This is a genomic window from Pseudomonas sp. SDO5522_S412, assembly GCF_054071215.1.
On the sequence record NZ_JBSVWQ010000036.1, the window covers coordinates 1 to 42,312 of the forward strand.

The following is a 42,312-nucleotide window of genomic DNA, read 5'->3' on the forward strand; positions in this document are numbered from 1 at the left end:
ACCCACCGCTTTCGCGAGCAAGCCCGCTCCCACATTTTGACCGCGTCCACATCGCCGGACTCAGTGCAGGCTCTTTTCCAGCCACTGCTTCAAGTCCAGCAACTCCGCCTCACCGACGGTATGAATCATCCCCGGGTAGCCGTGGAATTCCGGGGTGAGGCCAATCCCCTGCAATACCTCGTTGGCCCGCGTTGCCGAGTAGTACGGCAGCGCCTGGTCCAGCGTCCCGTGACCGATGAAAATCGCCAGCTTGCCCAGTCGCGCATCCGGCTTGAGTTCGGCCTTGAGTACCGGCAGCAGGCTGCCGCTCAACGCCGAAATCCCGCGCAGGGTTTCGGGATGTCTTAACCCGACTTCGTACGACATGATCGCACCCTGGCTGAAACCCACCAGAAACACCCGCTCAGGTTGGGTGTGGTACTTGGTGGTGGCCTGGGCGACGAAGGCTTCGATCAGCTTGGCGCTGCTCTGCAGGTCGGCGGTCTCGCCATCAAAATCGCCATCGCCCGGCTTCTTGCGAAACCAGCGATAACCACCGCCCTCCACCGGCATCGGTGCCCGTGCAGACAGGTAGGTCCAGGTCGACGGCAAGCGGTCCTTGAGCCCGAACAGGTCGGCCTCGTCACTGCCATAACCGTGCAGGAAGATCACCAGCGGCTCGTTGCGGGCATCACTTTGAGTCTGTTCCAGGTAAGGCAGCGGCAGGTCGGTGTGCAATACGTCTTCGGCCTGTGCGGCGCCGGTAAACAGCGCTACCGTCAGGGCAATCAGTTTGAGCATGAGCATCAACCTCTAGGGTTTGCGCAACAAATAGGTATCCATGATCCAGCCATTGGCCTGGCGCGCCGCCTTGCGCACACGTTCAATCTCTTCGGCAACCTCGGCCACTTTGCCGCTGATCAGGATTTCATCCGGTGTGCCCAGGTAGGCGCCCCAGTAGATATCCAGGTCCTGATCGGCCACGGTGCGGTAGGAATCTTCGGCATCGAGCATGACAACCAGGGTGTCGGCATCACTCGCCTGCCCCGCCGCCAACCGGCGCCCGGTGGTGATTTCGATGGAGCGACCGATGCGGTTCAGCGGCACTTTGTGCTGCGCCGCCAACGCCTGGACGCTAGTGATCCCGGGGATCACTTCAAATTCGAATTCGCAGCTGCCGCTGGCGAGGATCGCCTGCAGGATACGAATGGTGCTGTCGTACAGTGCGGGGTCGCCCCAGGCCAGGAATGCGCCCACTTCGCCGTCGGCCATTTCTTCATTGATCATCCGTTCGAAGGTCTGCTGCTTGTCGCGGTTCAGGTCCTTCACGGCGGTGGTGTAGTCGATATCACCGCGCACCCGCTCGGGGCAATCGGCCTCGACAAAGCGGTAGGCGTGATCGGTGATGTAGGTCTCGCAGATTTCCCGGCGCAGGTCGATCAGCTTGTCCTTGCTCTGGCCCTTGTCCATCAGGAAAAACACGTCGGTGCGGTTTAGCGCCTTGACCGCCTGCATCGTGATGTAGTCAGGGTTGCCGGCGCCAATGCCGATGATCAGGATGCGTTTCATGGGAAAGTCTTCATGGGTGGTCTCGGTGCGGGGAACGGATTTTGCCATGTTCGGGACGTCAGGCGTGAGTTTCCAGGCGCAGGCGCCAACGCCCATTGAATCGCAACTCGGTGGATGACAGCGGTTCCACGTCGATCAGGTTGAACATGGCGGGTGGGCATTGCATGACATGCAGCAGCGCTGCGCGGATCACAAATGGATGCGTCACCGCCACGACATGCCCCGGGGATTGCTCGAGGGACTGCAACCACTGTCCTATCCGCTCACACAGTTGCACTACCGACTCGCCGCCGTGGGGCGCCGAGGTGCTGTCGGTCAACCAGGCCTGAAGCGCTTCGGGTTCGGCCTGCTGAACCTCCTCGATCGCCAACCCTTGCCAGCGGCCAAAATCACAATCGCGCAGGGCTGTTTCAACCAAAGCATCGTCGGCAAACAGCGCCGCCGTCTGCCGGGTCCGCGCCTCCGGGCCGCACAGCACCCGGGGTGCACGCTTGAAGCGTTGCCCCTGGGAAAGCGCCGCCTGCTGCCAGTCCATCTCCACCGACTCATCCAGCGCAAAGCGTGCCTGTTTCTGGGCACGGGTGCTGGCGTGGGCAACAAGGGTCAAACGGGTGGCCTGCATGACAAATCGCTCTGGTTTTAAGGTGCAGTCAGCGTAGACTTGCGAAGTTGTTTCAACATGTTTCAACTATTCTGCAACAGGAAGCCGGTTCAATGCCGGCGCGGTCGCGCCACTGTATTCGGCCTTTTAGCCGTAAGCCAGACCCTGTTTCAGCCAACTCGCTATCCATTTCGGGACGCGTCATCCCTGGAGGTTCTCATGGCTTATACCGCTGCAACTGGCTCCGACGTTTCAATACCGTCCATTCCCCTGGGCGAAATCCTGCCCTGGGCGATCTTCGGCGGCCTGCTGCTGTTGCTCGCGATTTACTTCGTCGGCGCCGAGCAAGGCGCGACGGCCGTGTTCAAAGGCATGTACGTGCATGAGTTTGTGCATGACGGTCGCCACCTGCTGGGTTTCCCCTGCCATTGATTGGAGCGTGACGACATGACAGGACATTTACTCGTTCGCGGGATGCTGGTGGGCCTGCTCGCCGGCATCCTGGCCTTCGGCTTCGCCAAGACTTTTGGTGAGCCGCAGATCGACAAGGCCATCGCCTTCGAAGATCAGATGGCACAGATGCACGGCGACGCGCCGGAAGAGGAACTGGTGAGCCGCGAAGTACAAAGTACCTTCGGCCTGTTCACCGGCGTGGTGGTGTACAGCGTCTCCCTGGGTGGCATTTTCGCCCTGGTGTTCGCCTACTCCCTGGGCCGCATCGGCAAGGTCGGCCCCCGTGGCTTGGCAGCGCTGCTGGCATTGGCGGCGTTTGTGACGATCATCGTGGTGCCGGGGCTGAAGTATCCGGCCAACCCGCCATCGGTGGGCGACCCGGCCACCATCGCGCAACGCACCAAGCTGTTCTTCCTGATGCTGCTGGTGTCGGTGGCGGCTGCGGTGATTGCGATCAACGCGGCGCGCAAGCTGATTGCCAGCCGTGGCCTATGGGCAGGCGCGATCCTCGGTGTGGCGCTGTATATCGTGATCGTGTCGGTGGCCGGCAGCTTGTTCCCGACCATCAACGAAGTGCCGGAACAGTTCTCGGCAGTGTTGCTGTGGAAATTCCGCGTGGCCTCCCTGGGGATTCAACTGGTGCTGTGGACCACCCTGGGCCTGGTGTTCGGCGCCGTGGCCGAGCGCAAGCTGAGCCAGCCTCAGGCGCGTCTCAACTCCTGACGGTACAGGTAGCCGCCGACGAATCGGCGGCTACCGGCATTCACACCCCGGGCCGCGCCAGGTAGAACACCTCGTAGCCATTGCCCGGATGGTTCACATCCAGCGCCTTGGCCGACAAGGTAATTCGCACCAGCTTCCACGCCTGCACATCCAGCGCCAGAAACACCGCGAAGTTATCGCTGCTGTCCGCGAGCTGCTGGTTGCGGGCCTTTTCTGCGGCGAGGATTTGCCCGCGGTCCGCCCCCGGCGCCAGCGCCCACTCCTCCCGATACAGGCTCAAGGCGTCTTGCGCCGGACCTCGCTGCACGTCCAGCGGTAACCAGGACTCAATGTGCGGCTGGCCAAAACTGTCGAGGACCTTCTGGAAGCGCTCGCCGAGCAAGAAATCCGCAGCCTGCAAAGGATCCGACCACAGATAAACCGACGAATACAGGTTACCCACCCCCGGCCCCTGCCCTCGCTCCTGGGCGATAAACGCCTTGAACAGCAAACCCTCGGCATGATCCCACAACGGCCCCAGGCGAGCGGCCCGCTCACGGATGACACCCATGTCGTAATCGGCTGGCAAGCGGTGTGAATATTGTTTGGCAAACATCATGGCGCTCCTGTTCAGATGAGTGCCCAGCTTGCGCAGCGCCCATGATTTCAGCAAGATATCACCAGATATAGGTGTGATAAGGAACTGAAATGACCGACGCACTCAAGCCGCTGGATATCGACACCGTGCATGCCTTTGTCCTGGTCGCCGATTTCGCCAGCTTCACCCGCGCGGCCCAGGCACTGGACACCTCGCAGGCAGCCATCAGCCTCAAGCTCAAGCGCCTGGAAGAACGCCTCGGTTATCGCCTGCTGGTGCGCACACCGCGGCATGTGCGGCTGTCGCCCCAGGGCGAGCAGTTCATCGTCGCCGCCCGCGCATTGCTCAATGCCCACGAACGGGCGTTGGGTGACATGGGCAATGGCGCCCCCCGACGGTTGGTGATCGGCATCAGCGACCACGTGGCCGGGCCGGACCTGCCACTGTGGCTCAGCCGCCTGGCCGCCTATGACCCGCTGGTGATCCTGGAGGTGCGGATCGCTTCGTCCCGCGACCTGGTGGCGGCGTTCGACCGCAACGAACTGGACGCGGTGATCGTGCGCAACGAAGGCGATCGCCAGGACGGTGAGGTATTGGTGGTGGAGCGCTTTGGCTGGTTCGCCGCGCCTACCTGGCAGCACACGCCCGGCACGCCCCTGCGCATGGCAACCATGGCCTCGCCCTGCGGCGTGCGACACCTGGCGGTACGCGCGCTGGATGAGGCGCGGATTGACTGGACCGAAGTGTTTGTCGGCGGCGGCGTAATGGCGGTGGGTGCGGCAGTCAGCGCCGGCCTGGGTGTGGCGGCGCTGGCCCGGCGAGTGGCGCCGGCGGGCGCCGTGGACGTCAGCGAACAGTACGGATTACCGGCATTGCCCGTCAGTGAAATCGTGCTGCATAGCCGCATCAGCGACGGCCGCTCCCGCGAGACATTGCGGGCGTTAAGCGCAACCTTCAGAGGGGTTCTGGAGCGTTAGATTGCATCTGGGTATACCGCCCGCGCACGAACCGCTCCAGTTCATCGCCCGGCAGCGCCTTGCTGAAATACCAGCCCTGGATGATCAGCTCCGAGCCCGACTGCAAAAACGCCAGTTGCTCGGCGGTTTCCACGCCTTCCACCACTACCCCGAGGTTCAGCGCCTCACAGAACCGCAGCATCCCGGTCAACACCTGGGCGCCCTTTGGATCATGCTGGGCGACCACGAAACTGCGATCGATCTTGATGAAATCCACGGGGAACTGGTGCAGGTAACTCAGCGCTGAAAATCCGGTGCCGAAGTCGTCGATATACACCTTGGCACCAATCGCCTGGAGCTTCTCGATCATCTGCCGCGTGCCCTGGATATCGCCCACCAGCGCATCCTCGGTGATCTCCACCGAAACCTGCCCGTGGGCCTGGGCCAGTATCTCCACCAGCCGATCACCATACGCCGGGGTAGTCAGCGTGGCGCTGGAGATATTGATCGTCATCGGCAACGTAAACCCGACCTTCTGCCACTTCTGGTACTGGCGCACAGCCTGGGATGCCACCCACACATCCACGTCGGGCATCAACCTGGCATGGGCCAGCCATTGCAGGAACTCCCAGGGTGAATGCACCGTACCTTCGGCGTCCCGGGCCCGCATCAACGCTTCGCAACCGGTGCATAGCCCGGTCCGGGTGGAAATCTGCGGCTGGAATTCGAGGTAAAACTCGTAGTCGCTGATCTGCTGGATATGACTCAACTCGCTGACCTGGCGCGCCTGGGCCTTGTGGGACGCCATCACCGGGTCCAGCTCCAGCAAGCGGCCTTTTTCTTCCAGGCCGCGAAAGGTCATGTCCAGCGACTTCAAATACACCGTGCCGCCCTCCGTGGCCTGGCGGTTGATCGCACGCACATAGGGTGCATAGATCAGCATGCCAACCCCCAGCAACACCACCTGCAGCAACACTGCCGCGAGATCGCCGTGGGTGCTCAGGTAGGCGTTGAGCAACACCGGCGCGGTAAATGGCACGCTCACCACCGCAGGCGACACCCAGCCAATCTGCACCACCATCAACGCCAGTATCACGTTGAACGCCGGGACCACCAGAAAGGGAATGAACAGCCGCGGGTTAAGAATGATCGGCAAACCAAACAACAGCACTTCACTGACATTGAACAACGACAACGGCAGGCTCGCCATCGCCACCAATCGCATGGACCGGCTTTTGGAAAACAGCAGGATCGCCAGCAGCAGGCACAGGGCACCACCCGAACCGCCGATAAACGCGAAACTGCCCAGCAAGCCGCCATTCAGTAGATATTTGACCGGCTCGCCCGCGGCCACCGCCGCATTATTGAGCCCGACCGCCTGGTCCAGCACATCAAAAAACGGCTGCATGGCGTAGACCCCATGGATCCCGAAAAACCACAGCAGCGAATTCATCAGGGTCACAAACAGACCGCTGCCATAGGGCGTCTCCAGTGCATCGAGCACCTGCGGCCCCTGAAGCTGTGCCACCTGCGGAATCTGCAACAGCAACGACAGCACGAGCACCAGCCCGAGCGCCGTGATCGCCCCCGGCACCACCATATTGAGGGTGCCCTTGAGGTTGTGCCCCACCAGGTCTTCGTTGATCAACCGCGTCCAGCGACGCCGATGCAGCCAGGCGATGGCGGGCACATTGATCAGCGGTGAGGCGATGGCGATGAACAACACGAAGGTCGCCGAGGCTCGGGGAAAATCCCGCAGCACAAACGTGGCGATCACTACATGGGCCAGGCACAGGAACGCTACCGGGAGTTGCGGCAGGCGGTGCTGGATCGCGAGCATGTAACCGATGGAGGCTGCCACCAGCAGCGGGATCACCGAGCTGATCTGGTTGTGCAACCCCGCCAGGAAGGCCACCACCTGAGGGTCGAAACCCAGCACTCGGGCGCATTCGGACAGGATCAGGAAACCGGCCGATACCAGCAGGCACGGCAGGATCCACAACAGCCCCTCGCGTATGGCCCGCAACGACTCGGTACTGGCGAGGGCCGCCAGCCGCTGGGTGAAGAAAAGCTTGAACAGCGTTTGCGCCATCACCTGTCCCTCGGTCCCTGATGCCAGGGTCGCAAAATAACACCTGGCTGTCGCCTTATCACGGGGTAACGCTACACGCCCTGACACCGCAAGCGAAAGGCTTTTGCCGCCCCTGGCGCATTTATTCAGAATCACCGCAGGGGCTTGCTGCTTGTCGATTGGCTCGGGTTGGCCCATCCTTTGGCGCACTGGTTGTCGTAAAAAACGACGCACCCCTCGAACGGACTCGACTGATGCTGCGATTCACTCCCCTCATGGCCTGTGCGCTGCTTGGGCTGACCAGCCCGTTGGCCGGCGCCGCCACCCCGACCTTCGCCGATGCCCAGGCCAGCGACCCGGCCAGGCTGCAATGGATGGTCGGCGCACCGCCGCCGGCCGACCGCACCGTACGCTTTGAAGACGGCAGCTATTTCCGCTTCCCGGCGATGCGCTGGAGTGTCGCCAACTTTCGCCAATTGATGCCCACGGTTAACGTCTCCCGCGGGCTCGGCGCACCGCTGGCATTGCCACGCAAACTCGACCCGGCACTCGATGCAATCCCCGTGCAGCCAGTGGGTGCAGCCCAGCCGCTGACCTGGCGCCAGGCCCTGGACGCCACCTACACCGATGGCATCGTGGTGATGCATCGCGGCACGGTGGTTTATGAGCGTTATTTCGGGGTGCTCAAGGAGGATGGGCAACACGCGGCCATGTCGGTCACCAAATCGGTGATCGGTACCCTGGGCGCGATGCTGGTGGCCGATGGCACCCTGGACCCACAGAAAAAGATCGTCGACTACGTGCCCGAACTCGGCGGTTCGGCCTTTGGCAGCGCCACCTTGCGCCAGGTGCTGGACATGACCACCGCCCTGGACTACAGCGAAGATTATGCCGACCCCAACGCCGAAGTCTGGGCCCACGCCCAGGCCGGCAACCCGCTGCCCAAACCCAAGGACTACACCGGGCCGCGCAGCTACTACGAGTTCCTGCAAACGGTTAAGCAGCGCGGCGAACACGGGCGTGCCTTCGGCTACAAGACCGTCAATACCGACGTACTCGGCTGGGTGATTGCCCGCGCGACCGGGCGCAATGTCGCGCAACTGCTCAGCGAACGCATCTGGAGTCGGCTTGGCGCCGAACAGGACGCCTACTTCACCGTTGACTCCATCGGCACACCCTTCGCCGGTGGCGGCCTGAACACCGGGCTGCGGGACCTGGCCCGGTTTGCCGAGATGCTGCGCAACGGCGGGCGCTTCAATGGCCAGCAGATCGTGCCCGAAAACGTGGTGACGGATATTCGCCAGGGCGGCGACAAGCAGGCGTTCGCCCAGGCCGGCTACGCTCAATTGAAGGGCTGGAGCTATCGCAACATGTGGTGGGTAACCCACAATCCCGACGGCGCCTTCATGGCCCGCGGGGTGCATGGCCAGAGCATCTACATCGACCCCAAGGCCGAAATGGCGATTGTTCGCTATGCCTCCCACCCGGTGGCCGGCAACGCCGCCAATGATGGGGTGACCTTGCCCGCCTATGCAGCCATGGCGGCTTTTTTAATGTCCAAGCCAGACTGACCGTCTCTCTTACCGTGGAGTAAACCTTTGTCCCAACCCGGCGAAAACCACCAGCTAGCCCTGGACCGATTCTTGAGTGAACACCCGGCCCTGGCCGCGGAACTGAATACGTTGAACCCCTTGGCGGCCCAGGCCAAAGGGGAAACCATGGAGCAGTACCGCGCCGAGCGCCTGCATGAAGCCTTCGAGGCAGAAGCCGAGCAACAGGGCTTGTTCGCCTGGGAACTGACGCTGAAATTGACGGCGCATTCCCCGGCGGAGTTCGAGGCGCAACGCCTTGAGGTGCACAAGGAGGTGGCGCAAATGGCAGGCCTGAGTTGGTTCGAGTATTGCCAGCTGCACGACTTGCCCGTCTAGAACCAGCGGCCCAGGCCCTTCCTGCGATCAGCGAGCACCGCGCGTAATTCATCAAGGGTAACGGCCCTGCGTTCAGGGTCAGCCGTCAACGCCGTACGCAATACAGGCCAGCAATGACGAGGCAGTTGCCTGGGCCGGGCCGGCCTGTCACTGGCGTGGCGCCGGCCTTGTGCCAATTCGTACAACACACAGGCCACTGCATACAGGTCGGCGCTGGCCGACAGTGCTCCGCCAGCCAGCAACTCCGGCGCGGCGTACGCGGGCGTCCAGGCATTGAAGCGGCTGCGACTCAAGCCTGGAGAACCCGCCGGGGCCTGTCCGCAAGCCTCGCCCAGACCGAAATCGAACAAGCGCAAGCCGCCGTCTCCCACCATGACATTGGCGGGTTTCACATCCCCGTGCAGCACACCCTGCTGATGGCTATGGCGCAACGCGTCGAGCAATTGCATGGCGATGCCTTGCAGCGCTTGCCAGGGTAAACCGCCGGGGCACTCCAGCAGCAACCGGTCCAGGGTCATGCCCTGGAGCAGCTCCATGGTGAAGAATGCGATCTGGCCGGGAGCATCCACTTCAAATGAATACACACGCACCACCTGCTCATGCCGCAGGCTGCGGGTCAGGGCAAACTCGTTGTACAGCAACACGTGGGCATCCGCAGACTCGCGGATGGCTTCGCCCAACACCTTGATCGCGACACTGGAACAGGGTTCGCCAAACTGTTCGTGCAGCAGGTCCCGCGCACGATAGACCACGCCCATGCCGCCTGCGCCCAACACGCGCTCGATCAGGTATCGCCCGGCCAGCAACTCGGGGGCTCCGTCGCGCGGTGGGTTTACCGGGGCCTTGGCAAAGGCAAAGTGGGTCAGATCGCGCATGACTGCACCACCACAGCGGTCAGGTTGTCGCCGGCCGTGCCGCGCAAGACACCTGCAAACAGCTGGTCCAGGACACGTTGCGGATTTCCCTGGCTCAAGGCCTGGCCCAACTCAGAGTGGCTAAGCGCCTGGTACAGGCCGTCGCTGCACAACAGAAACACATCCCCTGCCAAGGTACCGAGTTCCAGGACCTGCGGGCTCAGTGGTGCCCGCGAGCCGATGGCCCGGGTCAAGGCCCGTGCGTCTGGATGGGCCCTGGCCTGTTCCGGGCTCACCTGCTGGTCAATCAATTGCTCACACAGCGAATGGTCTCGCGACAGCTGGTACAGCGTCTGCCCGCGCCACAGATAGCAACGACTGTCACCGGCCCAGACACACGCAGCGCGATCGCCCTGAAGCAACAACGCCACGACCGTGCTTCCCATGATGGCCTCGGCGCCATGGGAGGCCAGCGTCAATTCATCGCCCAGCCGCCGGTTGAGCCATTGCAGGCAACGACGGGTCGCCTCGACGCGTTCATCCAGGCTGCCCTGGCCGGGCAATGACGCCAGGCCATCGACCACCAGCTGGCTGGCGATATCCCCCGCCTGATGCCCACCCATCCCGTCCGCGACGGCCCAGCAGCCCGTCCCGGGGCAATCGAGAAAGGCATCCTCGTTGCGTAAACGGACCTTTCCACGGTCTGTGCGACCGGCGCTGTGCCAGCGGTCGCGAGGTTGGCTCACAACTGCTCCGGCAGGCGAAAGGTTCGCCACTGCGCCATCTGGAATGGATTGGGTGTGCGTCGGCTGGTCAGCAGGTAGTTGGCGCGCAAGCCTGCCAGGTCAGCCTTGAGGATCAGCTCATCCTGCCCGCTGGAGGGTTCGTTCTGCATCAAGTCGAACAAGCGAAACAGGGACCAGGCCCCGGTATTTTTTTCGAGCCCCAGCGCCCGCTCGCTGCCACGCTCCAGTACCAGGCTGCTGCGACCATTCTCAGCCTCGGCTGGCCATTGCATCGCCATGGGGACAATCGGCCCGTGCCGGTACTCCATCTGCTGGCCACCCAAACGCAAGACCGCGCGACTCACCGACGGGTCCAGGCTATAGGGTGCGAGCGTGAAACGAACCTGCAAGTCCCCCGGCTCATCCGCAAAAAAACCGCGCCTGATCACCTGCACCTTCGCCTGCTGGTCGAGCAACGCCCGAGACATCGGCAAGCTGCGCCCATCCAGGCTACGCAGCCTGTAGCGCCCGGAATCACCGCTGACGAAAGGCTTCAGATAGCTGTCAAAGAATCGCGCCATGATCCCCTCAGGCTTGAAAAACTCCTGGAAGTCGTTGAGGGAAACGTCGCTGCTGGCGTGGGCATTGAACGGGAAACGCAGCTTGATCGCCCTGCTGTAGAAACCATATACCTCGCTCTGATAACGCTGGTTCACATGCCGATAAGCCTGGTCGAGCAGGCGGCGCCAATGCTCGTCGGCCAGGCTTTCGAACCAGCCCGCCAGCGGCAGCGGCAAACGCGCGGCCACGTTGCGCAGGTTACTCAGCGCATCCTGTTGCCCCTGGATCCGCCGCTTGACCATCTCGAACGCGACCGGCTCCGGCGCGCCTTCGCGATTCAAGCTCGCCAACTGCAGGTGCAAGTCGTTGAGCGCCTGTAACACGCCGGTCAACTCGGCCCCCGGGCTCTCCTGGCTGTCCAGCAACTGGTGCAAGGGCTCGAAGCGGCGCTGCATGGCTCGCCGTGCGCTGTCGGGCAAGGCATTGACCAGCCCGGCGGCGGTCGGCAACCGCTCTGCCGCAGGCCCAGGCAGCTTGGCAGCCAGCTCGTCGAGGCGCTCACTGGCCGACGGCAGGCGCGTGTGGTCACGAACCTGCTGCAACAACTGCAACAACGGCGACTGGGCCGACGTCAAGCTGGCGAGCTGCTCGGCGCCTTGCCTGGAGTTTTCAGTTTCACGCAGGCCAACCTGCCCAAGCGCCTCGCTCCAGGCATCGGCATACTCGCTGAAGTAGCGTTGTTCAAGCTCCACCATCAACCGTTGCAAATCCATGGCGCTCAGGTCGGCGCCCTCTCCCAGCACCCAGTTGTCCTGGACGATGGTATTCACCAGCCGCGCGCCCTGCGCTTCAAAATGCCGTTGGTACGTGCGTGTATAAAACCCCGGAATGGAACGCTCGCCCCCCTCAAACACCCGCCCGTGTGCAAGGCGCAACGGTTCAAGGCCGCGAGCTTGTTCGCGCAGCACCCGGTACACCACGTCAACCAGCGATTCGCCCCGCAACACGTGGCGCGCGCGGGCCACCAGCTCGTCATCGAGCGGCTGCACGAACGGCTGCTCAAGCAAGCGCGCGAAATGTTCATTCAACCGGTTTTGCACGGAGGGCTCACCGGCAAACCGTACAGACCAATGCCCCGCCACCCGCTCACGCAGCCAGCCGACATCCCGCCGCTCCCGCAGGTTGAGCATCAGGTACGCCCGGAGGTTATCCAGCAGCCGCTCACGATCTTCCAGGCTGCCGCGAACCTGTTCCTGCAGCATCTCGCTGACCTGGGACAGCAATAGCCGGCCCAAGGCACGCTCGTAGGCCTGCTCCAGCACCGGACTGCTGATACTGCCCTGATACAACCCCATCCGCTCAACCAGCCTGGCTTCGCCCGGCAAGGGGAAAATCCGCGTGGCCGCCAGGCGGCTGTCCAGCAGCGGCAGGAGTGCCTGGGTAGCGTCTGACCCAGGCTGCACGGGTGCGGGCTGTCGTGCCAGCGCCTGCAGTTGCTCCAGACGTTGATGATTGGAGGAGTAACTGTGGGTCCACAGCAAGCCCGCCGCCACGACGACCACTAGTGCGCCCAGGGCCAGCCCCCCCTGGTGCCGGCGGATTCGACGGCGCTCCTGGCTATCGAGGTCCGCCAGGTCGGCTTGCGCCAGAATCACCCGGCTGAACAAGCCCTGGATAAAGTACGCACGTGGTTCAAGTGCCTGTGGGCCACCGTCGGCGCTGGTCAAGTAGAAACCACGAAAGCCGTTGGTGTGCTGATAACGCGGGCCGCAAAAAGCAACGTCGATATAGAGGCTCAGGCGCTCGCCAATCCGGGCCGCCTGATGGGGGAAGTCGAGCATCCGTCCGCGCAGATCACTGTTGCGTTCCTGGTGCAGGCGCTGCACAAGCTCACCGCTCAAGCGCTGCAGCAGTGCTTCAAACGCCTGTCGTACCTGGGCAATGCCAATACCCGCTTTGCCTGGGACGATAGATTCGCCCAACACCGCATCACTGCCTTCGCCCAACGGCCGCTCGAAGAACTCCGCAAACCCCGGCAGGCGGTCGGCCTGGGTCACCACCAGGTAGACCGGCACCTCCACATGCAACGTCTGGCGGATCTCCAGCAACCGACTCTGGACTGCCCGCGCCTCATTCTCCAGCTGACGCTCGCTGCCATGGAGCAATGTGTCCGTGGACAGCGCCACCACCACACCGTTGAGCGGGCGTGTCCGGCGCCGCACCTTGAGCAGCTCCAGCAGCGTCGACCAACCCGCGCCATCCACCTGGCTGTCAGGCTGGGTAAGGTAGCGGCCGGCGACGTCGAGCAACACGCCGTCCTCGGCGAAATGCCAGTCACAGTCCCGCGTGGCACCGCCCTGCGTCGCTACCGACGCGCCCTGATCCTGGAGCAACTGCAAGCCACTGGCGGCCAACATCCGGGACTTGCCACTGCCTTCCTTGCCGATCAGCAAATACCAGGGCAATGCATTACGCCAACGCGGGCTGCGTTCACCATAAATCAGGGAGTGTTTCAGGGTGTACAAAGCGTCCTTGAAGCGACCGCGCAGGCGCCGCTGCTCGTTTTCAACCTGGCCTTTGCGCGGGCGTGGCTCGCCGTCATCGACGGTTGATTGCCGGGCCATACTGCGCCAATTGGCATACACCATCGCCAGGCCCCACAACAAAAACAGCCCGCTGATTGTCAGCAAGCGCGATGCCGCCGCTTGCCAGAATCGATAGTCGTCGACAGCCAGCAGCGGCCCGAAGAACCACACGGTCATTGCGACCGCGAGCACCAGCAGCAGGCTCCAGACCCAAACCCTGCCCAGCACGGCGCCCGCGCTCCTGAAGAATGCGTTCATGCGTTGCTCCCTGCGTTAGAGCGGCGCCCGGAACATATCCGGCGCCACGAGTTGATACGGTTGCAACATCGCTTCACGCTGCTGGCCCAGCACCCAGGCAAATCCTGCATACAGGCTCAACAGGCTGGCGGCGACAAACACTGCAATCCAGGTGAGCGACACGACCCTCAGCCGTTTCCGGCGCGGCTGTTCCGGCCTGGGCGACGGCGCGCACGCCGCAGGCGTATCACCCCGCACATGCCGGATCTGCCGATACAGCGCGTCCCGAACCTGTTCAAGCTGCAACAACCCACGCTCCATGACCCGGTACTTGCCCTCAAACCCGAGGGACAGGCACAGGTACATCAACTCCAGCATCGCCAGGTGCTTGAAGGGGTCCCTCGACATGCGCTCAAGCAACTGGAAAAACTTCTCGCCGCCGAAGGTTTCGTTGTGAAAACTGCTCAGCAGGCTCATCTTCGACCAATCGCTCTGGCTGCCCCATGAGGTGGTGACCACTGCCTCGTCGATCACGCTGCACAGCACATACCGCGCCGCCATGACCTCGCTGCCTTGGGCCCCGTCATGCCGGGCCCGCGTCTCGAACAGCGTGACTGCAGCCGAGAGTCGTTCATTCAGGGCGCGCAGGCTTTCCTCGGCGGTACTGCGCTTGAGGCGGACCACCTCGGACAACAGCTCCCAGGCAGGCGCCACCAAACTGTTCAGGCCAATGTCGAAATGCTCCGCGCCCTGCAAGCGGGCCGCGTAGATCATCCGGTCTTCCAGTTGTTCGAAACGCGGCGGCGATGCGAAGTCGGTCATCGGTCCCTGCGCCGGTCCGCGTCCCTGTCGATCAAGCAGGACGGTTTTCTCGTCCTCCGGGTATTCCCTGTCCATGGTCTCAGTTCCTGATGGCCCAGAATTTCAGTTCCAGTTCGGCGAATTCACCGCTGACGTGGAAGGCAAATCCTCCCGACTGCTTCAACTGCTCAATGTCCCGGGCACCGAGTTCAAGCATGAAATAGGTGTTGGCGGCATGAAACGGTATCTGCCGGGGAGCCACCGGCAGCGGCTTGACCTTGATGCCCGCCAACTGCAGGTTGACCAACTCGCGAATCCGCTCCACAGGGCCGACCTTGAGGTGCGCCGGCAGCCGGTGACGAAGCTCCTCGGCGTCACAATGGGCGCTGGCGGCCAGAATGAAGGTCGCCGAACCCAGCAGGTTGAGATCGCTCACCGGGCACACCAGCACCCCGTACTGGCGAGGCTGCAACGCCAGCTCAATGGCATGCTGCTCAAGCACCATCGACAGCAGGCTGCGAATCGGCTCCATCAATCCACGAAAGCTGGCGCCCTGGTCGCTGTGCCGGTAATGCCCCTCGAAGTGCGCACGCTTGCTGTCGCTGGCAAACGTCGCGAGTTCACCCAGGATCGACAGCAATGTTCGATACAGCGTTTCAGGGCTGACCTGGCTCAGGCTCAGGTAGTGACGCAAGACCAGTTCGGTGCGATTGATCAATTGCAACATCAGGAAGTCGCCAACCTCCGCGCCGGCGGCGGTACCGTTGGCGCGAATCCGCTCGGCGATGGCATCCCCCCGGTAAGCGAGCAGGCTGATCACTTCCTTGAGGCAAGACAGCAGGTAGCCGGAGCCATGCAGGTGAATGAAGCTCGGGATAAAATCGGGGTCCAGGCTGACGCCCTCCTCGGTGCAACTGAGCACCTGGGCAACCTTGAGCTTCACGTAATGCGGGTCGCTGTGTTGCTCCCCCAGCAACAGGCGAAAATCCAGCTGCCCGCAATTGACCTGACGACGAGCTTCTTCCCCGGCGTTGGAGTCGCTGACGTCTACCGCAAGAGTCTTGTAGCGCGCCAACACATCAATCTGCTCGGGTCGACGGGCTTCAACACAGTTACCTGTGGCCAGCGGCAAGGCCAGGTAGATCGACTGCTTCCCGGTATTGACCGGAACCTCCAGCACCAGCGACTCCATCGCGCCGCCCAGCTCGAACAGGCTGCCATCCGGCAATATGCCGCTGGCCTGGCTGATAACGACCTTGCCCATATTGAGGTATTGCACATCGATTTCCAGGGCCAGGAAGCCCCAGGCGTGACGGCACAACAGCTGGGTGCGGCGCGTGAGTTGCTGATCGTGGTACCGATCGTTTTGCTGAAAATGCTGAGGGCGCAACAACATGCCTTCCTGCCAGATGACTTTTTGGCTGTACATGTCAGTCGCCCGCCTTCGCGGGTTGCGGGTTGACCAACCGAATGCCGGCCTGATCAAGGATCAGTTCAGCGCCGGTCAATCGCTGCGCGGTCACCGGCAACACATAGCGCCATTGCGAGTGAGGCAAATCACGGTACGCCGCCAGCACACCGACATAACGACTGCCTGGCTCGAGGCTGAGTTTGAGCGTGGAGTGATCGCCGGGGCGCAACTCCAGCTCTTCGAGGTTCACCAGGTCCTTGGGCAACGTGTGCTCGGCATGAGCATAAAGGCTGAAAAAGTCCGCATTTTCAAAAGCCACGGGGTGTCGAAGCTCCATCAGGTGCACCACGATCGGCGACGGGCGACCATGGAGATCAGGGTTGACCCGTTCGCTGGCGGTCAGTGTCAGGTCCAGCTTGGTCAACTTCGAAAAGGGCGACAGGGAGCAACCACCCAGCAAACCCATTACAGCGCACAACAATGCAACGGTGACTCGGGACATGAAGATCATCCTGGATAACGGTGAAGGGTTGAGATCAGACGAATCTGTTCCTCGTACGCCTTGGCGAAGTCGCTGCCCAGCAGGCGCTCGCTCAAGTGCTCGTCCTCGATCAGTGCCTGGTAATGGCGCTGGTACGCGCGCCAGCGGGCGCCACACCGGGGAATCAGCGGCGGCCTTGCCTGGCGTTCGAAGCACAGCAGCAAATGGCCGGGCGCAAAGGCTGCCAGAGCGCCGCGTACTGCCGCGCGGCAGGCCGCCAGCAAGGCCACCTCGTGAGCCTGCATGTCGCGGTACGCCCGCATGACAAGCATCTCGGCGGAAACCTGCCCCAGCTGCCCGACACCCAGCAGCGACCCCAAGGCCGCACTGGCGTCTGCGCTGTCTCTAAGTGGGTTGGGGCTTTGGAGCGGCGTCTGGGTGAGTGCCAGTTTCAGCTCTTGCCTGAGCTCGTTACGGGTGCCCAGGCTCTGTTGCAACCCTTCAGTCATTTGCCGGAGCAAGCTCGCGGCCTTGATCGCCAGGACTTCTCTTGCCGACTCATCGAGGTCGCCCAGATCAATACCGAGTGCCTGCGCAAACCCCAACCAGAAGGGCCCTGAGCCGTGACCTGGAACGGGCGATTGCGGACTTGGGGCAACCTGGCGCGCAGGCTTCACAAGCTCGGGAACCGTCAGGTGATCCCGGTCCGCCGCCGCGTGGTCCGTCCAGCGCAATGTCTCGTAGGTGGTCATGTTCAGGGCCGCCAGCTCCTGCGACCCGTCCTCGCGCTGCAGTTCGCTGGCCAGTGCCCGCAGTGGGTCCAGCTCAAGGAATGCATCATCGGGAATCAGCCTGTGTAATCCGTCCTGGCCCTGTCCCTGCGGTGGGCTGACCAGTCGTGCGCGAATACTCAGCGGCCCCAGCTGAAATACCGCGCCGTCATCTATCGGTTGCTGCTGCCCCTCATGCAGACGCTCACTGCGGCCTGCCAGGCGGGTTCCATTGCTGCTGATATCCGTCAGGAAATACCGGCCGTCACGATAACTGATCACCGCGTGACGACCGGAAACCTGGCGACTGGTGTCAGGCAGGGTCCAGTCGCAACCGGCCCCCCGGCCGATGACGCCCCCCACTCCGTCAAAGACTTTGCGCAGCGCCGGCGCGGACTCTGCTGGCCCCGCAGGGCACACCTCAAACACTAGCTGCATGGCAGGACTCCTCCGCGCTCACAGGCCACGACCGGTGGACCGTGGATCACCCAGCGGACGGTAGTCATCGTCGTCAAAGACATGATTGGTGTTACAGCCACTCAGCAAAAACAACACAAGCACCAGGGCTTGCCACTGACTAACAGGCATCAGGTATCTCCCGGAATTGAAAGGGTGTGCCATTCAGCACTCTCCCTGGACTTCGCCAAACGGAATGTCCAAGCGTGCAAGGCGGTACAACAACGTGCGCCGGGCGAGGCCCAGTTCACGGGCGGTGCGGGTTCGATTGCCACGGTTCTTGCGCAGGCAGTCGATCAGCACTACCCGCTCGACTCGCTCCATGCGCTGGCGCAGCGTTGCGTCGACAGCGGGCGCGGACAGGGTTGATGGCAGCGATAAATGCGCAGGCAGGATCACCTCGTCGTCGCACAGCAGAACCGCCCGCTCCACCATGCATTTGAGCTCACGAACGTTGCCGGGAAAGTGGTGGCTGGACAGTTGATCCAGGGCCGCACTCGACCAGCCCACCGTGGCTCGCCCCAACAATGCACAGGCCTTGTCGGCGAAATGCCGGGCCAGTTGCAGCACGTCCCCGTCCCGCTGGCGCAGCGCCGGCAACTCGATAGGAAACTGCGCCAGCCGGTAATAAAGGTCCTCGCGAAAGCTTCCTTCAGCCACCATGCTGGTGAGGTCCCGGTGGGTCGCCGCGACGATTCGCACGTCGACCTTGTGGGACGTGTTGGCACCCAACGGCCGAATCTCGCCCTCCTGCAGGACCCGCAACAACTTGGCCTGCAGTGAGAGCGGCATATCACCGATTTCGTCGAGCAGCAGCGTGCCGCCGTGGGCGGTGTCAAACAGGCCGGCGTGGTCTCTTTCGGCCCCGGTGAACGCGCCTTTGCGGTAACCGAACAACTCACTTTCGAGCAAGCCTTCGGGAAACGCTGCGCAGTTTTGCACCACAAATGCCTTGCTGCTGCGCGGGCCGGCAGCATGAATGGCCCGGGCGACCACCTCTTTACCGGTGCCGGTCTCGCCCCGGAGCAGCACGGTGTAGGGGCTATGCACCACCTTGCCGATCAGGCGGCACGTCTCGTCCATGGCCGTGCTGTTTCCGATCAAGCCGTAGGCGCTGGTGCTGCGGGTGCTGCGAACCACCTTCAACGCACCGGGAGCCCGGCGCATTCGCCGCAACAGGGCCAACTGGCTCAAGACAAAACTGCCCAATTGGCCCAGGGACGCACCGTAGCCAGCCAGCTCCGTCGCTCGCAGGCTGGCACACAACACCATCCCGGATACCTGCTTGCTCGGCCCCGGTAACGGCACGCACAGGAGTGATTGCCAGGACGCCGCGACCGCTGGCAGAAACCCCGTGTCATACACACTGCTGCCTGCCTCGGTGAGGTGGAACACGCGGTTCTGTTGCAGCACGTACTGCAACAGTTGCTCGTTCCGGAAATCCGCGCCCGAGCTCACAACCGCCCCTGGCGGCGACAGGCCCGGCAAATACTGGGCAGCCAGTTCGAGGCGGCCGGTGGCCTGGTCGAGCAGGTACAACTGGCCAAGCTCGCAGCCGCTCAGTTGCGCGGCGCCCGTCGCAAAGTCATCGGCCAATGTCGATTCGTCGCTATTGATGCCCAACCGGGTAAACCATCCCAACAAGGCAGCGGCGTAGTCCAGCGGGCTTGGCAACTGGGTAAACGGATTGTCCGCCATCAGCTGAACTCACAGATTACGGTGCCATTGGCATCCAGCCTGGCATGGACGAACTGCAGGGACTTGCCAACGGCCATCGCATCCAGCAGGCGATCCACCACCTGCGGCAACAGGTTTTCCTCGATCCATTGGTCGACAAACCGCGCGCCACTCCCACTGTGGCTACAGTGCTCGGCCATGTGTGCGACAAGATCCCCTGCGTGACTGAATGCGAGCTTGCGCTGAAGCAGACGCTGGCCCAGGCGCTGAAGTTTGTGTTCAATCAGTTGGTGCAGCACCGCGCCTGCCACCGGGTAATACGGCACGACTCGCATACGGGCCAGCAGCGCCGGCTTGAAATGAGCTGTCAGTACCGGCCGGATCGCGGCGTGCAGCACTTCGACAGCCGGTCGTTGACTGTCGGCGCACAGCCCGGTGACAAGATCGCTGCCCAGGTTGGAAGTCATCAGGATCAGGGTATTGCGAAAGTCGATTTCACGTCCTTCTCCATCATTGGCTACCCCTTTGTCGAACACCTGGTAAAACAGGTTCAGGACATCCGGATCGGCCTTTTCCACCTCATCGAGCAGCACCACTGAATAGGGCTTTTGCCGCACCGCCTCAGTCAGCACCCCGCCCTCCCCGTAACCGACATAACCCGGTGGTGCGCCGATCAGCCGGGACAGTGAGTGTTTCTCCTGGTATTCAGACATGTTGATCGTGGTGACAAAGCGCTCGCCGCCATACAACAGGTCGGCCAGGGCGTGGGCTGTTTCAGTTTTGCCGACACCACTGGGGCCCACCAACAGAAATACCCCCACGGGGGCATCAGGCCTGTTCACGCCGGCCGCGACAGCCCGCAGGCAACGGTCCAGGACCTGCACGGCACCTTCCTGGCCGAGGATGCGACCACGCAGATCATCCGCAAAGTTCAGGACCTTCGCGCTGTGTTCGCGGGCAAGCTGCTCCAGGGGAATACCCGTCCAGGCGCTGATAACCTGTGCCACCAACCGTGGGCATACTTCGAAGCTGAGCAATCGCTGTTCGTGCTGTATGGCCTGCAACGCCTGATGGTTCTGGGCCAGGAGCGGAGCGAGAGCCTCAGTGCTTTCGCCAAGGTTACCGGCGTCGACCAGTTGCTGGCGCAGCGAGAGTACCTTCTCGGCCAGTTCGCGCTGTTGGGTCCAGCGTTGTTCAAGCTGGAACTGTGCGACTTCTACTTCTTCCAGTCTCCGGGTGAGGTGCTGCAGCACCTGTTCATCGATGGCCAACCCCGCGTCGGCATCCCTGCGCACGGCACGTTGCTGGCGCGTGCCCTCGGCCAGTTCGGCGCGCAACTGCTGCAGTTCGTCCGGCGCCGTGACCAGGCTGATCCGCACCCGGGCACAAGCGGTGTCCAGCACGTCCACAGCCTTGTCCGGCAACTGGCGGCCGGCCAGGTAGCGGGCACTCAACTGCGCGGCGGCGACCACGGCGTCATCGCGCACGTAGACTCCGTGGGTGGCCTCATACACCGGGACCAACCCACGCAAAATCGTCACGGCATCGTCAACCGTCGGCTCGTGCACTTGCACCGGCTGGAAACGCCGCGCCAACGCCGGGTCTTTCTCGAAGTACTTCTTGTACTCCGACCAGGTCGTCGCGGCGATGGTACGCAACTCACCTCGTGCCAGCGCTGGCTTGAGCAGGTTGGCGGCATCGGAGCTGCCGGCCTGGCCGCCTGCGCCGACCAGGGTATGAGCCTCATCGATGAACAGGATGACCGGTTGCGGCGAGGCGTTGACCTCATCGATCAAGCCTTTGAGGCGGCGCTCGAACTCACCCTTGATGCTGGCACCGGCTTGCAGCAGGCCCATGTCCAGGGTCAGCAGGCGCACCTTCCTGAGCACCTCTGGCACTTGCGCGCTGACGATCCGCAGGGCCAGGCCCTCGACTATCGCGGTTTTCCCGACACCCGCCTCGCCCACCAGAATGGGGTTGTTCTTGCGCCGCCGCGCGAGCGTATCGATCATTTGCCGGACTTCGTTATCGCGACAGAGCACGGGGTCGAGTTTCCCGTCCCGGGCCTGGCGAGTCAGGTCATGGGTAAAGCGCTCCAGCAAGGAACTCCCCGCCTCAGCGGGAGCCGCCTGCGCGTTTTCACTCAAGAGAAATCCGAGCACACGCGGTGCATCAAGCGTGCTCATCACCGACTGGTAACGGCTGCCAGCGTGCTGCATCGGGTTGCGCAACAAGGCGAGCAGCAAGGCGCCATGGTCCACTTCCCGTCGGCCCAGCTCCAGATAGGCAACCAGCAACGCCTGCTGCAGCCATTGCACCAGGGCGGGCGAAAACACCGGATTGCGGGACGCGCTCTGGTCGACCCGAGGTTGCAGCACGGCCTGCAATTCCCCGGCATCCACGCCCGCGTCCTGCAGCGCTCGCATAAGAACACCCTCGGGAGGCTCCAGGAGCGTCAGCAGCAAGTCTTCCACCAGGACCTCGCCGCCGCCCCGGGTGACACAACGCTCGGCGCTGCGTTCCAGGTCGCGCCGTGTGGACGCCGTCAATGCCTGGATAAGTTGTTGCAGATCCACATTCATCATATCCATCAATCCCTAATGATTTTTACTGGCCAGGATGACCACGCCGTCTGCCCGCTCATGCCCCAGCCAACTGGTCCAGCCCAGGCGGCAGACGTTGTGCTCGCCAAGGTGCAACGGCCGGACCTCGCCCGCCGCCAACACCAGTCGCACGTCGTATTCCAAGGGGTCCCGGGCGGCAAAACGCACCAGCGCACACAGCGGCTCGTAACCCGCCCCGGTGGGCAAAAACTCGTGAAAACGCTGCCAATCGAGTGCCAATACATGAACCCTGAACATGCCACTGCGGTCGATAAGGCACTCCCCCAGCACCAGGTCCGACCCCAACGAGCTATAGGCGCGACCAAGGTCATTGCGCTGCTCCTGGTCGATCACTACCCTGCGCTCGACCCACTGCTCGATGACCAGCCGGTTGTGCTTGAAGTAATAACGCAGCACGGTCTCGATCAGCGCGGCGGAGTGCACGCGCAGGCTCAGCAGCCCCAGGTAGGGCAACAGGCGTTTCCAGTTCAGTTGAGCCGCGCTGCGAATCGCGCTGCCACCCAGGCCCACCCATGCAAACATCTGCTCGGAAAAGGGATCGCGGGCGCCCGTTTGAAAACTCGCCTGATAACGATATTTTCGCCAGATCGGCACTATCAGCCGGTGCAGGCGATGGTGAAAAAGATCAAGAAATTCCCGCGTCGGATTACCGCCCGCTACCTCGGCAAAGGCTTGCTCGCCATAGAACGCCGGCAGCGGTGACCCTGTACCAAACAGGCCCAGCACATTGAGGCGAAGCCGTGCCCGCAAATGGCCGTGCTCGACAAAAAACTCCACACGATCAATGTCGTTGCCGGGAAAGCCAAAGCCTGGGTTGGCCTGGAACTCCAATTGATCGTAGAGCGCATCATCGTCCAGCGAGGGATGCGCCTCGCGCAGGCGCTCGATAATCTGCGCAACCGCCTGAAACACCGAGTACTCGCGAATCACTCGGGACAGTGCGGTTAAAGCAGGGGCTGCTGGCCCATCCGGGGTGGCCATAGGTACACGTCTCCTTGTGTGCTGATGACTCGCAGTTCGTGGTACGAGTTGAGGCTGGCGTAAAGCGCGAAGAACTCGTTGAGCACCGAGGCAAAGACGAACACGTCGCCCTCCCCCAGGTAGCCTTCAGGATCGATGGTGAGGTCAACCCGTAAGCCGCGAAATGGCAGGCCTCGGTGCAGCCGGTCTACGGGCTGGTGACTGATCGAACGGAGGGCGCCCAGCCTTCGCCTGCTGACCTTTTCCACCTGGCGGTCGTGATAACGCGGCAGGTCGTAGGTTTCGAGGATCACCCTCAAGGCGTTGATATCGGTCAATGACAGATAGTTGAGCGACATATTGCTGATCAGTCGCCACAGGAAGTCGCTGTCCAGGGGTGGCGCAAAGCTGGGGGTTGCCGCGGTGATGTTGCGAAACGAGAGAAACTCGGGCGTCTGTTCGCACGCCTGATTGATATCGCCCACCTGCAGCAGGCATGGCAGGTTGTGGTTGGTGCAGGTCAGTTCAATCGACAGGGTTTCCTGTTCATGCACTGGACACCGGTCGAAACTCAGCCAGGTATCCAGGCCGGCATGTTGCAGGGATGGCCGCTGGCGAACGCCATAGCTGGGCGCGGCGCTGCCAAAATCGTGCTCAAACGATTCGAACGGTACATATTCCTGGTACCCGAGGCCTCCCGGCCGCCATCCCGTGACCTTGTCGACGGAAAATACACCGCAGTTCCCCCTGGCGTATTCGCCAGGCAACAACAGGTATTCGTCCTGCTTGCCGTCCAGGCGAATCGGTACGCCGTCGTGCTTGAACAGATTGACGATGGGCGTGCAGTACAGCTTCACGTTGTCCAGGGTAGGCGCCATTCGCTCAATACCGCGACCACGCATGTCGAAGCGTAACGTCACGCCATGTACCTGCTTGAGTACGTCAATAGGCAACCTGCTCAGCGCGCCAAGGCCACTCACATCGACAAACAGGTATTTGTCGGGAAAGGCGAAGTACTCCTGCAAATGGCGATAGCCACGAAAGGTATTCAACGGATAAGGGATCAGTGCCTCATCCTCGGAAAAGCCCACAGGACTGATATCGTTGCTGGACAGACGCAATGAAACAGGCTCGCCGTCGGCGCCGATGACCGGCAGCCCGTCGCGCCCGAAAGGCTGCAACTCGAACCCGTCCAGGTGACGCAAAAGCCCCAGGTAAAGCGCCTGGCTGACGGGCTGCTCCCCCGCGAGATGCAAACGCAGGCAGTTCAGTTCCAGCTCACTGAAGTTGCCCTCGGCCGTCATCTCCAGACGCAGGCAGAGCAAAGCGCCCTCACCCTGTACCGAGTACTCCATGGCGGCCAGTTGCAGCGGCAAGACCTGCGTCGGGTAACAGGTACGAAAACGGCAGCGTTCACCGTCGATCGCAATGCTTTCCACCGGTGTATCCCGCTCGACCCTGATGGCCGGCCCTGTGCGCTTGAGCGGATCAAACTGCAGCATGCTGAACGACGGCAGCGGCCGCATATAGTTGGGCCACAGCAGATGCATCAACGAGTGACTCAACTCCGGCAATTGATCATCAAGCTTCTGCCGCAGGCGACCGGTGAGGAATGCAAAACCCTCAAGCAACCGTTCTACGTCCGGGTCCTGGCCAGCGTCCCCGAGAAACGGCGCGAGTGCCGGGTTGCGCTCGCAGAAGCGTCGCCCCAACTGTCGCAGTGCGCTCAGCTCGCCCTGGTAGTAGCGGTTAAACGACATTCGGTTTGACCTCGACCCGTGCGCCGTGAGCCAGGCTGGCGCAAAAGGCGACCGCTTGCGTCATGCCATTGACTTCCATGGTCCCCTCGATGGAAAAAGCCAGCACCATCGGGTCACGGTCCTGTGGCAATGCCTTGACACGGACATCCTTCAGACGGGGTTCGTAGGCCTGGATAAAGCGCTCAATCAGGAACCGAGCCTGGCTCAACGCGTCATGCAGGCTGAGGCGCATGTCATTCAGATCAGGTAACCCGTAATCAGGTAGCGTCTGGACACTGCCCGCACGGGTGCTGAGCATTTTCGCCAGATGACCCGCCACGGATTCCACGACGCAACCTTGCGGGCTGCGCCCCACGCCGGACTCCAGGCGCTCGAAAAGGCTGCGGTTTTGGGTAATCACGTGGCGGCGGCTCATTCTTTATCGAGCTTGCCGACGAGCGACAGAGTGAAGTCTGCCCCCATGTACTTGAAGTGCGGGCGAACGCTCAGGTTGACGCGATACCAGCCGGGCTCCCCGTCGACATCACTGACAACAATGCGCGCAGCCCGAAGCGGGCGCCGTCCACGCACTTCGGTGCTGGGGTTGTCCTGGTCGGCGACGTATTGGCGAATCCATTTGTTGAGTTCCAGCTCAAGGTCGGTGCGCTCCTTCCACGACCCCAGCTGTTCACGCTGCAGCACCTTGAGATAGTGGGCCAGGCGATTGACGATCATCATGTACGGCAATTGGGTACCGAGCCGGTAATTCAGCTCGGCAGCCTTGCCTTCGGCACTGATTCCAAAAGACTTGGGTTTTTGCACCGAACTGGCGGAAAAGAACGCTGCATTGTCACTGCCCTTGCGCATGGTCAGGGCAATGAAGCCCTCTTGCGCCAGCTCGTATTCGCGTCGGTCGGATACCAGCACCTCGGTAGGAATCTTGGTTTCGATCTCGCCCATGCTGTGAAAGTGATGCAGCGGCAAGTCCTCCACTGCACCACCACTCTGCGGGCCGATAATGTTCGGGCACCAGCGATACCGGGCGAAACTGTCCGTCAAGCGGGTAGCAAAGGCATAGGCCGTATTACCCCACAGATAGTGTTCGTGGCTGCTGGCCACATGTTCCTGGTAGGCGAACGTCTTGACCGGACAATCAACGGGATCGTACGGCGTACGCAATAGAAAGCGCGGTACGGTGAGGCCGATGTAGCGGGCATCTTCGCTCTGGCGAAAACTCTGCCATTTGGCAAACTGCGGCCCTTCAAAATGGTCCTTCAGGTCCTTGAGGTCAGGCAGGCCGGTAAAGCTCTCCAGGCCGAAGAAGCCAGGGCCGGCCGCCGCAATGAACGGTGCATGAGCCATGCAGGCCACGCTGGAAACGTACTGCATCAGCCTGACATCGGGAGCACTGGGGGAAAGGAAATAATTGGCGATGATTGCCCCTACGGGCTGGCCGCCGAACTGACCGTATTCGGCACTGTAGATGTGCTTGTAGAGTCCGGACTGAGTCACCTCCGGTGAGTCCTCGAAGTCATCCAGCAGGTCCTGGCGGGAGACGCTGAGCAGTTCGATCTTGATGTTTTCACGAAAATTGGTGCGATCAACCAGCAACTGCAGGCCACGCCAGGAAGACTCCAGTGCCTGGAAGTCGGGATGGTGCAGGATTTCATCCATTTGCTGGCTGAGCCTTGCGTCAATCTCGGCAATCATCCGGTCAACCAGGCGCTTCTTGACCGGCTCGCCCTTGTTTTGCGGCTTGATCAGCTCCTCGATAAATGCCGAGACTCCACGCTTTGCAATGCTGTAGGCCTCGTCGTCGGCGCTGAGGCGGGTCTGGGCAATGATGTTGTCGAGAATGCTGTACTCATCCGTGATGGGCGCATGCGACGGGCTTTGGCTGGTAGTCATGGTGTCAGTGTCCTTTTAACTGAGAGAGTCATACGGCGGAGCTGTCCAGCCCCAATTCAGCCAATACCCGCTTGCGCGAATCGTCATCGGCGAGGGCATTTTCAATGGCCTTTCGAAAGCTCGGCGTGTTGCCCAGCGGCCCCTTGAGCGCCACAAGTGCATCGCGCAGGTCCATGAGCCTTTTCAGCTCGGGTATCTGCTCAACCAGCTGTGCAGGATTGAAGTCCTTCATCGAATTGATCCTGACCCGGATCGCCAACTCATCAGGTTCGGCTGAATCCTGCAGCCGGTTGGGGACGCTCAAGGCCAGGCCCAAGGCCTGCTTGGCCAGCACCTCGTCGAGGCTGTTCTTGTCGATGCCGACGGGCTTGCGGTCTTCGAGCTTGCGCAGGTCTTCACGCTGGGTGAAGTCGCCAAGCACCAGCAGTTTCAACGGCAGCTCGACCTCTTCCTGCGCAGTGCCGACGGCGGGTTTGAACGTGATATTGATGCGTTCCCTGGGGGCTACCGAACCTTCTTTCGCCATGGTGTTTCTCCTTTTTCGGGGGGCTCGAAAGCCTATTCAAGTACCGCTTCGAGATCGAAGTGGCACAGCCTGCGATGGACATCTTCCTTGCGCTCACGCACGGAATGGCTTTGGGGCAATACGTCACAGCAGCCATGCAAGAGCTGCAGCACTTCAACCGCCAGCTCGGGCTCCCAGCGCTGCAGGTCTGAGTGCTGCAGCTCGTGGTCCAGGTGATCGAGCTGGACTTTGGCCAGGTCATGCTTGCCTGCCAGCAAACACAACCTGGCCAGGCCAAGCCGCCAATGAAACCGGGCACGATCACCTGTTGCGGTTTGCATGCCCTGCTTGAGGGACCGCACAGCCACCTTGAACCCGTCCTTGCGCAGCACGGGCATGACGTCGTGCAACGCTTTGTCCCAAGGCGCAGCCGGGGCATCAGGTGCCGACCTGAGTGGAACCGGGGCTTGCAAATGGCGGGCAACCTGGGTGTTGATCCAGCCACGGGTGACGTCGTCGGCGAAGGGTGTTCCGTCGTGGAAGCGCAGCTGTGCAAGCCCCGGCAAGCGCTGGAGCAACAGCGCGAAGTGCACTTCCAGCTCGGTCATGGCCAGGTCGGCCTGGAGTGCCTGCAGGCACTCCCACACCCGGTACAAGCCGTCGAACCAGAAAGGTGCTCCGGCCAGGCTGCCCTCAAGCTCCAGCAGCAGGTCGGTATGCTGCCCTTGGGCAAAGCGCTCCTGATACCGCTTGAGCTTGTCGGGCGCCGGCCCGCGCAAAGGCGTTACCTGTTCGCTGTCACAGTCCGGAAGACTGGTGATCGTCAGCCAGGTCAACGTTCGGTTCAGACGCAGTGCGCGCAGGTCAGTGGCATTCTGACGCTGCCACCAGGCCGACAAGGGCCGGGCATGTTCCTGCAGCGTGCGCAGCAGCTTGTGGGCGTCCTTTTCGTTTTCCACAATGGGCTCGGGCGCCATCAACTGAGTCGCGACCTGCTTGATATGGGCGATCACCCCTGTGCTACCGCCTGCTGGAGGTTCGCTTTCGGTGGACTGTTGCAATCGGTCCGACAGCTGCCTGCGAACCGGCAGTAACAGTGGCGCGTCTTCGAGAAGGTGTTCGGTCCACAACTCGTCCAGCCGCGCCAGGTGTTCGAGCATGCAGTGGAACAAGGGCCGCTGATCCTTGAGCGAAACAGGTTGTGCAAGCACCTGCTCGAGGCGAGGGACCAGCCAGCCAAAGGCGGCACTGCGGGTACGCAGCTTGCCCGGATAAACGACCGCCCAATGATGCTCACAGAGGTAGCGCAGCAATCCGAGGCCTGCGAGTAGCCCGGGGAAGGACTCGCGCTGATGCAAGGCCCAGGTCAACCAGACAGCGACCCGCAAGTCCTTGGACTGGTGGCGTAACAGCGCCTCGCTTTTTTCCACAACCCATTGCCAGTCAGGCTGACTGTTTCCGTGAATGGAGTGCGCCTTGCCCAGTTCAGTTTCAAGCGCCTCATACTCGGTCGAAAAACGCATATCGGCCCCCGCATAACTCGTTTTCGAGTTGGGTGCCTGCGCAAGTTCGAGGTAATAATCGGAAAGCCTGTCTGAGTAAACCATTATGGGCCGCACTTTACTTTCCTGAACATGTTCAGTGAACTAATGGCCATTCAAGCGCACATCAGGACATTGATTAAAGTTTGCCTTCCCTACGAGAAGAGCACGAACCTTATCCATGCAAAAAGCATTGTTCAAGCCACCAAATAGCAGTTAAGGAGTTTCCTACAAGAATAGAAAAATCGCCGACGCGCAAGAATTTGCGCAGCCAAGGCGCCAGGCATCATCATGAATGAGGTGAACTCTGCGAATAACAACGCCCATCAACATGAGCAACTAACTGCACACCCCTGCGCAAACAAATACAACTAAATCGAATTAAAACCTTTAATGCCGTTCAAAATTAAAACCAATAAAATCTTAACCCCTGCTTTCATTGACGCTCAAACTTTCCGGCACGCTTCTTGATATCGAGCATTACCCGGCCGGCAAGTCCGTCGGCCGGGACGACCTCATTTATCAGGCAAGGAAAACCGTCATGCCAACACCCGCGTATCTATCCATCACCGGCACCAAGCAAGGCTTGATCACGGCAGGCACGTTCACCCAGGACTCGGTCGGCAACATTTACCAGGAAGGCCATGAAGACCAGATCCTGGTGGAAGCATTCCAGCATCAGGTGATCATTCCCCGTGACCCGCAATCCGGCCAGCCCACCGGCCAGCGTGTGCACAAGCCCCTGATGATCAGCAAGGTATTCGATAAATCGTCGCCATTGCTGTTCAGCGCATTGACCTCCGGGGAAATGGTCAAGTGCCGCCTTGAGTGGTACCGAACCTCTTCAGCCGGAACCCAGGAACACTACTTCACCATCGAGTTGGAAGACGCGATCCTGGTGGACATCCAGTCACGGATGCCCAATTGCCAGGACCCGAACAACGCACACTTCACGCACCTGGAGGATGTGTATTTCACTTACCGGAAAATCGTCTGGACCCATGAGGTCTCCGGTACCTCTGGCTCTGATGACTGGCGCAGCCCGGTAGCCGGCTAAGCAGCCACCGAAACAGAAACGGCATCGCCATGGACGGCACCGTTTCTGTCGGCCACTAGACCATCGCCAGCGGATGCTTGCGCTTCGGCGCCCCAAAAACCCGGTCAATCGCGTCCAGGTCGTGCTCATCCAGCACCAGCTTCGCCGCTGCGGCATTGAGCCGGACATGCTCTGGCGTAACCGCCTTGGGAATCGCGATCACCCCGTCCTGGCGCAAGACCCAGGCCAGGGAAACCTGGGCGGGTGTGACCTCGTGGCGACGGGCAATTTGCTTGAGGGTCGGGCTGGCCAACAGCTCGCCACCCTGGGCGATGGGACAGTAGGCCATCAAGGGTAAATTGTGTTGCTGCCACCATGGCAGCAGGTCGAACTCGATGCCGCGCTCCTCGATGTTGTAGAGCACCTGATTGGTGGCACAGGCCGGGGAAGCCAGCTCCTGCAGGTCTGCTACATCAAAGTTGGACACACCCCAACGACCGATCTTGCCTGCCTCACGCATGCGCTCGAAGGCTTCTACCGTTTCTTCAAGGGGGTATTGCCCACGCCAATGCAACAGATACAGATCAATGTAGTCGGTGCCCAGGCGCTGGAGGCTGGCCTCACATGCACGTGGAATGCCCTTGTGGCTGGCATTGTGCGGGTACACCTTGCTGACCAGGAACACCTGGTCGCGCTTGCCGCGAATCGCCTCGCCGACGACTTCTTCGGCACCGCCTTCGCCATACATTTCAGCGGTATCGATCAGGGTCATGCCCTCATCGATACCCAGTTGCAACGCGGCCACTTCGGCGCTGCGCTTGCCGGGATCCTCGCCCATGCGCCAGGTCCCCTGGCCGATGACAGGGACGGGTACGCCGGCCAGATCAATGGTGCGCATGACAACCTCCTGATGAATTTGCGAATTAACAGTGTGGCACCGACTGGACAAAAGGGTTCAATCGAAGGAAGGTGGCCCTTTCCATCCCAGCCATAGAAAGGGCATGCAATGCTGTTTGTGGTCATGTTGGGGGGTAAGCACCCCCGGGCGAAAATCGAAGTGCATGATGTGGTGTTCGCCGTCGCCGACACCCTGGAAGCCGCCTACCCGCAACTGCGCGAGGGCTGGTTTGGCAGCCAGAAAGGTGTGCATATCGACTCCTGGATGACGGTGGATGGCGTTGACGGCTGGAAAGTCCAGCTCAGCCACCTGGCGCCGAACGCCGGGGCGCCGCGCCTGTACTTCATCAACCTGGGCGGGTATGAATCGAACGTCTTTGGCGAGGCACACCACTACCTGCTGGTGGTTGCGCGCACGGCCAGGGAGGCGGCAGCCCAAGGCAAACAGCAGATGCTCACGCACTGGACGCAATCCCACACCGACGGCGTACTGGATATCGACGACTGCCTGCCCATCGACCTGGTAGACGGGCGCTACATCCACCTGGAACCCGGCGTACACCGCCCGGTCATCACGCGAAACGACTACATCGTACTGCCCTGACCGCCTCCTACCCGAACAGGGTATGGCGCCCCACCCGCCACCTGCCTGAAAGTGCAATCAGCCCCTCGGCCTGACAACAAGCACAACATCAAGGTGGGTTCGCCATGCATAAAGCCGTTATCGCCCTGTTCAGCGCTGTATTGCTTGCATCAACGTCCGTCAGCCAGGCCGCTGACGACCCGGGCAACACCTTGCGCATCTACAACTGGGCCGATTACATCGGGGAACACACCCTCGCCGACTTCGAGAAAGCCACCGGCATCAAGGTGATCTACGACACCTACGACTCCTACGAAACCGTGCAGGGCAAGCTGCTGTCCGGGCGCTCGGGTTATGACCTGGTGGTGCTCAACGCGTCCCTGGTGCCGCTGCTGATCAAGGCCAAGGCCTTCCAGCCCCTCAACAAAGCGCTGCTGCCGGACTGGAACAACCTCGACCCGCAAGTGCTGAAAAGCCTGGAAACCCATGATCCGGGCGTGACCTATTCCGCGCCTTACACCTGGGGCAGCAATGGCGTGACCTACAACATCGACAAGATCAAGGAACGCATGCCGGATGCGCCCATCGGCTCACTGGCGATGATCTTCGATCCCAAGATCGTTTCGCGCTTCGCCGACTGTGGCATCACCTTCATCGACTCCCCTACCGACATGATCCCGCTGGCCCTGACCTACCTCGGCCTGGACCCCAACAGCGTGGCGCCCAAAGACCTCAAGGCCGCTCAGGACGTGCTGATGGCCGTGCGCCCGTACATCCGCAAATTCGACTCCAGCGGTTTTATCAACGGCCTGGCCAATGGCGAGCTATGCATGGCCACCACCTGGTCCGGCGACTACGCCACGTCCCAGGCCCGGGCGGCGGAAGCCGGGGCCAAGGTCAACCTGGGTTACTTCATCCCCAGGGAAGGCTCGCTGATCTGGTTCGATAACTTCTACATCCCGGCCGACGCACCCCATGTGGCGAATGCCCACAAGTTCATCGAGTTCCTCCTGCAACCGCAAGTGATCGCCGGCGTCAGCAACACCATTCACTACGCCAACAGCAACCTGGCCTCCAAGCCCTTTGTAAATGCCGATATACGCGACAACCCGGCCATCTACCCGGACCCGGCGACGATGCAGCGCTTGTTCACCCAGAAAAGCCAGTCCCAAGCCGCCGTGCGCCTGATCACCCGTACCTGGAATGCCGTGAAGACCGGCAAGTGAAACCCAGCCATTGAAGGTAAACGCCATGACCCTGCCAAATCCTGACTTTTTCGCCCAGTTCGACCACGACCAACTGGACGCCGCCGACAAGGCCCATTACATGCACGGTTTTCATATGTTCGACGAACACCGTGAACAAGGCTCACTGAATATCGCGGCGGGTGACGGCGCCTACATCTACGACACCGCCGGCAACCGCTACCTGGATGCGGTCGGCGGCATGTGGTGTACGAATATCGGCCTGGGCCGCGAGGAAATGGCAGACGCCATCGCCAACCAGGTTCGCCAGCTGGCGTACTCCAACCCGTTCTGCGACATGGCCAACGTCACCGCTATCGAACTGTGCGCCAAGCTTGCCAGCCTGGCTCCCGGCGATCTTGATCATGTGTTCCTGACCACCGGCGGTTCCACGGCTGTCGATACCGCCTATCGTCTGGTGCAGTTCTATCAGAACAGTCGCGGCAAGCATGAGAAGAAACACATCATCTCGCGCTTCAGTGCGTATCACGGCTCGACGTTCCTCACGATGTCCATCGGCAACAAGGCCGCCGACCGCGCGCCGGAATTCGATTTCATGAGCGACTTGTTCCACCACATTTCGTGCCCCAACTACTACCGGGCGCCGCAGGGCATGAGCGAGGCGCAGTTCCTCGATTTCCTGGTGGATGAGTTCGAAGACAAGATCCTGACCATCGGCGCCGACAAAGTGGCCGCGTTCTTTGCCGAACCGATCATGGGCTCGGGCGGCGTGATCATTCCGCCCAAGGGTTACCACCGGCGCATGTGGGAAGTCTGCCAACGTTATGACCTGCTCTACGTGGCGGATGAAGTGGTGACGTCCTTCGGCCGGCTGGGAAAATTCTTCGCCTCCCAGGAAGTGTTCGACATGCAACCGGACATCATCACCACCGCCAAGGGCCTGACGTCCGGCTACCTGCCGTTGGGCGCGTGTATTTTCTCGGACCGCATCTGGCAAGTGATCGGCGAGCCGGGCAAGGGCCGCTGCTTTACCCACGGCTTCACCTACAGCGGCCACCCGGTGAGTTGCGTGGCGGCGCTGAAGAACATCGAGATCATCGAGCGGGAGAACCTGCTGGCCCATGTCGAAGACGTCGGCGTGTACCTCGAACAGCGCCTGCAAACCCTGGCCAGCCTGCCGCTGGTGGGCGATGTGCGCTGCCAGCGGCTGATGGCCTGCATTGAGTTCGTCGCCGACAAACACACCAAGGCGCTGCTGCCGGACGCGGTGAACATCGGCGAGAAGATCCACCTGCGGGCCCAGGCCAAAGGCTTGCTGGTACGGCCCATTGGCCACCTGAATGTGATGTCGCCGCCGCTGATCATCACCCATGCCCAGGTGGATCAAGTGGTGGAAATCCTGCGCCAGTGCATCCTCGACACCGCCGAAGAGCTGCGCCAGAGCGGCGAGTATCAAGGCCGATGAGCCTGGGCGCCCCGGTGCTTTTGCCGGGGCCCTGGCCGGCGGGTAGACTGGCCGGCATGAACGAGCATGCCGATCACTGCCCTGCCCCGTCCTTCCAGGTGCTTGACGCCTGGAATGGTGCGTTGGCCCACGCCTTCGCCAGCGTCGACGAAGCGTCATTCCTTGAACACCTGGCCTGCGCCCTCAGTGCGCTGACCCCTATCGAATCGATGATGATCAGCCTGGAGCGCCAGGGTCAGGCGCCACACTTGCTCTACCAGCAAGGCATCCCCCGGCCGCACTACGAAGAGATCATCAACCGTTACTTCTCCCGGGGCTACCTGCTGGACCCGTTCTGTCTCGCGGTAGACAAGGGCCTGGCCGAAGGTTTCTACCACCTGGCGCAGATCGCCCCGGACGATTTCTTCAACAGCGAGTACTACAAAACCTACTACCTGCGCAGCGGCGGCGCCCAGGAGAGCTACTACATCGTCGACCTGTGCCCCAACAGCAAGATTTCGTTGTGCATGTTCCAGGGGCTGAGTGCCGGCCAGTTCAGCGACGAACAACTGGCACTGCAACGAACCGCCCAACCCATCGTGCGCGAACTGCTGCGCCGCTTCGGCACCACGGGCGGGTTATGCAAGGTGATCAGCGACGAGGCCTTCACCCAGACCCAGGTGCATCAGCAGATTGAAGCGGCGTTCATGCATTTTGGCAGCGGCGTATTGACCGTGCGCGAACGGGAAATCGCCCACCTGATATTGCGCGGGCACTCGGTGAAATCCACCGCGCAGGTGCTGGGCATTTCCCCGGAAACCGTGCGCATGCACCGCAAGCATTTGTATACCAAGCTTGAAATCAACTCCCAGGCGGAGCTGTTTGCGCTGTTTATCGATTGGCTGACCCACAGCGGCGTAATGGCCCGATCCTGACCGTCCAGGCAACCCAGGGGAACTTTGCCAGGAAATAACCACCTGAATCCGGTACGCTCAGCATTTTTACCCAAGGAGATACCCCTCATGGCCAAAGCCACCGCCCGTCACATCCTCGTTGCCACCGAAGACAAGTGCAACGAACTGAAAGCGCAAATCGAAGGCGGCGCCGACTTCGCCGAAGTTGCCAAAGCCAACTCGTCCTGCCCGTCCAGCCGTCAAGGCGGCGACCTCGGTTCGTTCGGCCCGGGCCAAATGGTCAAGGAATTCGACACCGTCGTATTCAGCGCCCCGGTCAACACCGTGCAAGGCCCAGTGAAAACCCAGTTCGGTTATCACCTGCTGGAAGTAACCAGCCGTCAGGACTGATCCAGTCCGCGCTAATGTTTAAAACAACGGCCCACCCTTTGGTGGGCCGTTGTGCATCTGTGACAGTGTGATGACTGGCGAGGCGTACGCGCATAGCGTACAAATCCCTTTACCTCTTCACCCGGCGCCCAAGGCTGATAATGCGAGTCGCTTTTTCTACCCTGTTTTGCTCCACCCTGGCCCTGTTGCTGGCCAGCACCGCCGTGATCGCCGCGCCGCAATCGGCATTGACCGTGTACGGCGAGCCGGCCAAATACCAACCCGGCTTCACCCATTTCGACTACGCCAACCCCAATGCCCCCAAGGGCGGCAGCCTGCGGCGTTCGGCGATCGAAATCGGGCGCTACGACCATGTACTGCCTTATGGCGACAAAGGCATCGGGGTCAGCCAGGTCGACGGCTGGCTGTATTCGCCCCTGGCCCTGCGTTCGCTGGACGAGCCCTACACGGTCTACGGCCTGGTGGCGGAAAAGATGGAGCGGTCAGACGACGGTCTGTCCCTGCGTTTCTACCTGAACCCCAAGGCGCGCTTCGCCGATGGCCAACCGATCACCGCCGAAGACGTGCGTTACTCCTTTGACCTGCTGATGACCCAGGGCAGCCTGCGCTACCGCACGCTGTTCGCCGACGTCAAACACGTCGAAGTCGAAGGCCCGCGCCAGGTGCGCTTCGATTTCGCAAGCAATGAAAACCGCACCCTGCCCCTGGATGTCGCGACCCTGCCGGTGTTCCCCGAACATTGGTGGAAGACCCGCAACTTCGCCGACGGCGGCGGCTACGAGATTCCCCTCGGCAGCGGCCCCTACACCATCAGCAAGGTGGATGCCGGCAACACCATCACGTTCAAGCGTGACCCGAACTGGTGGGGCAAAGACCTGCCCATCAGCCGCGGCCTGTACAACTTCGATCACCTGAGCCTGGAATACTTCGGCGACACCGAAGTCGCGCGCCAGGTCCTGCGGGGCGGTGCCTACGACTTCAACCGCGAATTCTCCGCCACCGGCTACTCCATCGGCTACAACGGCCCGGCCCTCGATGATGGCCGCCTGCAACGCGCGCACCTGGCCAAGGAGGCACCGCAGCCGGCCCAGGGCTACGTGTTCAACGTGCAAAAACCGATGTTCAAGGACCGCCGCGTGCGCCAGGCCCTGGCCATGCTGTGGGACTTCGAGTGGGCCAACCGGCAGATGATGCGCAACATGTACATCCGTCAGCAAAGCTTCTTCTCCAACAGCCCGCTGGCGGCGACCCAACTGCCGGATGCCCAGGAACTGGCGATCCTGGAACCTTTGCGCGGGCAGATTCCCGACGAAGTCTTCACCCAGGTGTTCAAGGCCCCCACCACTGACGGCACCGGGATGATCCGCGACAAGCAGCTGCAAGCCCTGGCCCTGCTGGAACAGGCCGGCTGGAAGCCCGACGGTGACAAGCTGGTGAATGCCGAGGGCGAGCCGCTGGAGTTCACCTTCCTCAACGCCCAGAACGGCCTTGAGCGCCTGTTGTTGCCGTACAAGCGCAACCTGGCGCAGATCGGCATCACCCTCAACATCCGCCGCATTGACTCCTCGCAATACGTCAACCGCCTGATGGCCCGGGACTACGACATGATCGTCACCGGCTTCCCGGTTACCACTTCGCCGGGGATGGAGCTGTACAACTACTTCGGTTCGGCCGCCGCGTTTGATACCGGCGCCAACAACTACATGGTGCTGAAAGACCCGGCCGTCGACAGCCTGATCAACGGCCTGGTCAAGGCTGATACCCAGTCGCTGATGCTCAGTTACGCCCACGCCCTGGACCGCGTGCTGCAATGGAATTACCTGTGGATCCCCAACTACTACCCGCCGGGCACCTCCGCCGCGTGGTGGAACCGCTTCGGCCGCCCGGCCGTGGAAGCCAAGACCGATGAGGCCCTGGAAACCTGGTGGGAAATCAGCCCCACACCGCTCACTAACGAGCAGATGAAAGCCGAACTGACCAAACGCCCGGGAGCCCGCTGATGTTTGCCTATATCGTGCGGCGCCTGCTGCTGATCATTCCCACCCTGGTGATTATCCTGCTGGTGAACTTCGTTATCGTGCAGGCCGCGCCCGGCGGGCCGGTGGAACAGGCCATCGCCCACCTGCAAGGCATCGGTGGCGGTGGCGTCGGCGGCTCGTCTGCCGAAAGCCTCAGCAGCGGCTCCCGGGCCAGCCGTGGCCTGGACCCGAAACTGATCAAGGACATCGAAAAACAATACGGCTTCGACAAGCCCGCGCCGGAACGCCTGTGGCTGATGCTCAAGAGCTACGCCCAGTTGGACTTCGGCAACAGCTTCTTCCGTGGCAAAAGCGTGACCGACCTGATCCTCGAAAAGATGCCGGTGACCATTTCCCTCGGCCTGTGGGCCACCTTGATCACCTACCTGGTGTCGATCCCGCTGGGCATTCGCAAGGCGGTGCGCCATGGCAGCAGTTTCGATGTGTGGAGCAGCACCGCGATCGTGATTGGCTATGCGATGCCGGCGTTCCTGTTTGCGATGTTCCTGATCGTGGTGTTCGCCGGCGGCACTTCGTTGAACTGGTTCCCGGTGCGCGGGCTGGTCTCGGAAAACTTCGACCAGTTGAGCACCGTCGGCAAGATCGCCGATTACTTCTGGCACCTGGTACTGCCGGTCAGCGCCCTGGTGATCGGCGGCTTCGCCACCTTGACCATCCTCACGAAAAACTCGTTCCTCAATGAAATCACCCGCCAGTACGTGGTCACCGCCCGGGCCAAAGGCTTGAGTGAACGCCGGGTGCTTTACGGGCATGTGTTCCGCAATGCCATGCTGTTGGTGATCTCGGGGATTCCCCAGGCATTTATCGCGGTGTTCTTTGCCGGTTCGCTGCTGATCGAGGTGATCTTCTCCCTCGACGGCCTCGGACGCATGAGCTACGAAGCTGCAGTTTCACGGGATTATCCGGTGGTGTTCGGTTCGTTGTTTATCTTCACGCTGTTTGGCCTTTTGATAAAACTCATCGGTGACCTCTGCTACACCCTGGTGGACCCGCGTATCGACTTCGCCGCGAGGAACGCCTGATGCTCAAGCTCTCTCCCGTGGCCCGTCGGCGCTTTGAACGCTTCAAGAAAAACCGTCGCGGCTGGTGGTCGCTGTGGCTGTTTATCGGCCTGTTTATCCTGACCCTCGGCGGCGAGTTGATCGCCAATGACAAACCCCTGGTGCTCAGCTACCAGAACGAACTGTATTTCCCGGTGTTCAAGCGCTACACCGAGCAGGAGTTCGGCGGGCAACTGCCATTCCAGGCGGATTACCGCAGTGAATACGTGCAGAACCTGATCAAGAAGGACGGCGGCTGGATGCTGTTCCCGCCAATCCCGTTCAGCGACGACACCCCCAACTATGAACTGACCCGCCCTGCCCCCAGCCCGCCTTCCAGCGTGAACTGGCTGGGCACCGATGACCAATCCCGCGACGTGCTGGCGCGGGTGATCTTCGGCGCCCGGGTGTCGATCCTGTTTGCCCTGGCCCTCACGGCCATCAGCGCCGCCATCGGCATCGCGGCGGGTGCGTTGCAGGGATATTACGGCGGCTGGGTCGACTTGCTCGGGCAACGAATATTGGAAGTGTGGTCCGGGCTGCCGGTGCTGTACCTGCTGATCATCCTGTCAGGCTTTGTCGAACCGAATTTCTGGTGGCTGCTGGGGATCATGGCACTGTTTTCCTGGCTGGCCCTAGTGGACGTGGTGCGCGCCGAGTTCCTGCGGGGGCGCAACCTGGAGTACGTCAAGGCCGCGCGGGCGTTGGGCCTGGGGGACGGCAAGATCATCCGCCGGCATATCCTGCCGAACGCGATGACCGCGACCCTGAGCTACCTGCCGTTCATTTTGACCGGGGCGATTTCTACCCTGAGCGCCCTGGATTTCCTCGGTTTCGGCATGCCCGCCGGCAGCGCGTCATTGGGTGAGCTGATCGCCCAGGGCAAGCAGAACCTACAAGCGCCGTGGCTGGGGTTGACCGCGTTTTTCACCCTGGCGCTGATCCTGTCGTTGCTGGTGTTTATCGGCGAGGCGTTGCGTGACGCCTTCGACCCACGCTCATGAAGGCCGTTGAGATGACTGAAAACCTGATCGAGATTCGCGACCTGAGTGTCGCCTTCAACGGCCAGACCGTGGTGCGCAAGCTGTGCCTGGACGTGCGCCCCGGCGAGTGCCTGGCGCTGGTGGGCGAGTCGGGTTCGGGCAAATCGGTGACCGCCCATTCGATCCTGCAACTGCTGCCCGAAGCCGGCACCGAAACCACCGGCTCGGTGCGCTATCGCGGCCAGGAACTGCTCGGCGCCTCGCCCGCCACCCTGCAAAAACTGCGGGGCAACCGGATTGCGATGATCTTCCAGGAGCCGATGACGTCCCTGAATCCGCTGCACAGCATCGAGAAGCAGATCGGCGAAACCCTGCTGTTGCACAAGGGCCTGGGCGGCAAACAGGCCCAGGCGCGGATCCTCGAATTGCTCGAACTGGTGGGCATCCAGAAACCCCGGGAACGCCTCAAGGCCTACCCCCACCAACTCTCCGGCGGCCAGCGCCAGCGGGTGATGATCGCCATGGCCCTGGCCTGTGAGCCAGAACTGCTGATTGCCGATGAGCCGACGACTGCACTGGATGTGACGGTGCAGCGCAAGATCCTGCTGCTGCTCAAGTCACTGCAACAACGCCTGGGCATGTCGCTGCTGCTGATCAGCCACGACCTCAACCTGGTGCGCAGCATTGCCCAGCGGGTGTGCGTGATGAAGGCCGGGGAGATTGTCGAACAGGCGGATTGCGAAACCCTGTTCTGCGCCCCGCAGCACCCTTACAGCCGCCTGCTGCTGGATGCTGAACCGGCAGGCATCGTCTTGAATCACGAGGCGCGGGAGACGGTGTTGCAGGTGGATAACCTGAGTGTGCAGTTCCCGCTGGGCGGCGGGCTGTTCCGGCGCAAGCAGTACCTGCAAGCGGTGGACGGCATCAGCCTGGAGGTACAGCGCGGCAAGACACTGGGGATTGTCGGCGAGTCCGGCTCGGGCAAATCCACCCTGGGCCAGGCGATTCTGCGGCTGCTGGATTCCAGCGGCGCGATTCGCTTCCAGGGCGAGGCCCTCGACGGCCTGACGCAAAAGCAGATGCAGCCGTGGCGCAAGCAGATGCAGGTGGTGTTCCAGGACCCGTTCGGCAGCCTCAGCCCGCGGATGTCGGTGGCGCAGATCATCAGCGAAGGCCTGGAAGTGCATGCGCCGTGCAGCCTCAAGGACCGCGAAGCCCAAGTGATTCGCGTGCTGGAAGATGTGGGCCTGGACCCTGCCAGCCGCCATCGCTACCCCCATGAATTCTCCGGCGGCCAGCGCCAGCGCATCGCCATCGCCCGTGCGCTGGTGCTCAAGCCGGCGCTGATCCTGCTGGACGAACCCACCTCGGCGCTGGACCGTACCGTGCAGAAACAGGTGGTCGCCCTGCTGCTTGAGCTGCAGGAAAAGTACGGCCTGACGTACCTGTTTATCAGCCATGACCTGGCGGTGGTGCGGGCCCTGGCCCACGACATGATCGTGATCAAGGACGGCAAGGTGGTGGAACGCGGGCCCAGCGATGAAGTGTTTGCCGCGCCTCAACACCCTTACACCCGGGAACTCCTCGCGGCGGCGCACCCATGAGCACCACTGGCAGCCTCAAGGATTACCAATACGTTCGCGGCCTGGCGATCCAGTCGCTGTTCGAGATCATCGAGCAGTCCAGCGAAGGCACGGTGATTGTCGACGGTGACGCGAACATCGTCTGGATGAACGAGCGCTACGCCAAGCGCTTCGGCCTGAAAAGCGCCGACGAAGCCATCGGGCAACCCTGCGAGCAGGTGATTTCCAACAGCCTGTTGCGCCAGGTGGTGCGTAACGACCAGCCGATATTGCTGGATATCCAGGACACGCCCAAAGGCCCGCTGGTGGTGATGCGCCTGCCGATCCATGACGACGCCGGCAAGGTGATCGGCGCCATCGGGTTTGCGTTGTTTGATGAGCTGCGCAACCTGTCGCCGCTGATCGAGCGTTACCTGAGCATGCAGCAGGAACTGGCTTCCACTCGGTCGCTGCTGAGGTCGCGGCAGAGTAAATACAACTTCGCGCACTTTATCGGCACCAGCGCGGCCAGCCTGGAAGTCAAACGTCGGGCGCGGCGCAGTGCGAGCGCGGAGTCGCCAGTGTTGCTGCTGGGGGAAACCGGGACCGGCAAGGAGCTGCTGGCCCAGGCGATTCATGGTGCATCGCCTCGCGCCCATAAAGCTTTCGTCAGCATCAACAGCGCAGCCATCCCGCATGATTTGCTGGAGGCGGAATTCTTCGGCACCGCGCCCGGCGCGTTTACCGGCGCCGACCGCAAGGGCCGCCCCGGCAAGTTGCAGATTGCCCAGGGCGGCACGCTGTTTCTGGATGAGATCGGCGACATGCCGCTACCACTGCAAAGCAAATTGCTGCGGGTGTTGCAGGAGAAAGAGTTCGAGCCGGTGGGCTCCAACGAGATGATCCACAGCGATGTGCGGGTGATTGCGGCCACGTCCATGGACCTGGAAGCGGCAATCAAGCGCGGGGAGTTTCGGGCGGACCTGTATTACCGGCTGAATGTGCTGCCGATCCAGGTACCGCCGCTGCGCGAGCGGCTGGATGATTTGCCGGCGTTGAGCGAGGCGATTCTGGAGGAGTTGCGCAGCCAGCATGAGCTGGACCGCGAGGCCTTGGCGTTATTGGCGCAGCATGCGTGGCCGGGGAATATCCGCGAGCTGCGCAATGTGCTGGAGCGGGCGGCACTGTTGAGTGATGACCTGGTGCTGGATGCCAGTGAAATTCGCGCAGCAATTGGTACATTCAGCCCGGTTGAGCAGAGTTCGGTAGAGACCGTTGAGGGCGAGAGTTTCAGCGCGGCCCGGGAGCGGTTTGATCGGCAGGTGATTGGGGCGGCGTTGAAGGCGTGTGAAGGGAATGTGGTGGAGGCGGCGAAGCGGCTGGGGCTGGGCCGGTCGACCTTGTACAAGAAAATGGTTGCGCTAGGCATCGCCTAGTCTCCAAAAAGAGACACAATTCCAAATACAGAGAAAATCCAATGTGGGAGCGGGCTTGCTCGCGAATGCGGTGTGTCAGTGCCTGAATTAC

General features: G+C 61.8%; 38 protein-coding genes. 16 read left to right on the plus strand and 22 right to left on the minus strand.

Going from position 1 to position 42,312, the window contains the following annotated elements:
* Positions 1-60: 60 nt before the first annotated feature.
* The 3 genes from ACW9I6_RS10950 to ACW9I6_RS10960 are packed head-to-tail and all read right to left on the minus strand — an operon-like array spanning position 61 to position 2,170.
* Positions 61-780, minus strand: coding sequence for an alpha/beta hydrolase (locus ACW9I6_RS10950; RefSeq protein WP_177008244.1), 720 nt, complete (start codon positions 778-780; stop codon positions 61-63).
* Positions 781-792: 12 nt separating this feature from the next.
* Positions 793-1,548, minus strand: coding sequence for a precorrin-6A synthase (deacetylating) (cobF, locus tag ACW9I6_RS10955; protein ID WP_003208076.1), 756 nt, complete (start codon positions 1,546-1,548; stop codon positions 793-795).
* Positions 1,549-1,606: 58 nt separating this feature from the next.
* On the minus strand, positions 1,607-2,170 hold the full coding sequence (locus tag ACW9I6_RS10960) for a histidine phosphatase family protein (protein WP_003208075.1): 564 nt from the start codon (positions 2,168-2,170) through the stop codon (positions 1,607-1,609).
* Between the two features lie 198 nt (positions 2,171-2,368).
* Between ACW9I6_RS10960 and ACW9I6_RS10965 the strand changes: the two genes are divergently transcribed.
* Complete coding sequence (locus ACW9I6_RS10965; RefSeq protein WP_003208073.1) at positions 2,369-2,581, plus strand: CbtB domain-containing protein; 213 nt, start codon at positions 2,369-2,371, stop codon at positions 2,579-2,581.
* Positions 2,582-2,596: 15 nt separating this feature from the next.
* A complete protein-coding gene (locus ACW9I6_RS10970) occupies positions 2,597-3,325 on the plus strand; it encodes a CbtA family protein (RefSeq protein WP_032899583.1) in 729 nt (242 codons plus the stop codon).
* Positions 3,326-3,365: 40 nt separating this feature from the next.
* Here ACW9I6_RS10970 and ACW9I6_RS10975 read toward each other — a convergent pair whose 3' ends face one another.
* Positions 3,366-3,920: a DUF4865 family protein gene (locus tag ACW9I6_RS10975; RefSeq protein ID WP_087694166.1), complete on the minus strand. Its 555-nt coding sequence runs from the start codon at positions 3,918-3,920 to the stop codon at positions 3,366-3,368.
* 92 nt (positions 3,921-4,012) lie between these two features.
* Here ACW9I6_RS10975 and ACW9I6_RS10980 point away from each other — a divergent pair, with 92 nt between their 5' ends.
* Complete coding sequence (locus tag ACW9I6_RS10980; protein ID WP_087694167.1) at positions 4,013-4,879, plus strand: LysR family transcriptional regulator; 867 nt, start codon at positions 4,013-4,015, stop codon at positions 4,877-4,879.
* Here ACW9I6_RS10980 and ACW9I6_RS10985 read toward each other — a convergent pair.
* The gene (locus ACW9I6_RS10985) at positions 4,857-6,950 is read right to left on the minus strand and encodes an EAL domain-containing protein (protein WP_102604784.1); all 2,094 of its coding nucleotides are present in this window, start codon (positions 6,948-6,950) and stop codon (positions 4,857-4,859) included. The two genes, ACW9I6_RS10980 and ACW9I6_RS10985, sit on opposite strands and share 23 nt — an antisense overlap.
* A 254-nt stretch (positions 6,951-7,204) precedes the next feature.
* Between ACW9I6_RS10985 and ACW9I6_RS10990 the strand changes: the two genes are divergently transcribed.
* Both ACW9I6_RS10990 and ACW9I6_RS10995 read left to right on the plus strand, forming a co-directional pair.
* Positions 7,205-8,500: a serine hydrolase domain-containing protein gene (locus ACW9I6_RS10990; protein WP_371858861.1), complete on the plus strand. Its 1,296-nt coding sequence runs from the start codon at positions 7,205-7,207 to the stop codon at positions 8,498-8,500.
* A 27-nt stretch (positions 8,501-8,527) separates the two neighbouring features.
* A complete protein-coding gene (locus tag ACW9I6_RS10995; protein ID WP_087694170.1) occupies positions 8,528-8,857 on the plus strand; it encodes a DUF6388 family protein in 330 nt (109 codons plus the stop codon).
* Here ACW9I6_RS10995 and ACW9I6_RS11000 read toward each other — a convergent pair.
* The 16 genes from ACW9I6_RS11000 to tssA are packed head-to-tail and all read right to left on the minus strand — an operon-like array spanning position 8,854 to position 28,758.
* Positions 8,854-9,732 (minus strand): serine/threonine-protein kinase, encoded by an 879-nt coding sequence (locus ACW9I6_RS11000; RefSeq protein ID WP_177008247.1) that lies wholly within the window; start codon positions 9,730-9,732, stop codon positions 8,854-8,856. The genes ACW9I6_RS10995 and ACW9I6_RS11000 overlap by 4 nt on opposite strands.
* Entirely contained in the window at positions 9,720-10,457 is a 738-nt protein-coding gene (locus tag ACW9I6_RS11005) for a PP2C family protein-serine/threonine phosphatase (protein WP_134326849.1), read from the minus strand. The genes ACW9I6_RS11000 and ACW9I6_RS11005 overlap by 13 nt, the downstream gene beginning before the upstream one ends.
* Positions 10,454-13,840, minus strand: a complete 3,387-nt coding sequence (gene tssM, locus ACW9I6_RS11010) for a type VI secretion system membrane subunit TssM (protein ID WP_457339281.1) — start codon at positions 13,838-13,840, stop codon at positions 10,454-10,456. The genes ACW9I6_RS11005 and tssM overlap by 4 nt, the downstream gene beginning before the upstream one ends.
* Positions 13,841-13,855: 15 nt before the next feature.
* Positions 13,856-14,716 carry a type IVB secretion system protein IcmH/DotU gene (gene icmH, locus ACW9I6_RS11015; RefSeq protein WP_457339282.1) on the minus strand — a complete coding sequence of 287 codons (861 nt, stop codon included), beginning with the start codon at positions 14,714-14,716 and terminating at the stop codon, positions 13,856-13,858.
* Positions 14,717-14,720: 4 nt separating this feature from the next.
* On the minus strand, positions 14,721-16,049 hold the full coding sequence (gene tssK, locus ACW9I6_RS11020; RefSeq protein ID WP_177019434.1) for a type VI secretion system baseplate subunit TssK: 1,329 nt from the start codon (positions 16,047-16,049) through the stop codon (positions 14,721-14,723).
* A 1-nt stretch (position 16,050) separates the two neighbouring features.
* Positions 16,051-16,533: a type VI secretion system lipoprotein TssJ gene (gene tssJ / locus ACW9I6_RS11025; protein ID WP_023658927.1), complete on the minus strand. Its 483-nt coding sequence runs from the start codon at positions 16,531-16,533 to the stop codon at positions 16,051-16,053.
* Positions 16,534-16,538: 5 nt separating this feature from the next.
* A complete protein-coding gene (tagH, locus tag ACW9I6_RS11030) occupies positions 16,539-17,720 on the minus strand; it encodes a type VI secretion system-associated FHA domain protein TagH (RefSeq protein WP_457339283.1) in 1,182 nt (393 codons plus the stop codon).
* A gap of 18 nt (positions 17,721-17,738) precedes the next feature.
* A complete protein-coding gene (locus ACW9I6_RS11035) occupies positions 17,739-17,870 on the minus strand; it encodes a hypothetical protein (protein WP_003208049.1) in 132 nt (43 codons plus the stop codon).
* Between the two features lie 33 nt (positions 17,871-17,903).
* On the minus strand, positions 17,904-19,436 hold the full coding sequence (locus ACW9I6_RS11040; protein ID WP_457339284.1) for a sigma-54 interaction domain-containing protein: 1,533 nt from the start codon (positions 19,434-19,436) through the stop codon (positions 17,904-17,906).
* Positions 19,436-22,000, minus strand: a complete 2,565-nt coding sequence (tssH, locus tag ACW9I6_RS11045; protein WP_457339285.1) for a type VI secretion system ATPase TssH — start codon at positions 21,998-22,000, stop codon at positions 19,436-19,438. Before tssH ends, ACW9I6_RS11040 begins: the two co-directional genes overlap by 1 nt.
* A 12-nt stretch (positions 22,001-22,012) precedes the next feature.
* Positions 22,013-23,020 carry a type VI secretion system baseplate subunit TssG gene (tssG, locus tag ACW9I6_RS11050; protein ID WP_177041646.1) on the minus strand — a complete coding sequence of 336 codons (1,008 nt, stop codon included), beginning with the start codon at positions 23,018-23,020 and terminating at the stop codon, positions 22,013-22,015.
* Positions 22,984-24,759 (minus strand): type VI secretion system baseplate subunit TssF, encoded by a 1,776-nt coding sequence (tssF, locus tag ACW9I6_RS11055; protein WP_177041644.1) that lies wholly within the window; start codon positions 24,757-24,759, stop codon positions 22,984-22,986. Before tssF ends, tssG begins: the two co-directional genes overlap by 37 nt.
* The gene (tssE, locus tag ACW9I6_RS11060; RefSeq protein WP_457339286.1) at positions 24,749-25,174 is read right to left on the minus strand and encodes a type VI secretion system baseplate subunit TssE; all 426 of its coding nucleotides are present in this window, start codon (positions 25,172-25,174) and stop codon (positions 24,749-24,751) included. Before tssE ends, tssF begins: the two co-directional genes overlap by 11 nt.
* Positions 25,171-26,646: a type VI secretion system contractile sheath large subunit gene (tssC, locus tag ACW9I6_RS11065; protein WP_003208039.1), complete on the minus strand. Its 1,476-nt coding sequence runs from the start codon at positions 26,644-26,646 to the stop codon at positions 25,171-25,173. The genes tssE and tssC overlap by 4 nt, the downstream gene beginning before the upstream one ends.
* Positions 26,647-26,674: 28 nt before the next feature.
* A complete protein-coding gene (tssB, locus tag ACW9I6_RS11070; protein ID WP_102369331.1) occupies positions 26,675-27,172 on the minus strand; it encodes a type VI secretion system contractile sheath small subunit in 498 nt (165 codons plus the stop codon).
* 32 nt (positions 27,173-27,204) lie between these two features.
* Positions 27,205-28,758 carry a type VI secretion system protein TssA gene (tssA, locus tag ACW9I6_RS11075; protein WP_457339287.1) on the minus strand — a complete coding sequence of 518 codons (1,554 nt, stop codon included), beginning with the start codon at positions 28,756-28,758 and terminating at the stop codon, positions 27,205-27,207.
* A 475-nt stretch (positions 28,759-29,233) separates the two neighbouring features.
* Here tssA and ACW9I6_RS11080 point away from each other — a divergent pair, with 475 nt between their 5' ends.
* The gene (locus tag ACW9I6_RS11080) at positions 29,234-29,749 is read left to right on the plus strand and encodes an Hcp family type VI secretion system effector (protein ID WP_003208034.1); all 516 of its coding nucleotides are present in this window, start codon (positions 29,234-29,236) and stop codon (positions 29,747-29,749) included.
* A gap of 55 nt (positions 29,750-29,804) precedes the next feature.
* On the opposite strand, the gene ACW9I6_RS11085 is transcribed toward ACW9I6_RS11080, so the two are convergent.
* On the minus strand, positions 29,805-30,626 hold the full coding sequence (locus ACW9I6_RS11085) for an aldo/keto reductase (protein ID WP_177050094.1): 822 nt from the start codon (positions 30,624-30,626) through the stop codon (positions 29,805-29,807).
* A gap of 108 nt (positions 30,627-30,734) precedes the next feature.
* Between ACW9I6_RS11085 and ACW9I6_RS11090 the strand changes: the two genes are divergently transcribed.
* From ACW9I6_RS11090 to ACW9I6_RS11135, 10 genes are all read left to right on the plus strand, one after another.
* Entirely contained in the window at positions 30,735-31,229 is a 495-nt protein-coding gene (locus tag ACW9I6_RS11090; RefSeq protein WP_003208031.1) for a DUF1543 domain-containing protein, read from the plus strand.
* Positions 31,230-31,333: 104 nt separating this feature from the next.
* Positions 31,334-32,434 (plus strand): polyamine ABC transporter substrate-binding protein, encoded by a 1,101-nt coding sequence (locus ACW9I6_RS11095; RefSeq protein WP_457339288.1) that lies wholly within the window; start codon positions 31,334-31,336, stop codon positions 32,432-32,434.
* Between the two features lie 25 nt (positions 32,435-32,459).
* Positions 32,460-33,878 carry an aminotransferase gene (locus ACW9I6_RS11100; RefSeq protein ID WP_177123062.1) on the plus strand — a complete coding sequence of 473 codons (1,419 nt, stop codon included), beginning with the start codon at positions 32,460-32,462 and terminating at the stop codon, positions 33,876-33,878.
* Positions 33,879-33,934: 56 nt separating this feature from the next.
* Complete coding sequence (locus ACW9I6_RS11105) at positions 33,935-34,792, plus strand: response regulator transcription factor (protein WP_102370284.1); 858 nt, start codon at positions 33,935-33,937, stop codon at positions 34,790-34,792.
* An 87-nt stretch (positions 34,793-34,879) separates the two neighbouring features.
* Positions 34,880-35,161, plus strand: coding sequence for a peptidylprolyl isomerase (locus ACW9I6_RS11110; protein ID WP_003208024.1), 282 nt, complete (start codon positions 34,880-34,882; stop codon positions 35,159-35,161).
* A 140-nt stretch (positions 35,162-35,301) separates the two neighbouring features.
* Positions 35,302-37,161 (plus strand): extracellular solute-binding protein, encoded by a 1,860-nt coding sequence (locus ACW9I6_RS11115; protein WP_003208022.1) that lies wholly within the window; start codon positions 35,302-35,304, stop codon positions 37,159-37,161.
* The gene (locus tag ACW9I6_RS11120) at positions 37,161-38,222 is read left to right on the plus strand and encodes a microcin C ABC transporter permease YejB (protein ID WP_003208021.1); all 1,062 of its coding nucleotides are present in this window, start codon (positions 37,161-37,163) and stop codon (positions 38,220-38,222) included. The genes ACW9I6_RS11115 and ACW9I6_RS11120 overlap by 1 nt, the downstream gene beginning before the upstream one ends.
* Positions 38,222-39,244, plus strand: a complete 1,023-nt coding sequence (locus ACW9I6_RS11125) for an ABC transporter permease (RefSeq protein WP_003208019.1) — start codon at positions 38,222-38,224, stop codon at positions 39,242-39,244. Before ACW9I6_RS11120 ends, ACW9I6_RS11125 begins: the two co-directional genes overlap by 1 nt.
* Before the next feature lie 11 nt (positions 39,245-39,255).
* Positions 39,256-40,827, plus strand: a complete 1,572-nt coding sequence (locus ACW9I6_RS11130) for an ABC transporter ATP-binding protein (protein ID WP_008436992.1) — start codon at positions 39,256-39,258, stop codon at positions 40,825-40,827.
* On the plus strand, positions 40,824-42,221 hold the full coding sequence (locus tag ACW9I6_RS11135; protein ID WP_134326862.1) for a sigma-54 interaction domain-containing protein: 1,398 nt from the start codon (positions 40,824-40,826) through the stop codon (positions 42,219-42,221). The genes ACW9I6_RS11130 and ACW9I6_RS11135 overlap by 4 nt, the downstream gene beginning before the upstream one ends.
* The last annotated feature ends 91 nt before the right edge of the window (positions 42,222-42,312 follow it).

Excerpts from the sequence above, each read along its gene's own strand:
- icmH (WP_457339282.1), bottom strand. The coding sequence starts at position 14,716 with ATGGACAGGGAATACCCGGAGGACGAGAAAACCGTCCTGCTTGATCGA.
- ACW9I6_RS11120 (WP_003208021.1), top strand. The coding sequence starts at position 37,161 with ATGTTTGCCTATATCGTGCGGCGCCTGCTGCTGATCATTCCCACCCTG.
- tssE (WP_457339286.1), bottom strand. The coding sequence starts at position 25,174 with ATGAGCCGCCGCCACGTGATTACCCAAAACCGCAGCCTTTTCGAGCGC.
- ACW9I6_RS11090 (WP_003208031.1), top strand. The coding sequence starts at position 30,735 with ATGCTGTTTGTGGTCATGTTGGGGGGTAAGCACCCCCGGGCGAAAATC.
- ACW9I6_RS10980 (WP_087694167.1), top strand. The coding sequence starts at position 4,013 with ATGACCGACGCACTCAAGCCGCTGGATATCGACACCGTGCATGCCTTT.
- ACW9I6_RS11105 (WP_102370284.1), top strand. The coding sequence starts at position 33,935 with ATGAACGAGCATGCCGATCACTGCCCTGCCCCGTCCTTCCAGGTGCTT.
- ACW9I6_RS10960 (WP_003208075.1), bottom strand. The coding sequence starts at position 2,170 with ATGCAGGCCACCCGTTTGACCCTTGTTGCCCACGCCAGCACCCGTGCC.
- ACW9I6_RS10975 (WP_087694166.1), bottom strand. The coding sequence starts at position 3,920 with ATGTTTGCCAAACAATATTCACACCGCTTGCCAGCCGATTACGACATG.
- ACW9I6_RS11095 (WP_457339288.1), top strand. The coding sequence starts at position 31,334 with ATGCATAAAGCCGTTATCGCCCTGTTCAGCGCTGTATTGCTTGCATCA.
- tagH (WP_457339283.1), bottom strand. The coding sequence starts at position 17,720 with ATGCAGCTAGTGTTTGAGGTGTGCCCTGCGGGGCCAGCAGAGTCCGCG.
- tssB (WP_102369331.1), bottom strand. The coding sequence starts at position 27,172 with ATGGCGAAAGAAGGTTCGGTAGCCCCCAGGGAACGCATCAATATCACG.
- tssG (WP_177041646.1), bottom strand. The coding sequence starts at position 23,020 with ATGGCCACCCCGGATGGGCCAGCAGCCCCTGCTTTAACCGCACTGTCC.
- ACW9I6_RS10970 (WP_032899583.1), top strand. The coding sequence starts at position 2,597 with ATGACAGGACATTTACTCGTTCGCGGGATGCTGGTGGGCCTGCTCGCC.
- ACW9I6_RS10985 (WP_102604784.1), bottom strand. The coding sequence starts at position 6,950 with ATGGCGCAAACGCTGTTCAAGCTTTTCTTCACCCAGCGGCTGGCGGCC.
- ACW9I6_RS11000 (WP_177008247.1), bottom strand. The coding sequence starts at position 9,732 with ATGCGCGATCTGACCCACTTTGCCTTTGCCAAGGCCCCGGTAAACCCA.
- tssC (WP_003208039.1), bottom strand. The coding sequence starts at position 26,646 with ATGACTACCAGCCAAAGCCCGTCGCATGCGCCCATCACGGATGAGTAC.
- ACW9I6_RS11080 (WP_003208034.1), top strand. The coding sequence starts at position 29,234 with ATGCCAACACCCGCGTATCTATCCATCACCGGCACCAAGCAAGGCTTG.
- ACW9I6_RS10950 (WP_177008244.1), bottom strand. The coding sequence starts at position 780 with ATGCTCAAACTGATTGCCCTGACGGTAGCGCTGTTTACCGGCGCCGCA.
- tssK (WP_177019434.1), bottom strand. The coding sequence starts at position 16,049 with ATGTACAGCCAAAAAGTCATCTGGCAGGAAGGCATGTTGTTGCGCCCT.
- ACW9I6_RS11110 (WP_003208024.1), top strand. The coding sequence starts at position 34,880 with ATGGCCAAAGCCACCGCCCGTCACATCCTCGTTGCCACCGAAGACAAG.
- ACW9I6_RS11100 (WP_177123062.1), top strand. The coding sequence starts at position 32,460 with ATGACCCTGCCAAATCCTGACTTTTTCGCCCAGTTCGACCACGACCAA.
- cobF (WP_003208076.1), bottom strand. The coding sequence starts at position 1,548 with ATGAAACGCATCCTGATCATCGGCATTGGCGCCGGCAACCCTGACTAC.
- tssF (WP_177041644.1), bottom strand. The coding sequence starts at position 24,759 with ATGTCGTTTAACCGCTACTACCAGGGCGAGCTGAGCGCACTGCGACAG.
- ACW9I6_RS11040 (WP_457339284.1), bottom strand. The coding sequence starts at position 19,436 with ATGGCGGACAATCCGTTTACCCAGTTGCCAAGCCCGCTGGACTACGCC.
- tssM (WP_457339281.1), bottom strand. The coding sequence starts at position 13,840 with ATGAACGCATTCTTCAGGAGCGCGGGCGCCGTGCTGGGCAGGGTTTGG.
- tssH (WP_457339285.1), bottom strand. The coding sequence starts at position 22,000 with ATGATGAATGTGGATCTGCAACAACTTATCCAGGCATTGACGGCGTCC.
- ACW9I6_RS11035 (WP_003208049.1), bottom strand. The coding sequence starts at position 17,870 with ATGCCTGTTAGTCAGTGGCAAGCCCTGGTGCTTGTGTTGTTTTTGCTG.
- tssA (WP_457339287.1), bottom strand. The coding sequence starts at position 28,758 with ATGGTTTACTCAGACAGGCTTTCCGATTATTACCTCGAACTTGCGCAG.
- tssJ (WP_023658927.1), bottom strand. The coding sequence starts at position 16,533 with ATGTCCCGAGTCACCGTTGCATTGTTGTGCGCTGTAATGGGTTTGCTG.
- ACW9I6_RS11130 (WP_008436992.1), top strand. The coding sequence starts at position 39,256 with ATGACTGAAAACCTGATCGAGATTCGCGACCTGAGTGTCGCCTTCAAC.
- ACW9I6_RS11135 (WP_134326862.1), top strand. The coding sequence starts at position 40,824 with ATGAGCACCACTGGCAGCCTCAAGGATTACCAATACGTTCGCGGCCTG.
- ACW9I6_RS11085 (WP_177050094.1), bottom strand. The coding sequence starts at position 30,626 with ATGCGCACCATTGATCTGGCCGGCGTACCCGTCCCTGTCATCGGCCAG.
- ACW9I6_RS11125 (WP_003208019.1), top strand. The coding sequence starts at position 38,222 with ATGCTCAAGCTCTCTCCCGTGGCCCGTCGGCGCTTTGAACGCTTCAAG.
- ACW9I6_RS10965 (WP_003208073.1), top strand. The coding sequence starts at position 2,369 with ATGGCTTATACCGCTGCAACTGGCTCCGACGTTTCAATACCGTCCATT.
- ACW9I6_RS11115 (WP_003208022.1), top strand. The coding sequence starts at position 35,302 with ATGCGAGTCGCTTTTTCTACCCTGTTTTGCTCCACCCTGGCCCTGTTG.
- ACW9I6_RS10990 (WP_371858861.1), top strand. The coding sequence starts at position 7,205 with ATGGCCTGTGCGCTGCTTGGGCTGACCAGCCCGTTGGCCGGCGCCGCC.